Raw genomic sequence first — 52,756 nt, 5'->3', positions numbered from 1 at the left:
ATAAAAAACCACCCCCGACCCGGTTTGCGGGTCGGTCTTTTTGTGCAAGATCTGGTTTGTGGGTCGGCCTTTTTTGCGTAAGCTTCGGCCAATTTTCTCTTCTAACAATCATCCGGCATCGATTTATATGTTATGAAGCATTCCCGATGCCGGAAGTGCCTGTTATGTTGACTTTTGGGCATCGCATTTGTTTATGGTACATTTTTTCGATGCAGAGGGCTATTCCTGACCTTCTTTGAGTTTAAGGACTTCTTCGGCACTTAGGCCGGAGAAATTGGAAATGTTCTCCAGAGAGAAACGGGAAACTCTCGGTGTTTTAATTTTTATAGGCATTGCCCGAAAACAGGTGCATTTCGTTGACTTTTTTTATACAAAATAATATAATTAGTGAGCGGATACAAGGAGGAGATTTATGGTACAGAAAAACGGACTGGAAGATTATTATGTAATCAGAAACCAGAAGAAATTACGCTTTGGTTATACGACTGGTTCCTGTGCGGCTGGGGCTGCCAGGGGAGCAGCACGGCTTCTGCTTGGAGAGGATGAGATCAGTGAAGTGGAGCTGATGACTCCGAAGGGAATCCTTCTTCACCTGGAGATCCTGGACAGGAAACGAAGTGAGAACGCGGCAAGCTGCGCGGTCCGTAAGGATGCAGGAGACGATCCGGATACCACAAATGGAATCCTGGTTTATGCGAAAGTTGAGAAATTTTTGATACGGTCAGATATGGAAGACCGCATCGTGATAGATGGAGGTATCGGAGTAGGACGGGTGACGAAGCCCGGGCTTTCCCAGAAGATCGGAGAGGCTGCGATCAATCCGGTGCCGAGAGCTATGATCTTACAGGCAGTCGAAGAAATTGCAGATCAGTATCACTATGAGGGCGGACTCAAAGTGACGATCTCTGTGCCGGAAGGGGAGAAGATAGCCAGAAAGACCTTCAATCCCCGTCTGGGAATCGTGGGCGGAATATCGATTCTTGGAACATCCGGTATCGTAGAGCCTATGAGTGAGAAAGCTCTGATCGACAGTATCCGGGTGGAAATGACACAGCATGCAGCAATGGGTGAGCAGTACATGCTTGTGACACCTGGAAACTACGGAGCCGATTATCTGAGGGAGCACATGGAGCTTCCTTTCGAAAAAAACATCAAATGCAGCAACTATGTAGGTGAGACGATCGACATGGCAGTAGATATGGGCGTGAAAGGGATTCTTTTTATCTCTCATATCGGCAAATTTGTCAAGGTTGCGGCAGGGATCATGAACACCCATTCACACAGTGCAGATGCACGTATGGAGGTACTTTGTTCCAATGCCATCCGTGCAGGCGGGGATCTTGCATGTGCCAGATCCATTCTGCAGTGTAATACCACAGACGAAGCATTGCGAGTCCTCGACGAGAACCACATTCTTAAGGAAACGATGAAGGAGATCACAGACAGGATCCAATTCTATCTGGACCATCGCTCCTACCAGCAGATCCTGCTCGGAGCAGTGATCTTTTCCAATGAATATGGATACCTCGGACAGACAGCGAATGCAGCGGAATTGATCGATAAAATTAGCAAAGGAGAAAAGGAATAATGGTTCATTTTGTAGGAGCAGGACCGGGAGCACCGGATCTTATCACAGTCAGAGGAAAACAGTATCTTGAGGAGGCGGACGTGATCATTTATGCAGGATCTCTTGTAAATCCGCAGCTTCTTGAATACAGCAAGGACGTATGTACGATCCACAACAGTGCCAAGATGACACTGGAAGAAGTAATTTCTGTCATCGAAAACGCAGAGGCAGAGGGTAAGATGACCGTACGTCTTCACACAGGCGATCCGTGTATCTACGGTGCGATCCGTGAGCAGATGGACATTCTCGATGAGAAGGGGATTTCCTACGATTACTGTCCAGGAGTCAGCGCATTCTGCGGTGCAGCAAGTGCACTGAATCTGGAGTACACACTTCCGGAGATTTCACAGAGCGTGATCATCACCAGAATGGAAGGACGTACACCGGTTCCGAGCAAAGAGAGCATCCAGTCTTTTGCGGCACATCAGGCAACCATGGTCGTATTCTTAAGCACCGGAATGCTCGAGGAATTGAGTAGACGACTGATCGAGGGCGGCTACACAGCAGATACACCGGCAGCGATCGTTTACAAGGCAACCTGGCCGGATGAGAAGAAATTTGTCTGCACAGTCGGAACACTTGCGCAGACAGCAGCAGAGAACAACATTACCAAGACTGCACTTATGATCATCGGAGATTCTGTCAAGGCAGCCCAGTATGACCGTTCCAAGCTTTATGATCCGGGATTTACCACAGAATTCCGTGAAGCGACCAAATAAGAATAATATGGATATTTCTATCATATGCTTCAGCCTTACCGGATTTCAGACAGCTCTGAAACTCCAGGAAGGACTGAACGCACAGGGGTATCACACCGAACTTTACAAAAAGAGTAAATATCTGGAAGATTCTGTTACGGAAAGTACAGGAAACTGGACAGCAGAGCATTTCCAGAAGGATGACGGGATGATCTTTGTTGGAGCCTGCGGGATCGCTGTACGCAGCATCGCACCACAGGTTGCCAGTAAGAAATCAGATCCGGCAGTTCTTGTCGTGGATGAGTGCGGACAGTTTGTGATCTCACTTTTGTCCGGACACCTGGGCGGGGCGAATGCACTGACTCTTGAAACGGCAGAGATTCTGGAGGCACAGCCGATCGTGACGACAGCGACTGACCTTCATAAGCGATTCGCAGTTGATGTTTTTGCCAAAAAAAACGGCTGTGAGATCTTCTTCATGAAAGCAGCGAAGGAAGTCTCAGCGGCACTGCTTGCGGGTGAGTCCGTGGGATTTTATAGTGAATTTCCATTTGAAGGATCTCTTCCGGAAGGACTGACAGCGTGCAGCGCGGATGGAACCCCGTTCGATGGAGGAACTGCCCCGGAGATCGGTGTTGCGGTTACGATCCACCCGTCCTGTCTGCCGTTTGCCTCTACCACGCAGGTAGTTCCGCCGGCAGTCACACTCGGAATGGGATGCCGTAAGAACAAAGAAACAGAAGTCATCCTGAGAGAAGCAGAGAACTGCCTCAGGGAAGCGGACATCTATCGTCAGGCAGTTGGAAATCTCGCAAGCATTTCCCTTAAGAAAGACGAGCCGGGGCTGAATGCCTTGGCAGAGGAATGGAAGATTCCTTTTATTACCTATACAGAAGAAGAACTAAAAGAAGTCGAAGGAGAATTTACTCCATCTGCTTTTGTCCGGACCATCACAGGCGTAGAGAATGTCTGTGAGAGAAGCGCAGTACTTGCATCCGGCAATGGCAGCCTTATCAGAAAAAAGACCGGGAGAGAGGGCGTGACGACAGCTCTGGGACTCCGGAAATGGGAGGTACATTTTGAATAAAATATATGTTGTAGGAATCGGACCGGGAGGCTGTGACCAGATGACCGGTATAGCAATGGAAGCTCTGAAAAAAAGTGATGCGATCATCGGATATACCGTCTATGTAGATCTTGTCAAAGACACATTTCCGGACAAAGAATTCCTGACCACACCAATGAAAAAAGAAGTTGACCGCTGCGTTCTGGCATTTGAGGAAGCAATGAAAGGCAAAGTTGTTTCCATGATCTGCAGTGGAGATGCCGGTGTTTACGGTATGGCAGGCCTTATGTATGAAGTTGGCGTAAATTATCCGGAAGTAGAACTTGAGATCGTCCCTGGTGTCACAGCAGCACTTGGCGGGGCAGCAGTCCTTGGTGCACCACTGATCCATGATTTCTGTCTCATCAGTTTAAGTGACCTTCTCACTCCGTGGGAAAAGATCGAGGCAAGACTTCTCGGCGCATCTCAGGCAGATTTCGTGATCTGTCTCTATAACCCATCCAGCAAAAAACGTCATGATTATCTTCAGAAAGCTTGTGACCTGATGATGCAGTACAAATCCCCGGACACTGTCTGCGGAACTGTCTGCAATATCGGACGTGAAGGAGAAGAATATCATCTGATGACTCTGAAAGAACTTCGTGACACACAGGTGGATATGTTTACAACCGTATTTATCGGAAATTCTCAGACAAAAGAAATCAACGGCAAGATGGTAACACCACGAGGATACAGGAATGTATAAAGTCATTGTATTTGCCGGGACGACCGAAGGATACGAGATCAGTCGTTTCCTCGGTGAAAACCAGATCCCGGTGCTGGCATGCGTGGCGACAGAATATGGTTCCAGATCCCTCAAAGAGAGTTCCAGTCTGCATGTACAGGCGGGACGTCTCGACGAGAATGAGATGAAAGAGCTTTTTTCCAGAGAAAAACCGGAACTTGTTCTGGATGCGACACATCCTTACGCAGCAGAAGTGACAAGAAATATCCGAAAAGCCTGCGAGGAAGCCGAAGTCTCTTATACGAGGATCCTCCGTACAGGCAGCGGACAGCAGAACGCTGTCTATGTTAAGGATACACAGGCAGCGGCAGAGCACCTGAAAGGAACTACAGGGAATGTTCTCCTGACCACAGGAAGCAAGGAACTGGCGGCATTTACCTCCGTTCCGGATTATAAGGAGCGCTTGTTTGCAAGAGTGCTGTCCCTTCCGTCCGTGATCGAATCCTGTCAGGCACTTGGTTTTGAAGGCCGGAACCTGATTGCGATGCAGGGACCTTTTTCCATGGAAATGAATCGGGCGATGCTTACGCAGTATGAGTGCAGATATCTGGTTACCAAGGATTCCGGCAAAGCCGGCGGCTTTCTTGAGAAGATCCAGGCGGCCGAAGCCTGTGGTGCAACTGTTGTGATCATCGGAAGACCTCTCGCAGAAGAGGGTCTGTCTCTGCGGGAATGCAGGCATATGCTGATCGAACGCTACGGACTTACCAGGAAACAGAAGGTCACACTTCTCGGAATCGGCATGGGAAGCCCGAAGACTCTGACGCAGGAGGGTCAGGAAGCTGTCCGAAACGCGGATCTTATCGTAGGCGCAAAGCGAATGGTCGATGCTGTCCGGCTTTCTGGACAGGATGTTTTTTATGAATATCGGAGCAAAGAGATCGCAGAGTATCTGATCACACATCCGGAGTACACCAAAGTTGTAGTTGCACTTTCCGGTGATGTTGGATTTTACAGCGGGGCGAAGAAACTTGCAGAACTTCTCGGACCGGATACGGAAATGATCTGTGGGATCTCATCTGTGGTTTATTTTATGTCAAAGATCGGCCTGTCCTGGGACGACGCAAAGATCGTCAGCGCGCATGGAAAAACCTGCAATCTCATTTCCCTGATCCGCACGAACCGCAAGGTTTTTGCAATCCTCGGAACGGGTGACGGAGTGCGTAAACTGGCAGAGAAGCTTACATTTTACGGAATGGGCGACGTTATTCTTCATGTCGGAGAAAATCTTTCCTATGATAACGAGAAGATCCTGGCGAAACCAGCCAGAGAACTTGTTTCCTATGAGGGAGATCCTTTGAGCGTAGTCTGTGCATATAATCCACAGGCAGAACTGGAACTGGCAACTCATGGAATTCCAGACGAAGAATTTATCCGCGGCAAGGCACCGATGACCAAGACAGAAGTGCGTACCGTTTCTCTCTCCAAACTGAGACTTCCAAAAGATGCCATCTGCTACGACATTGGTGCAGGAACAGGTTCTGTTTCTGTCGAAATGGCACTTCGCGCATCTGAAGGCGGGGTCTATGCGATCGAGAAAAAGGAGGATGCCCTGGCACTCCTTCAGGAGAATAAGAAGAAATTTGCACTGGACCATATGTACATCGTTCCGGGAACCGCACCGGAGGCACTTGAGGAACTTCCTGTGCCGACACACGCTTTTATTGGCGGATCTTCCGGAAATATGAAGGAGATCGTGGAGCTTCTGCTGAATAAGAACCCACAGGTGCGTATTGTGATCAACTGCATTACTCTGGAAACCGTGGGCGAGGCACTTGACTGCATCCGTGAACTTGAGAAGCAGGAAACTTATCAGTGCGAGAGCGAAGTCGTACAGCTCTGCGCTTCCAGATCCAAAAATATCGGACGTTACCATATGATGATGGGCGAAAATCCAATCTATATCATCACGGTACAGGCACACGAGAAATCCGAAACACAGGAGGAACAGGTATGAAGATCCCGAGAATCCTTCTGGCAGCAGGCTCCAGCGGAAGCGGCAAGACCCTGATCACCTGCGGGCTTCTTGAAGCACTGGTGGAGCGCGGTCTTAAGACGACGTCCTTTAAATGCGGGCCGGATTACATCGATCCGATGTTCCACAGCCGGGTGATCGGGACAAAGTCCCGGAATCTGGACACCTTTTTTACAGGATCAGAGGTAACGAAATATCTTCTGACCCGAAATGCCAGAGACTGTGAGATCGCAGTCATGGAAGGTGTCATGGGCTTTTATGACGGCGTTGCGGGAACTACGACCACAGCCAGTGCCTATGACCTTGCCAAAGTGACCGATACACCGGTCATCCTGATCGTAAACAGCCGTGGGATGAGTGTGTCCCTGGCTGCCTATGTCAAAGGTTTCCTGGAATATAAGAAGGACAGCCACATCAAAGGTGTGATCTTTAACCAGATGTCTCCCATGCTCTATCCGAGAATGAAGAAACTTCTGGAAGAAGAACTGGGTGTTGCGGTTCTTGGTTATGTACCGAAGGTTGAGGACTGTGTGATCGAAAGCAGACATCTTGGTCTGGTCCTTCCGGATGAGATCCCGGAACTGAAAGACAGGCTTCATAAGCTTGCAGGCGTTCTGGAAGAGACACTTGACATCGACCGGATCCTGGAACTGGCGGGCGAGGCACCGGATCTTCTGGATGCGAAGCCGGAGTCAGTGACCGATTTCAGACTCTCCGAGCCGGTGCGTATCGGCGTTGCGGAGGATGAGGCATTCTGCTTTTTCTATGCAGACAATTTCCGTCTTCTGGGCGAGATGGGGGCAGAGATTGTTCCATTTTCACCGATGGAAGATAAGCAGCTTCCGGATGATCTGGACGGGCTTTTGTTATACGGCGGCTATCCGGAATTAAACGGAAAAAAACTGGAACAAAATACCACAATGAAAGACATGATACGGGAAAAACTGAAAGCAGGGATGCCATGTATGGCAGAATGCGGAGGCTTTATGTATCTCCACGAGGAAATGGAGGGCATGGATGGGAACTTCTACCAGATGGCAGGGGTGATCCCGGGAAAAGCATACCGCACACCGAAACTTTCCAGATTTGGCTATGTGACACTGACACAGAAAAAGCCGGCTCTTGGAATGGAAGATTTCGGCGAGATCCCGGCACATGAGTTCCACTATTTTGATTCCGAAAACTGCGGCGGGGATTTTCATGCGGCGAAGCCGGAGAGTAAGCGTGGATGGGACTGTATCCATGGAACGGACACGATGCTGGCTGGTTTTCCACATCTTTATTATTATGGAAATCCCGAAGTACCGAAGGCATTTCTTAAAAAATGCCTCGCATACAAAAAACAACGATGTTCCTGCAAGCAGGAAGGTCAGGAAGAGTGACAAATGTGATCTATCATACGATAGCCCTGGCAGCAGGGTTTTTACTTGATCTGATATTTGGAGATCCCAGGTGGCTGTATCATCCGGTCTGCCTGATCGGAAATCTGATCTCCGTTCTTGAAAAGGGAATCCGCAGGATCTTTCCGAAGACAAATGCAGGAGAACTGGCTGGCGGAGTTGTGGAAACGATTCTCGTCTGTCTGTTTTCCTTTGGCGTGCCGGCTGTGCTCCTGTCTCTTCTGTACGGACATTTCCCGGTGGCGGGTGTGATCCTGGAGACATTCTGGTGCTACCAGCTCCTTGCTACCAGATCGTTAAAGGATGAGAGCATGAAGGTCTATGACCGGCTGGTAAACGGTACGATCGAGGAGGCGCGTTATGCAGTGTCCATGATCGTAGGACGTGATACCCAGGAACTCACCGATATAGGTGTCACAAAGGCAGCCGTAGAGACTGTGGCAGAGAACTGTTCTGACGGTGTGATCGCTCCGATGATCTATATGGCGATCGGCGGCGCACCGCTGATGTTTCTTTATAAAGGGATCAATACCATGGATTCCATGCTCGGCTACAAAAATGACAAGTATCTGTACTTTGGAAGATGCAGTGCCAAGCTTGATGATGTGGCAAACTTTTTTCCGGCAAGGATCTCTGGCTGGCTGATGGTTGCGGCAGCTTTTGTCTGTGGTATGGATGGCAAAAACGCAGCAAAGATCTACCGGAGAGACAGAAGAAACCATGCAAGCCCGAACTCTGCACAGACAGAGGCAGCAATGGCAGGAGCGCTTGACGTACAGCTTGCCGGCAATGCCTGCTATTTTGGCAAATTATACGAAAAACCGACGATCGGAGACCCGATTCGCGCTGTGGAACCGGAGGATATCAGACGCTCCAACCGTCTGATGTACGGAACTGCTTTTCTTGGCATTCTGATCTGCCTTATCATCCGCATCGCCGTCGGGTTCTGGATCCTGTAATACCACAACAGGCAGCAAAGGAGAAATGAAATGAAACACGTACATGGGGGAAATATCTATACTTACAAAAACTGTCTTGATTTTTCTGCAAACTGTAATCCCCTTGGAACACCGGAGAGTGTCAAGCAGGCAGTCCGGGACAGTCTGGACCATCTTAAAGACTATCCGCAGGTGGGATACGCGCCGCTGAAAGAAGCAATCGCTGCCTATGAGGATGTCAAACCGGAGAATATCATCTGTGGAAACGGTGCGGCGGAGCTAGTCTTTTCACTGTGCCATGCACTCAAACCGAAGAAAGCACTGATTCCGGTTCCTACATTTGCAGAATATGAGCAGGCACTGGAAAGTGTCGGGGCAGAGGTGGAGCATGTGCTTCTCAAGGAAGAAGATGAATTCCGTGTTCAGGACAGTTTTATTGACTGGCTGCACAAAGATCTGGATATGGTATTTCTTTGTAATCCCAACAATCCGACGGGGATACTGACGGACAGAGAATTTCTGTTCAGACTGCTCCGTGTCTGTCGGGAAATGGGAATCTTTCTGGTGGTGGATGAATGTTTTCAGGATTTTATCCGCGAACCGGGACAGTACAGCCTCAAGGCACAGCTTCCGAGGTATCACAATCTGTTTCTTCTCAAAGCATTTACAAAGCGTTATGCGATGGCGGGTGTGCGTCTTGGATATGGAATTACAGAAAATGAGGAACTTCTTGAAAAGATGACACAGGCTACACAGCCATGGAATATTTCGATTCCTGCACAGGCGGCAGGAATTGCGGCACTTGGTGAAGTCGAATATGTCGAAAGAGCGAGAAAACTGATCTTTGCGGAATCTGAATATTTAAGTGAAGAATTATATAAGCTTGGGATGACCGTTTTTCCTTCTCAGGCAAATTATCTGTTTTTCAAGGGACCGGACGATCTTTTTGAGATCTGCGTGGGACAGAATGTTCTGATCCGCGACTGCAGTAACTATCCGGGACTTGGTAAGGGATTTTACAGAGTGGCAGTACGCACCCATGAGGAAAATGAGCGTTTGATCCAGGCAATCCATGACGGTCTCATGGAAGCAAGAAAGAAAACACAGGAAGAAGAGGGGGAGGAGTAAGATGGCAAAAGCGATCATGGTGCAGGGAACGATGTCAAATGCGGGCAAGAGCCTTCTGGCAGCGGGACTCTGCCGTATCTTTAAACAGGATGGATACCGTGTGGCTCCCTTTAAGTCACAGAATATGGCATTGAATTCCTTTATCACAAAGGAAGGACTGGAGATGGGAAGAGCGCAGGTCATGCAGGCAGAGGCTGCCGGGATCGAACCGTCCGTCCTTATGAACCCGATCCTTCTGAAACCGACCAACGATGTGGGTTCTCAGGTCATTGTAAACGGAGAAGTCCTTGGCACAATGAGCGCAAGGGATTATTTTGCTTACAAGAAAAAACTTGTCCCGGACATCATGAAAGCATTTGATGCACTTGCAGCAGAGAATGATATCATCGTGATCGAAGGTGCAGGAAGCCCGGCAGAGATCAACCTCAAAAAAGAGGATATCGTAAACATGGGAATGGCGAAGATGGCAAAAGCACCGGTCCTTCTGGTCGGAGATATCGACCGCGGCGGTGTGTTTGCACAACTTTACGGAACCGTGGAGCTTCTGGAGGAAGACGAGCGAAAGATGATAAAGGGTCTGATCATCAACAAATTCCGCGGTGACAAGACGATCCTTGATCCGGGCGTGGAGATGCTGGAGAGCAAATGCAGGATCCCGGTTGTCGGTGTCGCACCGTATCTTAACATCCAGGTGGAGGACGAGGACAGCCTGACAGAGCGTTTTGACCGTCCGCAGGAAGTTGGGATGATCGATATGGCAGTCATCCGTGTGCCGAGGATCTCCAATTTCACAGATTTTAACCCACTGGAGAGCATACCGGGAGTTTCTCTTCGCTATGTACAGCATCCGTCCGACCTTAAGAATCCGGATGTGATCTTCCTTCCGGGAACAAAGAATACGATGGATGACCTTAAGTGGCTCCGTGAGAGCGGGATGGAGGCTCTGATCCTCAAGGCAGCAGCTTCCGGTACCCTGATCTTTGGTGTCTGCGGCGGCTATCAGATGCTGGGCGAGACTTTAAGTGATCCGCATGGTGTGGAAGCGGGAGGTTCCATGCGTGGAATGGGACTTCTGCCGATGGATACCGTATTTGCGGAGAAAAAGACAAGGACACAGGTTACCGGACGTTTCCTTTCCCTGGAAGGCGATTATGCACCGCTTAAAGATGTCGAATTTACAGGATATGAGATCCATATGGGCGAGAGCACCTGGAAGGAGGGCGCCTCTGCCAGCACCTTTACGAAGGATACCGTGACAGGAAACGAGAAGAGAGAAGGTACGTTCTACCACAATATCTGCGGTACTTATGTGCATGGAATCTTCGACAAGGAAGAAGTTGCACTCGGTCTCGTAAAAGCGGTGGGCGACAAAAAGGGAATCGATGTATCCGAGATGGAGGGCGTGGATTTTGCGGCATTTAAGGAGACACAGTATGATATCCTGGCAGCAGAACTGCGGAAACATCTGGACATGAAAAAAATCTATGAGATACTGGACGAGGGAATCGAGGAGGAGAAAGCCTGATGAAAGTAGAACTTGAAAATGTAAAACCGATGGACATCGAGAAGAGAAGCTTTGAGATCATCACGGAAGAACTCGGGGATACCCCGCTGCTCCCGGGAACAGAACTGGTGGTGAAACGCTGCATCCATACAAGTGCAGATTTTGACTATGCCAGAAATCTTTGTTTTTCCCCGGATGTTATCGAGAAGGCAATGAATGCGATCAAAAACGGAGCCTGCATCGTCACAGACACACAGATGGCTAAATCCGGCATTAACAAACGCGCCCTTGCCCGTTATGGCGGTGAGGTTTACTGCTTCATGTCCGATGAAGATGTGGCAAAGACCGCAAAAGAAAACGGAACCACGAGAGCGACTGCAAGCATGGACAAAGCAGCTACTCTCGATAAAAAGCTGATCTTCGCGATCGGAAATGCGCCGACGGCACTGGTGCGTCTCTATGAACTGATCGAGGATGGCAAACTGGATCCGGAACTGATCATCGGTGTTCCGGTAGGATTTGTCAATGTGGTGCAGTCCAAGGAACTGATTATGCAGTCCGGAGCACCGTATATCGTTGCAAGAGGACGCAAGGGCGGCAGCAATATCGCAGCCTGCATCTGCAATGCACTTTTGTACATGATCGACAATCGAAGGGATTAAAGAAAAACACCTGTTCCAGAGAAAAGGAGGGACAGGTGTCAGGTGATCATTATTTATTAAGAAGTTCTTTCAGGAGCCGGCATGCCGGGGCAAAATCGTCTGCGGGGATCGAGGAACAGGAAAGCAGGAGCGTGATCGTGTCTGCGCCTTCCTCGAGAATCAGCAGATCGAAGCCCTTCATGCGGGTTTCTTTTTTTAGTTCCAGGCCGGTCCGGGCGTAGGGAACAGTCAATGCGAGGCTTGTTCCGGCGGCACCTGTCTGGATCGTACAGTCACTGCCAAAGGTGTTCCGCACTTCGTTTTTCAGTTTTTTGAGTTTCTGCGCGTAGAGTTTCTTGAGCTTTTTGGTCTGTGAAGTCAGGTGACCGTCGCGGATAAACTGGCAGAGTGCGATCTGTTCGGCCTTGGAGGCAGTCTGGCTGTAGCGGTCTGCGACAGCAGGGTATTTCCTGGAAAGATTCGGTGGCAGGACCATGAAACTTAAGCGGATCGACGGAAGCAGCAGACGGGAAAATGACCCGATATAAACAACTCCATGTCCACCGGCAAGGTTAAAAAGGGACGGGGTCGGCCGCTGAAAATTGACGAATTCATTCTCAAAGTCATCCTCGATGATCAGACTGCCCTTCTGAGCCGCGTAATGTACCAGTTCCATACGGCGGCTGACCGGCATGATCTCGCCCCATTTGGTCATATGGGCAGGAGAAACGTAGATGACATCACAGTCCTTGTTGCGGTACTGCACTTCAAAACCATAGCCTGCAAAGATCGTACTTCCCTGTACAAAAGAAGCATTCGGGAAAGAAACGGACTTTCTGTCCCGGATCAGAGGACAGAGAAGGTTCAGAAGACTCTGCACACCGGCTCCGATCACGATATCATCGGCAGAGCAGTTGACATTCCTCCGCTGTCGGATATAGTCAGCGAGCACCTGACGGAGATCCGCCTCACCCTGCGGTTCGCCGTAAGAGAGAAGACGGTCACTCTGGCGCAGCGCACTCTTGATATAACGCTGCCACAGATCGAAGCGAAAGCTTTCCCGGTCGACACCGTTGGAGGCAAAATCATACTGCACCGGCGGAAGATCTGCATGCCAGGAAGCGGTGGACACTGGTTTCTGGTCGGCGATACTGGTTACGTAGTAACCGCTCTGGGCACGGGCGACGATGTAGCCGTCTGCGGCAAGCTGAAGGTAGGCATTCTCGATCGTGGTGCGGCTGAGTTTCAGTTCTGTGGCGCATTTACGCAGGGAAGGCATACGGCTTCCGGCAGGAATGCGATGCTCCATGATCAGATTTTTGTAATGGTCGTATACCTGGAGATACAGGCTTTCTTTGGTGGAATGGAATGCTAGACTCATAAACTGTCCCCTCAAAAATGAATAAAAGTGGTTATTTTTATAAATACACTTAGGTGCTATTCTAAATCAGAATATGACAAAAAGCAAGACAAGGAGACAATACTTTGAAGAAAATTGCAGTTCTCAATGACCTGTCCGGGATGGGAAAATGCTCCCTGACAGCAGCGATACCGGTGATCTCGGTGATGGGGGTGCAGGCATGTCCGCTTCCTACTGCTATTTTGAGTGCACAGACCGGTTTTCCGTCTTATTATTGTGATGATTATACAGACCGTATGGATATCCTGATGGACGAATGGCAGAAGATGGATTTTCACCCGGATGGCATTTATACAGGATTCCTGGCTGATGCTGCACAGGCAGACAAGGCGGTGGATTTTATACAGAGATTTAAGAAAAAAGAAACAAAAGTCCTCGTTGACCCGGTCATGGGTGATGATGGGGAGGAATACCCGATCTATACAGAAGAACTGTGCGAAAAGATGAGAATGCTTGTCAGAGAGGCAGCAGTGATCACTCCGAACATCACGGAAGCGTTGCTTCTTCTCTATGGAAGAGAAAAAATGCACACAGAATGGCAGAAGATTTCCGGTTTCTCCGGAGAGGAACTTCTGAAATATGTCCAGACGATCGGCAGCCTGCTTACAGAGAAATTTGATGTGGAAGCCGTGATCACGGGCATCAGCCATGAAGAAGATGGTGCGAAGTACATCAGCAACCTTATCTGCAAAAAAGCAGCGCAGACCTGGGTGACAACGAAGAAAGAGGGCGGCAGCTATTCTGGTACGGGAGATCTGTTTGCTTCTATCTTAAGTGCAGGGATGGTCAAGGGGACTGATACCGCTGCTTCCGTACAGAAAGCGGTGAATTTCCTTGCAAAAGGAATCCATGATGCTGTAGAAGAAGGAACAGATCGAAATGAAGGAATCTGTTTCGAAACTTATCTCTATGAGCTTGCAGATGTAAAATAACAGAAAAATACCCGCCGGTGGTCGCAGTCGATCGATCCGGCGGGGATTTTTTATTTAAAGATTCTTGTAACTATTTAGTAGGTAGTATCCCGCGAGGTGTTTTGGCATGTTTTTTGCCAAAATCCCGAGACATACAAGGCAAAATGCTATCACCGAAGGTGATCTGGAATGCATTTTGACTCGTAACTGTAAGGGTACTGAACAGTTACAGATTCTTTTTCTTATAGATAAACCAGGAGGCGATCCCTGTAAATACCAGAAGGTAAACAAGCAGGATCACAATTCCCGAAAATGCAAAGCCTTCACCAGCAGAAATGCTTCGGATCATGTGGCTTGTCTGGGAAAGCGGAAGCGCGGCTACGAACTTTCCGATAAAGCCAGGAAGCTTCTCAGTGGAAAAGAAGGTGTTGCAAAGATAAGCCATCGGCATGATGATGTAGTTGGAAAAACGCGGTACATCGGCGTGGTTTTTTGCAAGGAAAGAAACAACCACTCCGATCGCAGAAAACACTGCTCCGTTTAAGAACATCACCAGGAAGGACCATCCATTGAAGATCAGTCCTGTGTCGATCGGCAGAGTCAGGATCAGGATCACACCTCCGGCATAAAATCCACGGAGACTTCCTCCGATGATCTGACCGGCAATAAACTGCCACAGAGGCGTCGGTGAGATCATGACCTGGTCGAATGCTTTTTCGTACAGTCTCTGTACGTTCAGGTTCTGGGCGATCGCATTGAAACTTCCGTTCATGGTCGTCAGAGATACGACACCGGGGATCAGGAAATTCAGATAAGGCTGTCCGTGGGACGTTGTCTGGATCCCCATTCCAAATACGACAAGATACATCAGAGGCGCGATCATGGCTGCCAGGGTGATCTTGTAGAAATCTCTGCGGAATTCTACCCATTTTTCCCATAAAATCGTTATAATTCCCATAATTGACCTCCCTTTATGACGGCATCAGATGACGGCCGGCACGTTCCACAAACACATCTTCCAGTGTGGTCTCACGAAGAGAAGCCTGTCCCGGAATGCCGGACAGATAATCAATGGCTTCCTGACGGCTGTGGAAATAGCGGCTGACAGTATTTCCATCCGGTCCGGGCTCATCGATCGTGTAGGCTCCAAGACTCTCGATCAATGCGGAAGGTGTGCTGATTTCCTCAAGTTTACCGTGATCCATCAGGGCGACGCGGTTGCAGAGGTTCTGGGCTTCTTCCATATAGTGTGTGGTCAGAAGGATCGTCAGGTTTTTGCCGTTCAGCTTGCGGAGAAGGTTCCACATCTGTCGTCTGGAAAGCGCGTCCATTCCGGCGGTCGGCTCATCCAGAAGAAGGATCTCCGGATCTGTAAGAAGGGCGCGGCAGACCATCAGTTTACGCTTCATACCGCCGGAAAGCTTGCGGACGGTACGTCTGCGGAATTTGATCAGGTCACAGAACTCCAGAAGTTCCTCTGTACGCCGTTTGATCTCCTTGCGCGGCATGAAATAAAGCCTGCCCTGATATTCCATGATCTCGTCCATGGTCATATCCTGGCGCATGGAATATTCCTGGGTGATCACGCTGATCTTGCGTTTCAGGTCCGGGCGGTTTCGTTTCAGTGTCTGGCCATCGATCAGGATCTCTCCCTTTGTAGGAAGGAGCAGGGTGGACAGAAGACTGATCGTCGTTGTCTTTCCTGCACCGTTCGGACCAAGAAGACCGAAAAACTCTCCCGTTTCAATCTTGAGATCCAGGGAATCCACGGCTGTGAAATTATCAAATGTCTTGGTCAGATTTCTGGTTTCGATCATTTTTATTTTTTCTCCTTTGCGATGATCAGGGAATAATAACCTGCATCATCCGGAATTTCCTCAACACTTCTGTAAATATGTTCTTCTGGCATACCGCAGTTCTCGACCATCAGGACATCACGGTCGCTCTTTGCGAGGATTTCCTTGACCTGGTTCATCTTTTTGCCTGATTTCATGAGTATATAGTTGCCGGATTCGCTGAGGTCGCTGTCCAGGCGGTGAACAGCCGGCACGATATGAAGCTGCTCATTCCACTCGGAAAGAGAAATGTTCAGGCGGGCAGCAGCGGCACAGAAAGAAGTGATCCCGCTCACCAGCTCTGTGTGATATCCGTCAGCCTCCACACGGTGCTGCAGATAGGAAAAAGTGGAGTATACACAAGGATCTCCAAGTGTCAGGAAGACAACGTTTTTGCCCTGGTCAAGACAGGCTTCCAGAGTTTTGGCTCCCTTTGCGTGGTTTTCTTCGAGTTCTTTTGCGTCGTGTGTCATTGGCATGTAGATCGGAAGAAGTTCTTTGTCGGCTAATTCCGGCACTGCCTGGACTGCGATCTTGTAGGCAACGGTTTCTTTGACATCTGCTCCCGGTACGGCGATGATCTCATTCTCGCGGATCATGCGGACTGCCTTCAGTGTCATTAATTCCGGATCCCCAGGTCCGACTCCTACGCCATATAATGTTCCTTTCATTGGTAAAAAACCTCCTGATATTTAAAAATATTAATTGATATAATTACTCACATTCTTTTTATTATACTAGAACCTTATATAGTTTGCAATGTGTGATTTGCTGTGTTATAGTAGTTTTCAGAGTAATGAAAAATGAAACGGGGTTTGAAGTACGATGCATAAATATAAGAAATTTCTGACAGTCTGTTCTCTGGCAGCACTGTTATCCTCCTGTACTGCACCATTTGTCTGTATGGCGGCAGCAGATACGACAGAAATGCAGGCGGTAGAATTTGACAGGGAAGATGGAGAATATTCCATTCAGGTAGATCTGGAGGGCGGAAGCGGCAAGGCGAGCGTGACTTCCCCGACACTTTTTACCGTGAGGGACGGAAACGGATACGCACAGATTCAGTGGAGCAGTTCAAATTATGATTACATGATCGTGGACGGGGAGAAATATCTTCCGACGAATGAAGAGGGCATGAACTCTGTATTTGAGATCCCGATCCTTACACTTGATGAGGCAATGCCGGTGGTGGCAGACACAACAGCGATGGGAACACCGCATGAGATTGATTATACATTAACTTTTTATTCAGATTCCATCGGCTCCAAGAGCCAGCTCCCGCAGGAGGCTGCCAAGAGAGTCGTTGGCGTTGCAATGGTAATCATCGTTGGCGGCGGGATCCTGAATTATTTTGTCAACAAACGCAACAGATGTTAGGGACATTTATGAAAAACATTAAGGAGATTTGGCACTAAGGGATGGTGCCAAATCTCTTTTTCTATTTCTTGAAAAGTACAATGGTTTTTCGCTATAATGAACTCATCAAGAAGAGAGTAACTGGCCGGTTACACCTCAGAAAAAAAGTAAAACAAAACCGAAAAGACGGACAGAGAGAAGGGAATCTGTTCACAAAAAAATCAAAATGAGGTGTAAACACAATGAAAGAAAAAGTTCAGGTATTTGGAAGGTTTTTGAGCGGAATGGTCATGCCGAACATCGGCGCATTCATCGCATGGGGGCTCATCACAGCGCTTTTTATCGAGACAGGATGGTGTCCGAATGAGAAACTCGCACAGTTTGTAACTCCGATGTCAACCGTACTGCTGCCGCTTCTGATCGCATACACTGGCGGTTCTGCCGTAGCAGGACAGCGCGGCGGCGTGATCGGTGCGATCGCGACCATGGGTGTGATCGTCGGTTCTGACATCCCGATGTTCATCGGTGCCATGATCGTCGGACCGCTGGCTGCATGGATCATCAAGAAATTTGACAAAGCAGTTGAGGGTCACATCAAAGCCGGCTTTGAAATGCTGGTAAATAACTTTTCACTTGGTATCATCGGTACGATCCTTGCATGTCTTGCCATGTATGGAGTTGCCCCGCTCGTAACAGGAATGAACTCCGTTATGAGAGCCGGTGTAGATGTCTTTGTTTCACACGGACTTCTTCCGCTGGCAAGTATCTTTATCGAACCTGCAAAAGTATTATTCTTAAACAACGCAATCAACCACGGGATCTTATCCCCAATGGGAATCCAGCAGGTAGAGGAAACAGGAAAATCCATTTTCTTCCTGCTTGAAGCAAACCCGGGACCGGGACTTGGAATCCTGCTTGCTTACTGCATCGCAGGCAAAGAAAATGCGAAGAGCTCTGCACCTGGAGCAGTGATCATCCATTTCCTCGGAGGAATCCATGAAATCTATTTCCCGTACATCCTTATGAACCCGTTGCTTCTGATCTCTGTCATCGCAGGCGGCGCAAGTGGAATCTTCTGCTTCAACTTATTTAACGTAGGTCTTACCGCTCCGGCTTCACCGGGAAGTATCATCGCGATCATGATGATGGCAGAAAAACATAGCTATCTTGGACTGATCGTCGGCGTTGCAGTGGCAGCACTTGTCTCCTTTGCAATCTCCGTGCCGATCCTCAAATTCATGGGCAAGGATACATCACTGGAAGATGCACAGCGTCAGAAAGATGCCATGAAAAAACAGGCAAAAGGAATCGCAGCAGAAACAGCAGCTACTGTACCGGCAGCAAATACAGGAAAAGTAACAAAGATCGCTTTTGCATGCGATGCAGGAATGGGCTCCAGCGCAATGGGCGCAACGGTCCTCAAGAAAAAACTTGCAGCAGCAGGTCTTGAGGGAATCGAAGTCATCCACACTCCGGTATCCAGCATCCCGGCAGATGTACAGATCGTTGTCACACATGAGGAACTGGGAGAGCGCGCCGCACACAGCAATCCGAATGCAGAACGCATCCTGATCACCAACTTCCTTGCTGCACCGGAATATGCAACACTGGTAGAAGATCTGAAAAAGAGAAATTTATAATTTATCAGATGCCCTCTAAAATTTTAATATAACCGCAATGATCCCACACGTAACTGTTCACGGGTAATATCCCGCGAGGTGTTTTGCCATGAATATGGCAAAATCCCGAGACATACGGGGCAAAATGCCATCACCGAAGGTGATTTGGAATGCATTTTGACCAAGTTACTGTGAACGGAGTGAACAGTAACATCCCACACGTTGGTTATGCACCTTAACCGGAGCGAATTGACGGGTGGGATTGTTGTATGATAAAATTATTTACAGAATTAAAACGGGTAGCAGACAGGCGGCGGGGAGTCTGTCTGACGCGGGGGAACGTTATGAATGTGATACAGAAAACAGGAAAATTTTATTCAAGGATCATCATGAAAAACATCGGCATTTTTGTCTTTATCGGTCTTCTGTCTGTGGTATTCCAGACCGAAGGGTGGTTTCCGAATGAAGATATCTATGCGATCTCACAGGTTGCTTATCGCTATGTCCTGCCATGCATGATCGCCTATGAGGGCGGAAACCTTCTCAGCGATTCATTTGGAGGGCTGGCGGCAGTCATGGCACTCTGCGGGATCCTTCTGCGGGATCCGGAGGCAGGGATCTTTGGGGCAATGGTCTCGGCACCACTCGGAGGATACCTCTGGAAAAAAGAACGGGAATTTCTGGAGCGGGACTGTTTCGCAGAGACCAAGATGCTGTTCCGAAATCTGCTCCTGGGGCTTACCGGGGCGGTTCTTGCGGTCGGGGAATATTATCTTCTGGCAGAAGCAGTGACTGTCTTTGCAGTAGCAGCCGGCAGCTGCATTGGATGGATCCTGGAGCATGGCTATATCGCAGTCTTGAATGTCCTGATCGAGCCGGCGAAGGTTTTTTTCCTGAACAATATCATGAACCATGGGATCCTTGTTCCGCTGGGGATGAGCCAGGCAGAGCAGACTGGAGGTTCGCTCCTTTTTCTGCTTGAGACGAACCCGGGACCGGGACTTGGGATGCTGCTTGGACTGCTTTTATACAAAAGAAAAAATGTCAAACGCCGTCAGGAACTGGCGACAGCTGCATTTACACAGGCGATCGGAGGAATCCATGAAGTTTATTTTCCCTTTGTACTTGCGGATCTGGGACTTCTGCTTCCATTGATCGTGGGTGGTGTTGCGGGAAGTATCTGGTTTTCCGTTTTTCACTGTGAGACAGCGGGCGTGATTTCGCCGGGAAGTGTTCTGACCATTTTGATCATGGCAGGAAGAAGCAGTATGCTGCCGGTGCTTGGAGGGATCCTTGTTTCTACGGCTGTGTCCGGCGTTGGAAGTTATCTGTATCTGTGCTGGAGAGGTGAGAGGAAAGAAGTGCCGCAGTCGGAAATACCGGAGAGTGAGAAGCAGGAAGAACTTGAGAAAGAAAATACAGAAATGTCCGGACTGGAGCGTGAACTGGAAACTGCATCAGAACAGGAGGAGAAACCCATGCCAGAAAATATTTATCAGAACTTACATAAAATAGGCTTCGTCTGTAACGGAGGAATGGGCTCTAGCGCAATGGGTGCGGCTCTGTTCCGACGCGCACTCAAAACAGCCGGTATCACCGGGATCCAGGTGGGAGTTTATGCCGCAGACCTGATCGAAGAGGACATTGACCTGATCGTCTGTCAGAAAGAATTTTATGCGCTGAATCCACAGCTGCATGAGAAAGTCTGTCATGTGATCGCCGGATTTACCGACAGAGAAGAATACACAAAACTGATCCAGTGCATCCAGGATGCACAGAACGGGGGAACACGATGAAGTTAAGCAATATTTCGCCCCGCGTCAGCCAGATCCTGCAGATCCTTCTGGAACAGAATGCGCCGATCTCTGTGAAAGCACTTGCAGAGCAGATGAATTTAAGCAAGCGCACGATCCAGAGAGAGATGGATTCTATCAACACGATCCTCAAAGGATATGAGATCACCTTGAATTCCAAAACAGGAATCGGCATCTGGCTCGAGGGCAGCGAGGACAAAAAACAGGAACTGCGGCACGATCTGTCGATGGATGACCGCCTGGATGTCAGCAACCGCGAAGAACGCAGGAAGCGTCTGACGCTTGAGATCCTCAAGGAAAAAGAACTCCGCAAACTGTTTTATTACAGCAGCCGTTTCCAGGTAAGTGAGGCGACGATCAGTGCAGATCTGGAGGCAATCGAAGGATGGCTGACCAGATACGGGCTCCGGATCACGCGCAAGCCGGGAAGCGGGATCTCCATTTCCGGAAGTGAGGAAGCATACCGCCGTGCGATCCGTGCATTTATCAACGAAAATATTGATACCCATATGCTGAGAGAAGCCTACGAGTCTACAGAGAGTGACGCAGAGGGTTATGCATCGCTGCAGTACGGAGATATCGGTAAGATCTTGAATGATGATATCGTGAAGCGTGTGATCGCCTGCCTGTCAGGGATGGACAATACCCGTGTGATGACTCTGACAGAGAGTTCCTATGTCGGTCTGGTGATCCATATTGCGATCGCGATCAACCGGATCCTCAAGGATGAAGTGATCGACACGGATGCATCCTGGCAGCAGGGACTTGTGGAGGATGCAGATTATCACCTTGCAGAGCAGATCGTAGAAGAGCTGGAGGAAGAGTTTGAGATCGAGATCCCGGCAGTGGAGGTTTCCTATATCTGCCTGCACATCAAGGGAGCAAAGCATGAAAAGATCCAGTGGGACGGACAGAAGATCAATGCGATCGAGAACAGGGAACTCCGGGGGATTCTTAATGAAATGGTGGATGCTTTTGACCCGGAAAGTGCGTATCTTCTGAAGCAGGATGAGGAATTTATCCAGGGTCTTCTCGCACACTTACGTCCGACTTTGATCCGCCTGGATCACGGTATGCAGATCCAGAATCCGGTGCTGGATGATATTAAACAGAATTATATGGATATTTATCAAAAATGCCTGAACGTTTCCAAAGTGCTGGAACGTTTTACCGGAAAGCCGGTTCCGGAGGAGGAGACAGGATTTCTGACCGTGCATTTCGGTGCGGCTATGGTGCGTCAGGAAGGACGCAAAGAAGAGATCCGGCAAGTGGATGTGGGAATCGTCTGCTCGAGCGGGATCGGTATTTCCCGTCTGATGCTGTCGAAGCTCAATAAGCTGTTTGGCGACCGCGTGAACCTTACTGCTTATGGCAAAAACGACATTACTTCCTATGTACAGGGAAAAACAGACTTTTTTGTATCCAGTCTTCCGATCGAAAAAGCGGAGATCCCGGTGATCCATGTCAACCCGCTTCTGAATGAGGAGGACATCGATCAGATCCGTAAGATGATCTATCAGTATCAGCGGATGCCGACCAAACATAAACAGGAAGATCTTTTTTCCGTGCAGCTTGACCAGATCAACCAGATGGCGGCACAGATCAACATTGTCATTAAGGATATGGAGTTTTTTTATGTGGATGTGGACATTACGTTTGAGGAACTTCTGCATCAGATCGGTGAGAGACTTTCGCCATATTCCGACCAGAGCCAGATCATCCAGGAGGATCTGATGCGGAGGGAGCAGGTGTCCTCGCAGATCTTTGCGGAGTTTGGCTTTGCGCTCCTGCATACCAGAACAAAAGGCGTGACGCGCCCGGTATTTGCCGTGTGCATGCCGGAGGAAAATGTGGCATTTAAAGATCCGTATTTCAAACAGATCACGGTGGCTTTTGTCATGCTGGTACCAGACGATGAGCTGGTAAAGATCAACAATGACATCATGGGACACATCAGCGGCATGCTCATCGAAGAACCGGAATTTATGGAGGTCGCAGAGCAGGGCGACAAGGAGCAGATCCGCACACTGCTGTCCAGACATCTAAAACAATATTTCAGGAAATACATTTCAGGACTGTCATAAACGGCAGTCCTTTTTGTTGTTATAAAACGTCTTTTTTCTTCAATTTTGGCACTAAGGGATGGTGCCAAATCCCCCTTTCTTTAAATTGAAATTTCCCATTTGCCATGCGTATAATAAAGTCACAAAGAGGGAAGCAAAAACAAATCGGAACTTCAAAAAATAGAAAATGAAAAAGAATTCAGGGAGGTAACTTACATGTTTTTTAAATCAAAAAAAGAAAAAGCTCAGAAAGCAGAAACAGCACCGGTGATCGAAAAGAAAGAACTTCTGTACCGTGAGAACATCCGCACAGGCTGTGCACCGGCGACAAAGCAGGAAGCGATCATGGCAGCAGGAAAGATGCTTGTGAAGACAGGTTATGTAGAGCCGGAATATGCAGAGGCGATGCTCGAGAGAGAAAAAACATGTTCCACATTTATGGGAAACGGACTTGCTCTTCCGCACGGTGTTGAAGCTGCAAAGAAGAGAGTTTTACAGTCAGGGATCTCCGTACAGACCTTCAAAGAACCGATCGACTGGGACGGCAATCCGGTCCGCATCGTGATCGGGATCGCAGGAGTCGGAGATGCACATCTCGACATTCTGGCACAGATCGCAGAAGCAATGCTTGATGAAGAAGTGAGTGCAAATATTGCAGATTATGACGCAGATAAAATTTACAAAGTCCTCACAGGAAAGGAGTAAAGAAATGATCATAACAGTAACAATGAACCCGGCGATCGACAAGACCGTAGAGATCGAACAGCTCGTGCCAAACGGACTGAACCGCATCCAGAAGATAGAATACGATGCCGGAGGAAAAGGAATCAACGTTTCCAAAACGATCCACGAACTTGGCGGTGAGAGCCTTGCGATGGGATTCCTCGGAGGAAATGCAGGAAAGACGATCGAGAACGTACTTACATCCTGGAACATCCAGCACGATTTTATCTGGGTGGAAGGCGAGACAAGAACCAACACCAAAGTTTTTGAAAAGAGCGGCGGTGTGACAGAATTAAATGAGCCAGGACCGGTCATCAACGAAGCACAGGTGGAAGAACTGATCCAGAAGATCTGTGAGCACACAGACAAAGAAACTCTGGTCGTTCTCGCAGGAAGCATTCCGGCAGGTGTCGACAAAAACATTTACGCAGCGATCACAGAGAGTGTCCATGAAAAAGGCGGTTCCGTCCTGATGGATGCAGATGGAGAACTGTTCCGCAATGCGCTGAAAGCATCTCCGGACATCATCAAACCGAATCAGGTAGAACTGGAAGAATACATCGGAGCAGATTACAGGCTTTCCATGGGAGAACTCAAAGCTCTGGCAGAAAAATTCCAGAACAACGGAATCAAAACTGTAGCGATCTCCATGGGAAAAGGCGGCGCGATGATCGTAAGAGACAAGTTTGTGGCAAGATGCCCGGCATTGTCCGTCAAAGCACATTCCACCGTAGGAGCCGGAGATGCAATGGTAGCAGCCCTTGCATATTCCTGGGACAAAAAACTCGGTGATGAAGAAACCGTAAGACTCTGCATGGCAACGTCCGCAGGAGCCGTGACAACCGTCGGAACAAAGCCGCCGGCAAGAGCAGTTGTAGACGAGCTGATCCCGCAGGTGGAGATGGAGATTTTATAAAAAACTTACTTCAAATATATAAAGAATAGAAAAGGAGAATTTATCATGAAAACAAAAGCAGTGAGAATGTATGGAACAAGAGATTTAAGACTGGAAGAGTTTGAATTACCGCAGATCAAAGACGACGAGATCCTCGTAAAGATCATGAGTGACAGTATCTGCATGTCCACCTACAAACTTGCAGAGCAGGGTAAGAAACACAAAAGAGCACCACAGAACATCGACACCAACCCGATCATCATCGGACATGAATTCGCAGGTGTGATCGTAGAAGTCGGTGAAAAATGGAAAGATCAGTTCAAACCGGGCATGAAATTCGCACAGCAGCCGGCACTGAACTACAAAGGAAGCCTTGCGTCTCCTGGATATTCCTATGAATACTTCGGTGGAGCCTGCACTTACTGCATCATCCCTCACGAAGTTATGGAACTTGGCTGCCTGATGCCATACGAAGGTGACAGCTTCTTCGGAGCGTCCCTTGGTGAGCCGATGAGCTGTATCATCGGAGGATACCACGGAAACTACCACACAAACAAACGCAACCATGACCTTTCCGTAGGAACAAAAGCAGGCGGCGATATCATCATCCTCGGCGGCTGCGGACCGATGGGACTTGGTGCAGTCAGCTACGGTATCCAGATCGAAAACCGCCCGAAACGGATCGTTGTAACAGATATTGACGACGCCAAGATCGAGCGTGCAAGAGAAGTTATCCCGGAAGCAAAAGCAGCGGAAAACGGCGTAGAACTTCTCTATGTAAACACCGCAAAAATGGCTGATCCGGTTGAAGAATTAAAAGCGATCACCGGCGGCAAAGGCTATGACGATGTATTCGTATACATTCCAAACAGAGCGGTTGCAGAAATGGGCGACAAGCTCCTTGCATTCGATGGCTGCATGAACTTCTTTGCAGGTCCGACAGACAACCAGTTCAAAGCAGAGATCAATCTGTACAACTGCCATTATACAAGCACACATATTCTCGGTACTACAGGTGGAAACAACGATGACCTGATCGAAGCGAATGAACTGGCTGCCAAAGGAAAGATCGAACCGGCAGTTATGGTAACACACGTCGGCGGTATCGACAGTATTGCAGAGACAACCCTGAACCTGCCAAAGATCCCGGGCGGAAAGAAGTTAAGCTATACACAGTTTAACATGCCAATGACAGCAATTGAAGATTTCGGAAAACTCGGCGAGACCGATCCTCTCTTCAAGAAACTGGACGAGATCTGCAAAGCAAACCGCGGTCTGTGGAGCGCAGAAGCAGAGAGAGTATTATTCGATCACTTTGGTGTGGAATACTAAAAAACAATTGAAAAATCACATTTTCTGCCAGCTGGCTTGTCCGGCTGGCAGTTTTTCTCTGCATATAAAAATTTCCTGTTAAAAATTCCCGGAAAACATTGACTTAAAACGATTTATGACATACAGTAATGTATTGTGGTGTACACCACATTTCTTGCATAAAAAAGTCTGAACTTAAGAAAAATTAAGAAATTATTCAGAAAAAGGTAATATTATTATGCAAAAATGATATGAGTAAAGGCAGGTGAATAGGCAATGGATAATATATTAAAATATCTGGAAAATACAGCAGAGAAATTTCCGGACAAAACAGCAGTGGATGACGGAAATCAACAGTTTACCTATCAGGAACTTCTGAACCGGGCGAGACATTTTGGTCTGTCTTTCCTGAACAGGACAGAACCAGGCAGACCAGTGGCAATCCTGCACGAAAAAAGCTCCGAGGTTTTATCCGCTATGTTTGGCGTTGTTTATGCAGGATGTTTTTATGTAATGATCGATCCGGAACAGCCGCTTGAAAGGCTTAAGGATATCCTTACTGTTCTTGAAACAGATTTGGTGATTACAGACAGTACATACAGACATCAGCTTGATGATGCCGGCTATCAGGGACAGATCTATCTTCTGGAAGAGGAACCATCTGATGAAGCAGTTACTGCACAGGAACTGGACAAACTGATGGAACGACGTTCTTTTGCAAAAAATACAGATCTTCTTTATGGTATTTTTACATCAGGTTCTACCGGAAAACCGAAATGTGTGGCAGTCAGCCATCAAGCAGTCATTGATTTTATTGGTCATTTTACGAAACAGTTTCAGATTACGGACAGGGACCGCATTGGCAATCAGGCTCCGTTTGATTTTGATGTTTCGGTCAAGGATATTTATTCCGCAATTACAACAGGAGCAACGCTGGTGCTGGTTCCGAAGCGTCTGTTTGCACTTCCGCCGAAGCTTCTCGACTATCTCTGCGACAAAAAGGTTACAGTTATGGTCTGGGCTGTTTCTGCCCTGTGTCTGATCTCTTCCCTGAAGGGACTGAAATATAAGATCCCGGAAGATGCAAGACTGATCATGTTCAGCGGCGAAGTTATGCCGGTGAAGCAGATGCGCCTCTGGCAGCAGGCTCTGCCACAGACCGAATTTGTCAATCTGTACGGACCATCAGAGATTACCTGTAACTGTACCTGGTATCCGGTACAGAGGGAATTCCAGGATGGCGAAGTGATTCCGGCAGGTAAGGCATTCAATGGACGAACTGTATTTCTTCTTGATGATACCGGCGCAGAGATTACAGAACCTGGCAAAACAGGTGAGATCTGTGTTGCAGGAGAGTCTCTGGCAGATGGCTATTATCATAATGAAGAGGAGACTGCACGCAGATTTGTACAGGGAATCATTGCATCTACAGGAGAAACTGCAAGATATTACAAGACAGGTGACCTTGGTTACTACGGAGAGGATGAGAATCTGTATTTTGCAGGAAGAAAAGATTTCCAGATCAAACACATGGGACATCGTATCGAACTGGAAGAAATCGAGAGAGCCTTTGAGAAACTTGACGGAGTATCAAGATGCTGCTGTCTGTTTGACAAAAAACGCAACAAACTTCTGGGATTTTATACTGGCGACAGCGAGGAGAAAGAAGTTCATCAGGAACTGAAACGTTATCTCCCTGTATATATGATTCCGGCAAAGATCCGAAAGATCAACAAAATGCCTCTCAACAAAAATGGCAAGATTGACCGTAAATATCTTGCAGAGGAATGGAGCTGATGGAAATGCAGACAAACGAGCTCAAAAAAGCAGCAGAATTTGGAACACCGCTTTATGTGTTCCATGAAGAAGAGTTACAGGAAACAACCAGACGTTTTCAGAATACTCTTGGCAAAGTAGCAGGTCTCTGTTATGCGATGAAGGCAAATCCTTTCCTTGTAAAAGTGATGGAGCCTATCGTTGATCGTATTGAAGTATGTTCGATGGGAGAATTTGCAATCTGCGAGGAACAGGGAGTTGCCCCGGAGAAAATTCTGGTGTCCGGTGTACTCAAAAAAGCAGAAAAACTGAATGCAGTACTGGACAAATATGGGAATTCCTGTATGTACACAGCGGAATCTCTGCAGCAGTTTGAACTTCTTAAGAACTGGTCAGCGGAGCACAGGCAGGAAATTTCAGTGTTTCCGAGACTGACAAGCGGCAATCAGTTCGGAATGGATCAGAAGACGATCGAAGAGCTTATTGAAAATCGTCAGAACTATCCTTTCCTTAAGATCCGTGGGATCCACTATTTTTCCGGTACACAGAAACGTTCTGTCGGAAAGATCCAGAAGGAACTGGAGAAACTCGATGTTTTTCTTACTGAACTGAAGCAGAAATATGATTTTGAACCAGAAGAACTGGAGTATGGTCCGGGAATGCCGGTTCCTTATTTTGATCCATCCAAAGCAATCGGGGATGATGGTCTCCTAGAGCTGGTACAGACTCTGGAGCAGATGAACTTCTCCGGCAGGGTAACTCTCGAGATGGGAAGAGCCTTTGCAGCGGACTGTGGATATTATCTTACAAAGATCATGGATGTCAAATCAAGTGATGACAGAAATTACTGCATTACAGATGGGGGAATCCATCAGCTTAATTATGACGGACAGATCAGAGGAATGTATGAGCCACCAATGGAAGTTCTTGCCGAAGAGAGACAGGGAGAACAGAAGAACTGGACAATCTGCGGAAGCCTTTGTACTGTAAATGATATTATGGTACAGAAACTGCCGCTTACAGATCCGAAGCCGGGAGATGTTCTGGTATTTAAGAAGACAGGAGCTTACTCCTGCATGGAGGGCATGCTGCTGTTCTTGAGCCACAGCCTTCCGAAGATTATGCTGTATAATAATACAGATGGATTCAGACAGGTAAGAAAAGCATACAAAACCTATAAATGGAATATGGAGGAAAAATAATAATGGAAACTTTACTGGAAATTTTAAATGATATTGATGATACTGTAAACTGGGAAGATGAAACAGCCCTGATCGATGACCGTATTCTGGATTCTTTTGGAGTGATCAGCCTTATTTCTGAGCTGGAAGATCAGTTCGAAATTGAAATTGATGCATCTGAGATCGTTCCGGAAAACTTTAATTCCGCAGATGCTATGTGGAAAATGATCCAGAGATTACAGGAGAACTGATATGGCATTGGCATATCATACAGAGTTATATCTGTTTGTGTTTTTGCCGCTGGTAGTTCTTGTATATCATTTTTCATCACAAAAAATGCGCAGAGCAGTTCTGATCCTTGCAGGATATATGTTTTTCTGGTCCTTCAGCCAGTGGCTTGTGGGATATCTGATTGCGGTTTCAGGACTGGTCTACGGAGCAGGGCGCTGGATGGAGCAGCTCAAAGAAACCGGAAAAACCAGGTCAAAAGGGCTTCCCTCCAAAGAACGTTCTGCCGTAAAAAAACAGTACAAAGCAAAAGAAAAAAGAGTTCTTATAGCCGGGATTGTTATTTTACTTGGAATCCTGGCATATTTAAAGTACTGTAATTTTTTTATACAGAATATAAACAGAATCTTTGCAGCATCAGGAAGCGGCTTTCATCTGAACCCACAGAACCTTCTGATCCCGATAGGAATTTCTTTCTATACGCTGGAGGCAATTGGCTATATGGCAGATGTTTACTGGGGTAGGATCAAAGCAGAACATAATTTTGGCAAAGTAGCCCTTTTCCTGGGCTTTTTTCCGCAGATCATGGAGGGACCGATCAGCAGCTGGAATGATACAGCAGATGCACTCTGGGAGTGCAGACCGGTTCGAAGCGAAAATCTTACAAAGGGAATCATCCGTATTGCCTGGGGACTGTTCAAAAAAATTGTTGTGGCGGACAGACTTTCTGTTCTGGTAGCAGCGATTTATGACGATTATACCAGCTATCATGGTGTTATGATCGTGGTTGTCGCCATTGCATATACGCTTCAGCTTTATATGGAATTTTCCGGCTGTATGGATATCGTGATCGGCAGCGGCAACCTTTTTGGTGTGGATCTTCCGGAGAATTTCCGGCAGCCGTTTTTTGCCGGAAATGCATCTGAATTCTGGAGAAGATGGCATATTACACTTGGCGCATGGCTGAAAGCATATGTTTTTTATCCGGTTTCGGTTTCGGGGCTGGTCAAGAAATGGAACCACTTTGCGCGGAAACATGTTGGGAAATATCTGACCAAGATGGGAATCTTTGCAATGACTTTGTTCCCGGTATGGATGTGCAATGGTCTGTGGCATGGTGCACAGTGGAATTACATTCTTTATGGAATGTATTATTTTGTAATCCTTCTGGCAGGAGAAGCAGTTGCACCGGTCAGGGAGATGGTTCTTGAAAGATTTCATCTGGACTGTCACGCATTGTACTGGAGAGTGCCGCAGATCCTGAAAACCTGGATGATCATTTTTACAGGTGAAATGTTTTTCAGGGCAGAAGGTGCAGCAGCCGGATTTCACATGTTCCGAAGCATCTTTCAGGGGTTTGAACTACAGAAACTGTGGGATGGAACTCTTCTGGGAATGGGATTAAACGCCGCAGATTTTGCAGCTGTTGGTTTTGGAATTCTTATTGTCGCTGTGGCAGATATATTAAAAGAAAGGAAACTGCTGAACTGGGATAAACTGCAGGAGATGAAGCTTCCGGTACGCTGGATACTTTATTATGGACTGATTTTTGCAGTACTTCTGTTAGGTGCTTATGGTACAGGGTATCAGCAGGTTGATTTGATTTATGCAGGATTTTAAACAGAAAATGAGAACTTTAAAGAAACCGGCAGTGTTTCTGGCAATTTTTCTCTGCCTGATTTTGATCCTGTCTGCTTTCTTTGTAAATATGGCAAAAAAACATCCGGAGTTTGTACAGTCAAGAAACAGACCCTGGCTTAATATTCAGAATGAAAAGAAAAACAGCATAGATGTTCTTGTTCTGGGAGACAGCGAAAGCTATACGACATTTTCACCGCTGGAGATCTGGAAACAGAATGGAATTGCTTCGTTTGTCTGCGGTCAGACCGGACAGGAAGTGGAAGAAACCTATTATATGCTCAGGAGAGCTCTGCGCACGCAGGAACCGAAAGTTGTTGTATTCGAAACGAACAGTATGTTTCAACCGCAGAATGCTGCAGAGGGGTTCAGTAAGACGATTGCACAGACAGTTAATTATTATTTTCCGGTGTTTCTGCTTCACAGCATGTGGCAGAACTGGCTTATGGGCCCGGAAAAACAGCAGGTTTACTATAAGGGGTTTGTTGTCCGGGATATTGTGGAGCCTTATGACGGCGGCAGCTACATGGAAAAAACGGAGCGCAGAGAGTACATGTCCCGGGTTGTCCGCGCTTACATGGACAAAATGCTTGCAATGTGCAGAGAAAAAGGAATTTCGGTGATCCTGTACAGTGCACCGTCTCCGAATAACTATAATTATGCAAAGCATAATACACTGACAGATTATGCAGAGCAGAATGGTGCGGAATATCTTGATTTTAATCTGATGACAGAGGAATTAGGGATTGACTGGGAAAAAGACAGCCTTGATAATGGCGATCATCTGAATGTTCTCGGAGCAGAAAAACTGAGCCGGTATTTCGGAAGTTATCTGGAAGAACATTATGATCTTGAAGACCACCGCAAGGATCCAGAGTACAGTTCCTGGAACGAAGATGTGCAGAAATATCAGAATGCCGAAAAAAATGCAATCCGCAAAATAGAGGTTATTCTGGAATATCTGAGAAAAAAGAAACAAAAGTAAAACAGAAGGGCTGGTTTCAGTGAAACCAGTCCTTCATTACGTCAAAGATCTGAATCAGTTCCCCGTCTGAGATCACATAAGGAACCATGGAATACATATAGTTTAAGAAGGGTCTGCAGAAGACACCACGCTCATAAGCAAACTGCTGGAAGCCTTCCAGGGTCTTGGGATCGTGGACTTCGACGCAGGTACAGCCGCCCATGATGCGGACTTCTTTGATGCGCGGGTCAGAGAAATTTTCCATTTCCTGACGGGAGATCTGTTCGATATGCCGGATCTTGTTCATATAATCGTCACGTTCAAAGATCTCGATTCCCTTAAGTGCAACGGCGCAGGCAAGTGGATTTCCCATAAAGGTCGGACCGTGCATCAGGGCAAGGCGGTCATCGTCGCTGTAAAAAGCGTCAAAGACTTTGTGGTTTGCAACCGTGACAGCATGTCCGATATAACCGCCGGTCAGGGCTTTCCCGAGAACCAGGATGTCCGGAAGGACAAGGTCTGCCACAAAGCGGTTTCCGGTACGGCCAAATCCGGTCGCAACCTCGTCAAAGATCAGAAGCACATCATACTGATCACACAGTTCTCTGGCACGTTTCAGGAAAGAAATATTATACATCCGCATGCCGCCGGCACCCTGAAGGAGCGGTTCTACGATAAGGCAGTTCAGCCTGTCATGGTAAAGTTCAAATGCTTCCTCAAGCGCCGGGATCTCTGTCGGTATATGGACAACGCCTTCTTTTTTGTCAAAAGCGAAATGATAATCTTCGTCATCGCCGACTTCCATTGCCTTGAAGGTATCTCCGTGGTAGGCATGTTCCAGAGCCAGCACCAGGGGGCGTTTTCTTCCCTGATTGGTGTTGTACTGGAGAGCCATCTTGAGGGAAACTTCTACCGCAACGCTTCCGGAATCAGAAAAGAAGCAGTAGTCCAGGTCACCCGGAAGAAATTCCTGGAGCTTATCAGAAAGTTTTTCTACCGGCTCATGGGTGAGACCGCCGAGCATCACATGGCAGAAACGGTCAGCCTGTTCTTTGATGGCAGCGGTCAGTTCCGGGTGTTTGTAGCCGTGGATCATACACCACCAGGAAGAAATCGAATCGATCAGTTTCTGGTCTTTGGTGTAGAGATGCACGCCTTCTGCATCCAGGATCTTGTAAGGCTCTTTCATTGTTTTCATCTGTTCATAAGGATACCATATCATCTGATCTTCACCTCGTCATAAAGTGCACTCAGCACATCTGCATCTGTCTCAAGTTCTGTGGCATTGTCCTGTACCTTTGCAAGCACAGGAAGCCCTGTCATATGTTCACACATGAAAATATTATCTTCTTCCATGATATTTCCCGGATGGTAATGATTAAAAATGATACCCTTAAGCGGAAGGTTGTGTGCCTTCATATATTCAAAAGTCAGGACAACACTGTTGATCGTGCCAAGACCGGCATCGGCGACAAGGATACTGGAAAGTCCAAATTCCCGGATCACATCTTCAAGCTGGATCTTGCGCTCATCAAAACAGAGAGGGCAGAGGATCCCACCGCTTCCTTCCATCGTGATGTAGTCATAGTTCTCAGCGACTTTCGTAAAACCTTCGTGGACAACAGCGAGGTCAACAGGATTTCCCTCCACGCGGGAGGCAAGGTGTGGTGACCAGGCATTTTCATATACATAAGGGCACATTTCGCCAAGCGGCTGTGAGATACCGGACATCTGCCGGACAAAAAGTGCATCGCCCGGGATCAGGCTTCCGTCTGGGCGGCGGTCATTTCCGCTCATGGCTGCCTTGTAATAGGCAGGATTCTTGCCCGCCTGTGCAAGTTTTTTTACGATCAGTCCGGCGATGAAGGTTTTGCCGATATCTGTACCGGTTCCGGTGAGAAAAATTGCTTTGCTCATTTTTATTTTACACTTCCTTCCAGTATTCAGGAGTCACGTCACGTCCCATGTCAGCGAGCATCTTGCGGTCGCTTCGGATCGTCGCGCAGGCAACGGTGGTCAGCATGTTTCCGGTGATGGAAGCGGAGGCTCCGGCCTTGAATGCAGTTTCTCCGTCGTTGTTGAGAAGGGCGCGTCCGGCGGCGAGACGGATGTTTGCCTCCGGGTTGATATAGCGGAAGAAAGCGATCGTACGGAGGATATCCGGCTCAGAAAGTTCCGGGAGATGTTCCAGAGGCGTTCCCGGGATCGGCATCAGAGCATTGATCGGGATGGAGTCGATGCCAAGTTCAGCAAGGCTGATCGCCATATCCAGACGGTCTTCCCAGGTCTCACCCATGCCGATGATGCCGCCGGAGCAGGCGCACATGCCTTCGGCTTTGACTTTTTTGAGGGTTTCGATCTTCATGTCGTAAGTGTGTGTGGTGCAGATGTTCGGGAAATTTCTGCGGGAGGTCTCGATGTTGTGATGGTAGCTGGTCACGCCTGCCTCGTGAAGACGGTGAAGCTGTTCTGCGGAGATAAATCCCATGGAAGCGCAGAGGTCGATCTTGTATTCTTTATGCATGGTCTCATAGGCATGGATCGCCTGGTCGAATTCTTTTCCTGTCAGAGCTTTTCCGGCGGTGACGATGGAAAAACGGTCAACACCTTCGGACTCGTTCATCTTACAGGCTTCAAGGATTTTTTCCTCCGGAAGAAAATCATAAACTTCGCAGGAAGTGTGGTGGTGTGCGGACTGTGCACAGTATTTACAGTCTTCCGGGCATCTGCCGCTGCGTCCGTTGATGATCGAGCAGAGGTCTACTTTGTCTCCGATACAGGCCTTGCGGATGCGGTTTGCACCTTCGCATAATTCATCTAGATCACAGGTGAGAAAGAAGGAAAGATCATCCTCTCTTGTGATCCTGCGTCCGTCAATGATTTCCTGGGCTAAAGTAAGTGGGTTCATTTTGCTGTCTCCTCCGTATGTAATAAAGTTGTATTGGAATCAGAAAGGTACTGGATCACGACTGGACGGACACGTCTGGCAATGATGGCACCAAGGATGCTTAAAGCGATGTCACCAGGTACTGCAAGAAGGAAGCAGTAGAGGATGAGCGGCCAGATCCCGATCGGTGTGTTGATCACATAATTGCAGATCACGTAGTAGTAGATCATGCCGCAGGCATAGACGATCATAAGTCCCGCCAGGTTTGCGAGCAGGTAGCGGAAGATCGTCTTTTTCTTCAGATGTTCTGCGATACGTCCTGTCACGTAAGTTCCGAGACAGAATCCAATGATATAGCCAAAACTTGGTTTAAAGACATACCAGAGACCGCCGCCCTCAGAGAAGATCGGAAGCCCTGCAAGCCCCAGAAGCATGTAGGCAACGACAGAGATCGTTCCACGTTTCGAACCAAGCAGCAGCCCTGCAAGCATCGTAAACAGATACTGCAAAGTAAAAGGAACCACCGGCACCGGGATCTTGATAAAAGCCCCCGCCGCGATCAGCGCGGTAAAAAGACTGCAGTAGATTAAAGTTTTCGTCTTTGACATTTGTAAACCTCCAAAATCTTTATGGTTTACAATTTTAAAAGAAAGAGTACGAATTGTCAACTTGAAAAAATAAAAAGTTTACAATTGTAACAAAAAAGTATTTTTTACGCAAGGCTGGTCATATATCGAAAGAAAAGCATAAAAAGCAAATGGTACCTTATGCGAGCAAATGTATTCACGCATCGGAAAATATGCTGCATGTCATATCCGATGCCAGATGGCCATTAAGAGAGAAATCAGGATTCAGTTTTGAAATGATTTTCCTTAAAGAAAGTCAGGATTTCGTAAAAAGTGGTCAAAATATGGCTGGTATTTTTCTGGAAAAGATATTATGATAAAATTCTAAGTTATATTTTACAGGAGAAAAGGTATGAGACCATCATTCAAAAGAACCATGTACGCCTGTTTCGTGGGATACATCGTGCAGGCAATCGTCAACAATTTTGTTCCATTGCTGTTCGTAACATTCCAGAAAAGCTACCAGATCCCGCTGTCAAAGATCACGCTGCTGATCACGATCAACTTTATGATCCAGCTTCTGATCGACCTTCTGTCAGCAGGATTTGTAGATAAGATCGGATATAAGGCATCGGTAACGATCGCACATATCTGTTCGGCGATCGGTCTGTTTTGGCTGACGATCCTTCCGGAAGTCACGGCAGATCCGTTTACCGGCATTCTGATCGCAGTTGCGATCTACGCGATCGGCGGCGGACTTCTGGAGGTACTGATCAGCCCGATCATCGAGGCCTGCCCGACAGACAACAAAGAAAAAGCAATGAGCCTTCTGCATTCGTTTTATTGCTGGGGACATGTGGGAGTCGTTCTGATTTCCACGATCTTCTTCAGTACCTTCGGAATCGCAAACTGGAAGATCCTTGCACGCATCTGGGCGGTCATCCCGGTGCTCAATGGAATCATATTTCTGACTTCCCCGATCTATTCCCTGCATGAAGAAGGAGAGAAGGGACTTTCTATCAGAGAACTCTGCTCCATGAAGATCTTCTGGGTCGTGATGCTGATGATGACCTGTGCAGGAGCGAGTGAACAGGCAGTGAGCCAGTGGGCATCCACTTTTGCAGAAGAAGGACTGAAGGTCAGCAAGACGGTCGGAGACCTCGCGGGTCCGATGGCATTTGCAGTCCTGATGGGACTTGCAAGACTTCTTTATGGGAAATACGGAGAGAAGATCGATCTGAAACGTTTTATGACCTACAGCAGCATTCTCTGCGTGATCTCTTATCTCTGCATCGCTTTCGTTCCGGTTCCGATGCTCAGTCTCGTCGGCTGTGCTGTCTGCGGATTTTCCGTAGGGATTATGTGGCCGGGAACGTTCAGCATTGCGTCGGCATCCATCAGAGGCGGCGGTACCGCAATGTTTGCATTACTTGCTCTCGCAGGAGACCTCGGCTGCTCCGGCGGTCCGACACTTGCCGGTTTCGTATCCAGCAGTGTGGGTAATAATCTGAGGATGGGAATCCTCGCGGCGATCGTGTTCCCGGTGCTTCTGCTTATCGGGATTCAGATATGTAAGAAGAGTCAGAAGAATTAAAAAAAGTCTGGACATTCGAGATTTTATAAGTCTTGATGTCCAGACTTTTTTGATGCTGAAATATTACATAGAAGCAATCGCCTCACGTGCATGCTCCACAAACATCGCACGGATTCCCGGATATTCGCCAAGTCCCTTCAAAACAGGACAGACTTCAAATCCGGCTTCTTTAAACTGACAGACCCAGGAATCCGGGGAATCTCCAGCCATATCATTGTGTGCATGATCACCCGCCACGATCATAAACGGTGTCATATAGATCTTGGATGGCTGGAAAGCAGATACCTCTCTGACAAGGTCCTGGATCGTTGGTTCTGCTTCCACTGTTCCGATAAAGACGTTGGAGTGTCCTGAAGTTTTAAACTTCTTATCCAGTCCTGCATAAACAACATTAACCTGATGCGTGGTTCCATGGCCCATAAGTACCAGGGCTTCCGGATCTTTCAGATCAGAAAATTCAGAATTTACAGCTTCGATCGCTTTCTGCTCATCCTCCGGTGAGGTCAGAAGAGGAGTACCGAATACAATTTTGTCAAAAGATTCTTTATAAGAAAGAACTTCTTCCTTCATAACATGATTCTCGATACCGTCCAGGATATGTGTCGGCTGCACAGCCACTTCCCGGATCCCGTCTGCGATCATCTGTTCCATGGCTTCTTTTACCGTAGGAACGATATAATTGTCCCTTTTCTTAAGAACAGAAATGATCATCTTGCTGGTCCATGCACGATAGATTCGATGATCGCCAAAAGCATCGGCAATATCCTGCTCGATCTTTTCTATGGTAGCTTTCCTGGAGGCTTCATAACTGGTTCCGAAGCTCACGACCAGGATCGCTTTATCTGTTTGCTGATTCATAAAATGCATTCTCCTAAAGGTTTATTTTCCGCGTATAAATGGATTATACAATACTGCGAAAAAAAGTTCAATTTTTTTCCAAAAACCTATTGACATTTCGGGTAAAAAGGAATAACATACTAAACATATCAAAGAGGTATGTTAATAAAAACAGACACGAATAAATAAGAAAACAGAAAGGCGGTAAACACCATGGCAAACATTTATAAAGGAACACTTGGACTGATCGGAAACACTCCACTTGTAGAAGTAACAAATGTAGAGAAGGAACTCGGACTGGAAGCAACCATCCTTGTGAAACTCGAGTACTTCAACCCGGCAGGAAGCGTCAAGGACAGAATCGCCAAAGCGATGATCGAGGATGCTGAAGCAAAAGGAATCCTCAAGGAAGGATCCGTGATCATCGAGCCGACATCCGGAAACACAGGAATCGGTCTTGCATCTATCGCAGCAGCGAAAGGATACAGAATCATCCTCACTATGCCGGAGACCATGAGTATTGAACGTAGAAACATCCTGAAAGCATACGGCGCAGAACTGGTTCTGACAGAGGGAGCCAAGGGAATGAAAGGTGCGATCGCCAAAGCAGACGAACTTGCCAAAGAAATCCCGAACAGCTACATCCCGGGACAGTTCGTAAACCCGGCAAACCCGGCAGCACACAAAGCAACCACAGGTCCTGAAATCTGGAACGACACAGACGGAAAGGTAGACATCTTCGTAGCCGGTGTCGGCACAGGCGGAACACTTACAGGAACAGGTGAATACCTCAAAGAACAGAACCCGGACATCAAGATCGTAGCAGTAGAGCCTGCAACTTCCCCGGTACTTTCCGAAGGAAAAGGCGGTCCGCACAAGATCCAGGGTATCGGAGCCGGATTCGTTCCGGAAGTCCTCAACACACAGGTTTATGATGAGATCATGCCGATCGACAACGAAGTATGCTTCACAACAGCGAAGCTTCTTGCCAAGAAAGAAGGCGTTCTCGTAGGTATCTCCTCAGGAGCAGCTCTCTACGCAGCGATCGAACTTGCCAAACGTCCGGAAAACAAAGGAAAGACGATCGTAGCACTTCTTCCGGATACAGGTGACAGATATTACTCAACAGCACTGTTTACAGAGTAAGAAATTTCATATACAATAGACAGTCGGAAGGAAGAGTTTCTTCCTTCCCCCACAAAAAAATAGAAAAGAGGATCAGATTATTATGGGCGAAAAGATCACAAGAGAAAACAGAAAATTCAAATTTGAAACACTTCAGCTTCACGTAGGACAGGAACAGCCGGATCCGGTTACCGATGCAAGAGCAGTTCCGATCTACCAGACATCTTCTTATGTATTCCGTAACTGCGATCATGCAGCAGCTCGTTTCGGACTTGCAGATGCAGGTAACATCTACGGACGTCTGACAAACCCGACAGAGGACGTTTTTGAGAAGAGAATCGCAGCACTTGAAGGCGGTACAGCAGCACTTGCAGTAGCTTCCGGTGCAGCAGCAATTACATACACGATTGAGAACCTTGCACAGAACGGAGACCACATCGTAGCAGCAAAGAACATCTACGGTGGAACAACAAACCTTCTGGAGCATACCCTTCCGGCATATGGAATCACAACAACATTCGTAGACATCTTCAATCTTGAAGAAGTAGAGAATGCGATCCAGGACAACACCAAAGCACTTTACATCGAGACTCTTGGAAACCCGAACTCTGACGTTGTTGATGTTGAAGCTTGCGCTGAGATCGCTCACAGACATCAGATCCCGCTCGTTGTAGATAACACATTCGCAACACCATACCTTGTAAGACCGATCGAGTACGGTGCAGACATCGTTGTTCATTCCGCAACCAAATTCATCGGAGGACATGGAACAACAATCGGTGGTGTCATCGTAGAAGGTGGCAAATTCGACTGGGAAGCTTCCGGTAAATTCCCGTCCCTGACAGAGCCAAACCCGAGCTACCATGGAATTAGCTTCACAAAAGCATGCGGACCGGCTGCATTTGTTACAAAGATCCGTGCGATCCTTCTTCGTGACACAGGTGCAACGATCTCTCCAGTAAGCTCCTTCATCTTCCTTCAGGGTCTTGAGACACTGTCCCTGCGTGTAGAGCGTCATGTAGAGAACGCACTCAAAGTTGTTCAGTACCTGAACAATCACCCAATGGTAGAGAAAGTACATCATCCGTCCGTAACAGATGATGAGAGCCAGAAAGCTCTGTATGCAAAATACTTCCCGAATGGCGGTGGATCTATCTTCACATTCGAGATCAAGGGAGATGCACAGACAGCCAAAGACTTTATCGACAACCTGGAACTGTTCTCTCTGCTTGCAAACGTAGCAGATGTTAAATCACTGGTTATCCATCCGGCAACCACCACCCACAGCCAGTGCACAGAAGAAGAGCTTCTGGATCAGGGTATCAAACCGAACACGATCCGTCTTTCCATCGGAACGGAAAACATCGACGATATCATCCAGGATCTGGACGAAGCTTTCAAGGCAATCCAGTAATTGAAATTTTGCAAAAAAACCAGATATGGTCTCACTGCGCTGATGGACCTGGCTGCACAGCCGTCCAGCACACCGGTAGCCCTGAAAACCATAGCTGAGAGAAATGACATTTCTCTGCAGTTTCTGGAACACATATTTGCCTCGTTCCGCAGAACAGGCATAGTAAAAAGTGTCAAAGGCTCCCAGGGAGGATATAATCTGGCGAAGGCTGCTGACGAGATCACTGTTGCATCCGTGGTGGAAGCTCTCGAAGGAAGCTACCACCTCGAAGATGAGGATGTTGTGGCGGAAAACAGCTATAAAGGAATCTCAGATACGATTCAGAAGCTGGTGGTGGATACCGTCAATCAGGAACTCGATCAGATTCTGTCAAACTTGACTTTGGCACAAATGAGCGGATATTATTCCGATCATTACGAAAAACAGGAAATGTACTATATCTGAAAAACTCTGGAGGTTTGAGGCGATGCCCTGGCCTCCGGTTTTTTTTATCGACTTCAAGAGGAAATACACATATGTCTATCAAAAAGATCGCAGAAAAAGCAGGAGTATCTATCTCAACCGTTTCCAGAATCCTTAACCGTCCTGACTACAAATGTTCGATTCCCGGCCTTCGGGAAAAAGTCTGGGCGATCGCCATGGAAATGAATTACGTCCCAAACGAGGCGGCAAGAAATCTCAAAAAAGGCAGGCAGTCCAGAGACAGCCGGATCTGGTACGTCAATGTACTGATGACAAGAACTGATGAGTCAAGGACGGATCCTTTTTTCACAGAGCTTCTCCGCGTGGTGGAGAGCGAGATCCACGAGCACAACTGCATCCTCTCCAAAGTCTGGTATATGCCGCTTTTTTCCGATGACCGAAAATGCCGGCGGGAAAATCTTGACCAGATCATCCAGGGAATGTATACTGAGACGGAGGGAAAACAGGACGGCTTGATCGTGATCGGCCGATGCAATCTTGTGGCCCTTAAGAAACTAAATCAGAAATACCGGAGCGTAGTGTCAGTCAACCGTAATTCCACCAATTATGAGGTGGATGAAGTGTTGTGTGACGGCAGAAAGATCGCGGCGATGGCAGTGGAACATCTGATCTCACTGGGGCACCGGAATATCGGGTATGTCGGAAACTGTCGAAACGAGGACCGTTACAATGGCTATCTGGACACTCTTAAGAGAAATAACCTGGATGTGATCCCGGAGTATGTCGTGGAGACGAACCAGACAGAGAAGGAAGGCTACGAAGCGATGGAGCAGTTTCTTAAGTCTGACGACTGTCCGACAGGAATCTACTGCGCCAATGACATTACGGCTGTCGGAATGCTGAAATATCTGGGACGCTGCAGGAATCTTTATTTTACGCCGTCGATCATAGCGAGTGACGATATCGAGGAAGCGCAGTACACGAAGCCGATGCTGACAACTGTAGGACTTCCGAAGGAAGAGATGGGGAAATTTGCCCTCTACCTTCTTCTCGACCGCATGAAAGGCGGACACAGCGGTGTCGTGCGTATGGAACTTTCCGGTCACCTGATGATCCGGAACAGCTGCTCCCACGTTTCCGAGAGCACCTGGAGCGATTACTGTATATAAGAAATTTTTTATTAAGGAAGAAGCATATGTGTATTAGAACGATTGAAGAATTACAGGAAGATACAAGGGAAAAACAGATCATAGACATCCGTGACAAGGCAGATTTTGACAAGGAAACCTATCCGGGGGCTGTCAACATCTACTGGGAAGAATTAGAAGAGCATATGGACGAGATCCGCAAGGACTGTCCGGTTTACCTGCTCTGTTATACCGGGCAGAAGAGTGAGGAAATTGCGCAGGAACTGAATGAACAGGGGTATGAAGTATACAGCATCAAGAACGGCTACCGCGCATGGCTCAAGATCAAACTCAGCAAAATGATGGCGGATCACAATGCGGCAGAACAGCGCACAAAGGACATCGAGCGCAGCATCATCAAGAAATTCCGCAAGCCGATCTGGAGGAGATTTACCAAGGCGATCCGTGAGTACGAGCTTGTGCAGGACGGAGACAAGATCGCAGTCTGTATCTCAGGCGGCAAGGACTCCATGCTGATGGCGAAGCTGTTTCAGGAGCTTTCCCGCCACGGCAAGAAGAACTTTGAGGTTGTTTTCCTGGTAATGAACCCGGGCTACAATGAAATCAATTATCAGACGATCAAGGATAATGCAAAGATCCTGAATGTGCCGATCACAGTTTTTGAGTCGGATATTTTTAATATCGTTGCAGCAGAAGAACAGTCACCATGCTATCTCTGCGCGAGAATGAGAAGAGGTTATCTCTACAGCAAAGCCAAAGAACTGGGCTGCAACAAGATCGCGCTTGGACACCACTATGATGATGTCATCGAGACGATCCTGATGGGAATGCTCTATGGCGCACAGGTCCAGACCATGATGCCGAAGCTTCACAGTACGAACTTTGAGGGAATGGAGCTGATCCGCCCGCTGTATCTGATCCGTGAGGCAGATATCATTCACTGGGCGAATTACAATGACCTTCATTTCATCCAGTGTGCATGCCGCTTTACAGAGCACTGTGCATCCTGCGGCGGTACTGAGAAGGGCTCCAAGCGTGCGGAGATCAAGGAACTGATCCATGAACTTGCCAAGAAGGATCCGGTCATTGAATATAATATTTTCCGAAGCGTGGAGAATGTCAACCTGAATACCGTCATCGGATACAAGCAGGATGGCGTGAGACACAATTTCCTTGACACTTACGATGAACAGAAATAAAAATATAAAATAAAAAAGACCATCAATACAGACTGCTGTAACTCCTGGCGTACAGGGGAACAGGTGCTGTGTTGGCGGTCTTTTTTGCTGCCTGATCAATGCCCGACCAGTGCCGGAGAAACATCTGTGCAAACGTTTTCTAAAAAACATATTTAAAAAGTATGTTTATTGGTATATAATGCCTTTAACGTAAAAAAAGAAAACAACAGGGAGTGGCAGAAATGACAAAGAAAAAACTGAGAAGCCTGTGTCTGGCAGCAGTACTTGGAATTGCAGCTTTTACCGGAGTCTGTTCCTACGATGCAGGGGCAGGATCCGATGTACATATTATCAATGTTTCCTACGATCCAACGAGGGAACTGTATGAATCTTATAACAAGATCTTTCAGGAACACTGGAAGGAAGAGACCGGTCAGGATGTGGACGTGATCCAGTCCCACGGCGGTTCCGGCAAACAGGCACTGGAAGTCATCAACGGCCTGCAGGCAGATGTGGTGACACTGGCACTGGAATATGATATCAATGCCATCCAGGATGCAGGAATGATCGATGAAGGATGGAAAGAAGAACTTCCGGACGACAGTGCTCCCTACACTTCCACGATCGTATTTCTGGTAAGAAAAGGCAATCCGAAAAATATTAAGGACTGGGATGATCTGATCCGTGACGATGTTGATGTGATCACACCAAACCCGAAGACTTCCGGTGGAGCCCGCTGGAACTATCTGGCAGCCTGGGCATATGCACAGAAAGCTTATAATAACCAGGAAGACAAGATGGAAGAATTTATCAAAAAATTATACCAGAATGTACTTGTTCTGGATTCCGGTGCAAGAAGCGCGACCACTTCCTTCGTGGAGAACGGACAGGGAGATGTCCTGATCGCCTGGGAAAATGAAGCATTTCTTTCTGTACAGGATGATCCGGATGAATTTGAGATCATCAACCCGAGCATCAGTGTACTGGCACAGCCGTCTGTGGCAGTGGTCCACGAAGTGGCAGAGAACCGCGGCACAGAGGACATCGCAAAAGAATATCTGAACTATCTTTATTCCGATGATGCACAGAGGATCGCAGCAGAAAATTATTACCGTCCGGTCAACGAGGAGATCCTGAAGGAATACAGCGATGTGTTTGACCTTACAATGGAGTTAAAAACGATCGACGATTTTGGCGGCTGGCAGGAAGTGCAGGAGAAACATTTTGCAGACAGCGGGATCTTTGATCAGATCTACGGCAACTAAAATACGAGGTGAACGATTATGAAAAAAAGCAAAAAAAGAGTAATTCCGGGATTCGGACTGACCATGGGTGTGACGATCACCATGCTCAGTATCGTGGTTCTGATCCCGCTGGCTTCTCTTGTTGTGTATTCTTCGCAGCTTGGGCTGAGAGAATTTTTTGAGGTCATTACAAGAAAGAGAGTCCTGTCCAGTTTTTATGTCAGCTTTATCACCGCACTGGGCGCATCCCTTGTCAACGCCGTGATGGGACTGATCCTTGCGTGGGTTCTGGTACGCTATGAATTCCCGGGCAAACGGATCATGGACGGTATGATCGAACTTCCATTCGCGCTGCCGACCGCAGTTGCCGGCATCTCTTTGACTTCCCTGACATCAGACCAGGGACTCATCGGAAGTTTTTTTGCAAAATTCGGCATCAAGATCGCCTACACGAAACTTGGGATCACATTTGCACTGATCTTTGTAGGAATTCCGTTTGTCGCAAGAGCAGTGCAGCCAGTCCTTGAAAAGCTGGACGGTTCTTATGAAGAAGCAGCAAGAGTCATGGGTGCGAAGCCGGGATATATTTTTCGAAGAGTCATTCTTCCGGAACTTCTTCCTCCGCTTCTTACCGGTACAGGACTGGCGTTCGGACGCTGCCTTGGAGAATACGGAAGCGTTGTATTTATCGCAGGAAACAGACCTTACGAGACTGAGATCACACCACTCATCATCATGTCAGAACTTCAGGAATTCGATTACAAAAGCGCAACTTCGATCGCTCTCGTCATGCTGATCGCATCGTTCCTCATCCTGTTTCTGATGAATCTGATGCAGGCACGCAATTCAAAAAGACTGAGAGGAGGCAACGTCTGATGAAAAACAGAGAAAATGAATCAAAGATCGTAAAATATCTTCTGATCGGGATCAGCGTTTTATTTCTTTTTGTGATGCTGGTACTCCCGCTGTTTGTCGTAGTCACAGAAGCTCTCAAAAAAGGCTGGGAAGTCTATGTAGAAGCGGTGACAGACTCCTATACGATCGCCGCATTGATGCTGACACTGAAAGCAACCGTGATCGCAGTCGTATGCAACACCGTTCTTGGATTATGTGCAGCCTGGGCAGTCACGAGATTTCAGTTTAAGGGCAAAAAACTGCTCACGACGCTGATCGATGTTCCGGTCACAGTCTCACCAATCATTGCCGGTCTTATCTACCTTCTGATCTTTGGAAAACAGAGCATCCTTTATCCGTATCTGCAGAAGGCGAATATCCAGATCGTCTTTGCAGTTCCAGGTATCGTTCTTGCAACGGTATTTGTTACTTTTCCATTTGTGTTCCGTGAGCTTCTTCCTGTACTGGAATCCATTGGAACAGATGAAGAAGAGGCGGCCGCACTGATGGGCGCGAAAGGCTGGACGATTTTTTCCAAAATTACATTTCCACATATCAAATGGGCACTCCTGTATGGAATCGTATTATGTACAGCGAGAGCAATGGGAGAGTTCGGAGCGGTTTCCGTTCTGTCAGGACATCTTCGCGGCCTGACCAACACACTGCCGCTACATGTGGAGATCTTATTCAATGAATTTCAGTATGTGCCGGCATTTGCGGTATCTTCGATCCTGGTGATCATGGCGGTGATCCTTCTGATCATCCGCAGCGTGATGGAGCACAGAGGAAAAAAAGAGGGGGAAGTCTAAATGTACGTCGAATTAAAGGATATCAACAAAACTTTTGGAGATTATAAAGCATCCGACCATGTTTCTTTTGGAATCGAGAAAGGAAAACTGATCGGTCTTCTGGGTCCGAGTGGAAGTGGAAAGACCACGATCCTGCGTATGATCGCAGGTCTGGAGCAGCCGGACAGCGGCGAGATCATCATTGATGGAAAAGTAGTCAACGACATTCCGGCAAGTGAGCGCGGGATCGGATTCGTATTCCAGAGTTATGCGCTGTTCCGCTATATGACCGTATACGACAACGTTGCTTTTGGCCTGAAAGTCCAGAAAGCAGACAAAAAATACATCAAAAGCAGAGTTATGGAACTGATCGAGCTGGTAGGCCTTAAGGGTCTGGAAAAAAGATATCCAAGCCAGCTTTCCGGTGGGCAGAGACAGAGAGTTGCTTTTGCGAGAGCACTTGCTCCGAATCCGCAGCTTCTCCTCCTCGATGAGCCATTTGCGGCGATCGATGCCAAGATCCGTCAGGAACTCCGTACCTGGCTCAAAGATATGATCGAACAGCTGGGGATTACCAGTATTTTCGTGACGCATGACCAGGATGAGGCGATCGAGGTGGCAGATGAGATCATCATCACAAACAGAGGCCACATCGAACAGAAGGGAAGCCCGGTCGAGGTATATCAGAGTCCGGAAACTGCATTCAGCGCATCTTTCTTCGGACAGGCAGCTGTTGTAAAAGATTATCAGATGTTCAAATATTTTGAGGACATTCCAGGGGCCGAATACGCGATCATCCGTCCGGAGTTTGTCAAAGTCACTAGAAAGACAGAGGTACAGAAGTACAAAAGCTCCGCATCCGGGGCAGAAGTCGAACGAGTGGCTTTCCGTGGAAGCTATTTTGAGCTGGAAGTGAAAGTCGGAGATGTTACGCTGACGGCAAAACGAGGCCTGGATGAGCCAATGGTGCGCCAGGGCGAAAAAGTCGACGTGTTCGTGCAGAGGCTTTTTGTGATAAAAGAAAACAAGGTTTACTCACTGGAAAACAGCTCTACAAGAGAAGATTATCTTGTAATCTGATGGGATATCGCTTGAAATCCCTATAACCTTGTGGTATAATAGGTATATGGAGGGATTTACATGAAAATTTCAACAAGAGGACGCTATGCGATCCGCGTCATGCTGGATCTTGCAGAGCATAATACAGGAGAATATATTCCGTTAATGGACATTGCGAAGAGACAGGAGATCTCAGAGAAATATCTGGAATCGATAGTTTCCGTATTAAGCAAACAGAAATTTGTCAAGGCACTCAGAGGCAAGGGCGGCGGTTATCGTCTCGCCAGGACACCTTCTGAGTATACGATTGGGAGCATCTTAAGGATTACAGAGGGATCCATGGCACCGGTTGCCTGTCTGGATGATCATCCGAACCAGTGCGAGAGAGCTGCCACCTGTAAGACACTTCAGATGTGGGAGGGCTTTTATAAGCTGATCAATGAATATTTTGACGGAATCACACTGGAGGATCTTCTGGAACAGAATTCAAACATGGGAGATTACGTGATCTGACAGCCACTCTGTGGCATAAGGCAGCAGAACATATCAAAAAAGCAAGATGTGTTCTGCTGCCTTTTTTGATATGTTCCGAAAGCTGAAAATAGAAAAATGAAAAAATTTGGAAAAAACATACATTACCTATTGACATGGTATGTTTATGGGTATATAGTAATACCATCAAAACAGCAAAGGAAAACAAAGGAGCACAGGAATGAAAGAATACGGTTTTAACACAACTTTGCTTCATGGAAGCGAGGACAGCAATCCTCACGGCGCGACACAGGTTCCGATCTACCAGTCCAGTGCATTCCGTCACGATACAGCAGAGGAGCTGGAGAAGATCTTCGCAAACAAATGCGCAGGCTACTCCTACACGAGGATCAACAATCCGACGATCGAATCCTTCGAGAAGCGGATGACGAAACTGGAAGGTGGAGTCGGAAGTGTAGCGTGTTCCTCCGGAATGGCAGCACTGACCATGGCACTGATGAACATTCTTCGAAATGGTGATCATGTTGTGGCAGCGGCAGGACTTTACGGTGGAACGGTAGAACTTCTGGATGAGCTTAAGGCATACGGGATCACCACAACCTATGTTAAGGAAAACACCCCGGATGCTTTTGAAAAGGCGATCATGCCTGAGACCAGAGCCGTTTTTGCAGAGACGATCGGCAATCCGAAGCTGGATGTCACAGACATCGAGGGAGTGGCAGAGATCGCACATAAGCATGGACTTCCGTTTCTGGTTGACAACACCGTTGCAACCCCATATCTGATCCAGCCATTACGCCTCGGAGCGGATGTTGTGATTCATTCCTCATCCAAATACATAAACGGAAGCAGTGATGCGATCAGCGGAGTTCTGGTGAGCGGAGGCAAGTTTAAATGGGACCCGGAGAAATATCCGGCGATGGCAGAATTTAAGAAGTACGGACCATTTGCCTATCTTGCAAAACTGCGGAACGGACTTTTTCGAAGCATGGGAGCCTGTCTTGCACCGCAGAATGCTTTTCTTAACAATCTGGGACTTGAAACCCTGGGACTTCGAATGCAGCGTCACTGTAGTAACGCCATGGAGCTGGCGGAGTTCCTGAACGGATTAGGACATGGCATCACCGTTTCCTATCCGGGACTTGAGGAACATCCATATCATGAGATCGCGGCGAAACAGTTCCATGGTGGGTTTGGAGCGATCATTACCTTAAGAACAGGAAGCAAGGAGAGAGCTTTCCAGATCTTAAACGAACTAAAACTTCCCTGGCTGGTATCCAATATCGGAGACACCAAGACACTGGTGATCCACCCGTCAAGCACCATCGCAGCACACCTTTCCAATGAAGAAAAAGAGCTTTCCGGTGTGTACGATGACATGATCCGGCTCAGTGTGGGAATTGAAGATATCGAGGACTTAAAGGAAGATTTCAGACGAGTGATAGAAGGAGAATAAAATGGCAAAAGTAGATTACGCAACATTAAAAAAAGGCGGTTTCATGCGCCAGAAACAGAAAAACAACTTTTCCCTGCGTCTTGCCTGTGTCGGTGGAACACTGACAGCAGAGAACCTCAAGAAGATCGCAGAGGTAGCTGAGAAATACGGTGACGGATACGTACATCTCACTTCCAGACAGGGAGTTGAGATCCCGTTCATCAAATTAAACGACATCGATGATGTGACAGCAGATCTTGCCACAGGCGGATGTAAACCAGGTGTCTGCGGACCGAGAGTAAGAACGGTAACAGCATGTCAGGGCAATGCAGTCTGTCCAAGCGGAAATATCAACAGCTACGACATCGCTGTTAAGTTAAATGAGAGATATTTCGGAAGGGAACTTCCTCATAAATTCAAATTCGGCGTAACCGGATGCCAGAACAACTGTCTCAAAGCCGAAGAAAACGATGTAGGAATCAAAGGAGCCGCACAGGTTACCTGGCAGGAAGATGCATGTATCCATTGCGGTGTCTGTGAAAAAGCCTGCCGCGAGGAAGCGATTTCCTTCAAGGACGACAAACTTGTGATCGATACCGACAAATGCAACTACTGCGGACGTTGTGCAAAATCCTGTCCGGTAGATGCATGGGATGTAAATGAAGCGTTCCTTGTATCATTTGGAGGTACCTTTGGAAACCATATCAGCAAAGGACAGGAATTCCTGCCACTGATCACTTCCGAAGAACAGCTCTTCCGCGTGACAGATGCAGCGATCCAGTTCTTCGGAGATCACGCAAAACCAGGTGAAAGATTCAAATTCACGATCGACAGAGTTGGAGAAGGTAAACTGTACGAAGTACTGAAAGGAGCTTACGATGGCTGATTATAAAATTGATGATACCGTAGATATTACAGATGTTGTGTGCCCGGTGACCTTTGTCAAGGCAAAAGTGGCACTGGAAGAACTCGATGACGGACAGATCCTCGCCGTCCGCATGAACAACGGCGAACCGGTACAGAACGTACCGCGAAGCATCAAAGAAGAAGGACATCAGATCCTGAAGCTCACCGACAACGGCGACGATACCTTCACTCTGATCGTCAGGAAAGTAGAGGACGAATGATATGGCACTCAGGATCAACGCAGAAAACTTCGAAGAAAAAGTATTAAAGGCAGACAAACCAGTCCTCGTAGACTTCTACTCCGACACCTGCATCCCATGCAAACAAATGGCCTGCATCCTCGGAGACCTCGAAGACGAAAATGAAGACGCCCTTTACATCTATAAAGTCAACGTCAACTACGACAAAGCACTCGCCGAACAATACAAAGTCATGTCCGCTCCAACCGTTATCTGTTTCGTAAACGGCGAACAGAAAGGCAAAATAGTCGGGCTCAAAGAACCAGAAGAGATTGAAGCTTTGTTTGAAGATTATATCTAATTATCATTTCACAATTATATAACTTTGATTTGATAATTAAATTCATAAATTTTGTTATAATAAAGGAGATAAGAATCATGTTTATCAAAGTAGCAGGAGAAAAGAAAGAATATCCAGAAGGACTTACCGTAAAAGAGTTAATTGAGAAAGAGGATGTGGAAACACCTCAGTATGTAACCGTAACCATCAACGACGAATTCGTAGAAAGCGGAGCTTTCGAGACAACAGAAGTCAAAGACGGCGACGAAATCGAATTCCTGTACTTCATGGGAGGAGGCGCAAGATAATGGCATTCACAAACGAACAGTTAGAACGCTATTCCCGCCACATCATCCTCAAAGAGGTTGGTGCAAAGGGACAGAAAAAACTCCTGAACGCCAGCGTCCTCATCATCGGAGCAGGCGGACTGGGAGCACCGGCAGCCATGTATCTCGCAGCAGCCGGCGTAGGAACCATCGGAATCGCAGATGCCGATGAGGTAGACCTCTCAAACCTTCAGAGACAGGTCATCCACACAACAGCCGACCTCGGCAAAGCCAAAGTAAAATCCGCCAAAGAAACCATGCAGGCGATCAATCCAGATGTCAAAGTCAATACATACCGCAAATTCATCACATCCGAGAACATCATGGATATCATCAAAGACTACGACTTCATCATTGACGGAACCGACAATTTCCCGGCAAAATTCCTGATCAACGATGCATGTGTCATGGCAGGAAAACCATTCTCCCACGCAGGGATCATCCGCTTCAAAGGCCAGCTCATGACCTACGTCCCAGGAGAAGGACCATGCTACAGATGCGTCTTCAAAGATCCGCCGCCGAAGGATGCAGTCCCAACCTGTAAACAGGCAGGCGTCATCGGAGCCATGGGCGGAGTCATCGGAAGCCTCCAGGCAATGGAAGCAGTCAAATACATCATCGGCAAAGGAGACCTCCTCACAGGAAGACTCCTCACCTACGATGCCCTGACTATGACTTTCCGTACAATTAAACTGCCGAAAAACCATGATTGTCCGGTATGTGGTGATCATCCTACCATTACTAAATTAATCGACTACGAGCAGGTTGAGTGTGACATGCACTAAAACTGAATTAGTGAAATTGGCATTAGTCGAATATGTCAAAGAGCAATGGTCGTTCCCCATGCGGGAACGTGGATTGAAATATAAGGGGATGATCTGAGACGGCCGGTTCTTAGTGACCGTATTGTGACCGATACACTGTGGACGTAGTACACAGTGTATCCGTTGCCAGTCGAAGTCAGCGAGAGCGTGTCCCCGTTGAACTGTTTATTCATACACGTCAGAGAACAATATCGAGGAGCCCCCATTATGAAATTATATATAAAAAAATCAGACTACAACACCATCCTGGACCACTGCACTGCCGGCCTCCCAAATGAATCCTGCGGCCTCCTCGCGGGAACCAAAGAATCCGAGGAGATCACCGTCACCAAAGTCTACCTCCTCACAAACGTAGACGTCAGCAGAGAACACTTCTCCATGGATCCAAAAGAACAGCTTGCAGCACTCAAAGACGCCAGAGCCAACGGATACAAGATCATCGGAAACTTCCATTCCCATCCGGAATCCCCATCCCGCCCATCCGAAGAAGACAAACGCCTGGCATTTGACCCGACCATCGAATACCTCATCCTCTCCCTTATGGAAGAAGGAAACCCGGTACTCAAAGCATTCGGAATCGACAAAGAAAAAAACGTAACGATCCACGAGATCGAGATCACAGAATAAAGTCAGGAAGAAAAAAACATGAGCAGACCCTTACAGGTAAAACACTTACATACAGATGTCCTGATCATAGGCGGCGGTACCGCAGGCTGCTACGCAGCACTCACCATCAGCAGAAATTCTGACGCTTCCGTTCTCGTCGCAGAAAAAGCGAACATCAAACGAAGCGGCTGCCTCGCAGCAGGTGTCAACGCGATCAACGCCTACATCGTTAAAGGCCGCAAGCCACAGGACTACGTAGATTACGCAACCAAAGATGCGGCAGGAATCGTCAGAAACGACCTCCTTCTGACAGCCGCAGAAGAATTTAATGAAGTAACGGCAGATATGGAAAAACTGGGTCTCGTGATTCTCAAAGATGAAAACGGAGACTACGTGGCAAGAGGAAACCGTAACATTAAGATCAATGGCGAAAACTTCAAACCACTCCTCGCAGATGCCGTATACAAAAGCAAAAATGTAGATGTCCTCAATTACGTAAACATCACAGACCTTCTCACAGAAAACGGAAACGTTTACGGAGCTGTCGGTTTTTCCATCATGGAAGAAACAGCCTATGTGATCCATGCAAAAGCAGTCCTGATCGCAACAGGAGGAGCAGCCGGCCTCTACAAACCAAACAACCCGGGATTTTCCAGACATAAAATGTGGTATCCGCCATTCAACACAGGAGCCGGATACGCGATGGGAATCCGTTCCGGTGCAGAGATGACAACCTTTGAGATGCGTTTTATCGCACTCCGCTGCAAAGATACGATCGCTCCGACAGGAACTATCGCACAGGGCGTGCAGGCAAAGCAGGTCAACTCCAAAGGCGAAGTCTATGAGCACATTTACGGTCTGACTACCAGCCAGCGTGTATATGGAACTGTCAAAGAAAATCAGCTTGGGCATGGCCCTTGTTATCTCAAGACCTCCGGTATCACATCCGATCAGGATCAGGATCTTCTCAAAGCATACCTGAATATGGCACCGAGC

General features: G+C 47.6%; 51 protein-coding genes. 42 read left to right on the top strand and 9 right to left on the bottom strand.

Translation table 11 applies throughout. The annotated features are described in order from the left end of the window. Positions 1–412: 412 nt before the first annotated feature. The 10 genes from cbiD to WMO75_RS08870 are packed head-to-tail and all read left to right on the top strand — an operon-like array spanning position 413 to position 11,782. On the top strand, positions 413–1,588 hold the full coding sequence (gene cbiD, locus WMO75_RS08915; RefSeq protein ID WP_303223066.1) for a cobalt-precorrin-5B (C(1))-methyltransferase CbiD: 1,176 nt from the start codon (positions 413–415) through the stop codon (positions 1,586–1,588). Beyond that, entirely contained in the window at positions 1,588–2,346 is a 759-nt protein-coding gene (gene cobM, locus WMO75_RS08910; RefSeq protein WP_118698228.1) for a precorrin-4 C(11)-methyltransferase, read from the top strand. The genes cbiD and cobM overlap by 1 nt, the downstream gene beginning before the upstream one ends. Next, complete coding sequence (locus tag WMO75_RS08905) at positions 2,285–3,412, top strand: cobalt-precorrin 5A hydrolase (protein ID WP_319638470.1); 1,128 nt, start codon at positions 2,285–2,287, stop codon at positions 3,410–3,412. The genes cobM and WMO75_RS08905 overlap by 62 nt, the downstream gene beginning before the upstream one ends. Further along, entirely contained in the window at positions 3,405–4,136 is a 732-nt protein-coding gene (gene cobJ / locus WMO75_RS08900) for a precorrin-3B C(17)-methyltransferase (RefSeq protein WP_022215255.1), read from the top strand. The genes WMO75_RS08905 and cobJ overlap by 8 nt, the downstream gene beginning before the upstream one ends. Next, the gene (cobK, locus tag WMO75_RS08895) at positions 4,129–6,132 is read left to right on the top strand and encodes a precorrin-6A reductase (protein WP_349077926.1); all 2,004 of its coding nucleotides are present in this window, start codon (positions 4,129–4,131) and stop codon (positions 6,130–6,132) included. The genes cobJ and cobK overlap by 8 nt, the downstream gene beginning before the upstream one ends. After that, the gene (locus WMO75_RS08890) at positions 6,129–7,532 is read left to right on the top strand and encodes a cobyrinic acid a,c-diamide synthase CobB (RefSeq protein WP_303223068.1); all 1,404 of its coding nucleotides are present in this window, start codon (positions 6,129–6,131) and stop codon (positions 7,530–7,532) included. Before cobK ends, WMO75_RS08890 begins: the two co-directional genes overlap by 4 nt. After that, positions 7,529–8,509 carry an adenosylcobinamide-phosphate synthase CbiB gene (cbiB, locus tag WMO75_RS08885; RefSeq protein ID WP_331529229.1) on the top strand — a complete coding sequence of 327 codons (981 nt, stop codon included), beginning with the start codon at positions 7,529–7,531 and terminating at the stop codon, positions 8,507–8,509. The genes WMO75_RS08890 and cbiB overlap by 4 nt, the downstream gene beginning before the upstream one ends. A 30-nt stretch (positions 8,510–8,539) precedes the next feature. Next, positions 8,540–9,616 carry a threonine-phosphate decarboxylase CobD gene (gene cobD, locus WMO75_RS08880; protein ID WP_118698223.1) on the top strand — a complete coding sequence of 359 codons (1,077 nt, stop codon included), beginning with the start codon at positions 8,540–8,542 and terminating at the stop codon, positions 9,614–9,616. Position 9,617: 1 nt separating this feature from the next. Next, positions 9,618–11,141, top strand: coding sequence for a cobyric acid synthase (locus tag WMO75_RS08875; protein ID WP_118698222.1), 1,524 nt, complete (start codon positions 9,618–9,620; stop codon positions 11,139–11,141). After that, positions 11,141–11,782, top strand: a complete 642-nt coding sequence (locus WMO75_RS08870; protein WP_118698221.1) for a precorrin-8X methylmutase — start codon at positions 11,141–11,143, stop codon at positions 11,780–11,782. Before WMO75_RS08875 ends, WMO75_RS08870 begins: the two co-directional genes overlap by 1 nt. A gap of 49 nt (positions 11,783–11,831) precedes the next feature. On the opposite strand, the gene pdxR is transcribed toward WMO75_RS08870, so the two are convergent. Beyond that, a complete protein-coding gene (pdxR, locus tag WMO75_RS08865; RefSeq protein ID WP_349077925.1) occupies positions 11,832–13,142 on the bottom strand; it encodes a MocR-like pyridoxine biosynthesis transcription factor PdxR in 1,311 nt (436 codons plus the stop codon). A 104-nt stretch (positions 13,143–13,246) separates the two neighbouring features. Between pdxR and WMO75_RS08860 the strand changes: the two genes are divergently transcribed. After that, positions 13,247–14,113, top strand: coding sequence for a pyridoxamine kinase (locus WMO75_RS08860; RefSeq protein ID WP_118698220.1), 867 nt, complete (start codon positions 13,247–13,249; stop codon positions 14,111–14,113). A 205-nt stretch (positions 14,114–14,318) separates the two neighbouring features. On the opposite strand, the gene WMO75_RS08855 is transcribed toward WMO75_RS08860, so the two are convergent. The 3 genes from WMO75_RS08855 to cobI are packed head-to-tail and all read right to left on the bottom strand — an operon-like array spanning position 14,319 to position 16,598. Then, complete coding sequence (locus WMO75_RS08855; RefSeq protein ID WP_022215246.1) at positions 14,319–15,050, bottom strand: ABC transporter permease; 732 nt, start codon at positions 15,048–15,050, stop codon at positions 14,319–14,321. Between the two features lie 13 nt (positions 15,051–15,063). Beyond that, a complete protein-coding gene (locus WMO75_RS08850) occupies positions 15,064–15,909 on the bottom strand; it encodes an ABC transporter ATP-binding protein (RefSeq protein ID WP_022215245.1) in 846 nt (281 codons plus the stop codon). A gap of 2 nt (positions 15,910–15,911) precedes the next feature. Beyond that, positions 15,912–16,598 (bottom strand): precorrin-2 C(20)-methyltransferase, encoded by a 687-nt coding sequence (gene cobI, locus WMO75_RS08845; protein WP_118252626.1) that lies wholly within the window; start codon positions 16,596–16,598, stop codon positions 15,912–15,914. Positions 16,599–16,752: 154 nt separating this feature from the next. On the opposite strand from cobI, the gene WMO75_RS08840 reads away from it, so the two are divergent. From WMO75_RS08840 to WMO75_RS08785, 12 genes are all read left to right on the top strand, one after another. Continuing rightward, complete coding sequence (locus WMO75_RS08840; protein WP_330427624.1) at positions 16,753–17,304, top strand: hypothetical protein; 552 nt, start codon at positions 16,753–16,755, stop codon at positions 17,302–17,304. A gap of 221 nt (positions 17,305–17,525) precedes the next feature. Next, positions 17,526–18,923, top strand: coding sequence for a PTS mannitol transporter subunit IIBC (locus WMO75_RS08835; protein ID WP_303223070.1), 1,398 nt, complete (start codon positions 17,526–17,528; stop codon positions 18,921–18,923). A gap of 248 nt (positions 18,924–19,171) precedes the next feature. Next, positions 19,172–20,698, top strand: a complete 1,527-nt coding sequence (locus tag WMO75_RS08830) for a PTS sugar transporter subunit IIBC family protein (protein WP_303223071.1) — start codon at positions 19,172–19,174, stop codon at positions 20,696–20,698. Further along, positions 20,695–22,800 (top strand): BglG family transcription antiterminator, encoded by a 2,106-nt coding sequence (locus WMO75_RS08825; RefSeq protein ID WP_303223072.1) that lies wholly within the window; start codon positions 20,695–20,697, stop codon positions 22,798–22,800. Before WMO75_RS08830 ends, WMO75_RS08825 begins: the two co-directional genes overlap by 4 nt. Positions 22,801–22,995: 195 nt before the next feature. Next, a complete protein-coding gene (locus WMO75_RS08820) occupies positions 22,996–23,484 on the top strand; it encodes a PTS mannitol transporter subunit IIA (RefSeq protein WP_303223073.1) in 489 nt (162 codons plus the stop codon). A gap of 4 nt (positions 23,485–23,488) precedes the next feature. Further along, positions 23,489–24,418, top strand: coding sequence for a 1-phosphofructokinase (pfkB, locus tag WMO75_RS08815; protein WP_303218258.1), 930 nt, complete (start codon positions 23,489–23,491; stop codon positions 24,416–24,418). A 45-nt stretch (positions 24,419–24,463) separates the two neighbouring features. Beyond that, complete coding sequence (locus WMO75_RS08810) at positions 24,464–25,729, top strand: zinc-binding dehydrogenase (protein WP_022215237.1); 1,266 nt, start codon at positions 24,464–24,466, stop codon at positions 25,727–25,729. A 255-nt stretch (positions 25,730–25,984) separates the two neighbouring features. After that, entirely contained in the window at positions 25,985–27,505 is a 1,521-nt protein-coding gene (locus WMO75_RS08805) for an amino acid adenylation domain-containing protein (RefSeq protein WP_303223075.1), read from the top strand. 5 nt (positions 27,506–27,510) lie between these two features. Further along, entirely contained in the window at positions 27,511–28,686 is a 1,176-nt protein-coding gene (locus tag WMO75_RS08800) for a diaminopimelate decarboxylase family protein (RefSeq protein ID WP_173905570.1), read from the top strand. A gap of 2 nt (positions 28,687–28,688) precedes the next feature. Continuing rightward, a complete protein-coding gene (locus tag WMO75_RS08795) occupies positions 28,689–28,916 on the top strand; it encodes an acyl carrier protein (protein ID WP_022213472.1) in 228 nt (75 codons plus the stop codon). A gap of 1 nt (position 28,917) precedes the next feature. Next, positions 28,918–30,513 (top strand): MBOAT family O-acyltransferase, encoded by a 1,596-nt coding sequence (locus WMO75_RS08790; RefSeq protein ID WP_243111539.1) that lies wholly within the window; start codon positions 28,918–28,920, stop codon positions 30,511–30,513. Continuing rightward, positions 30,500–31,516: an SGNH/GDSL hydrolase family protein gene (locus tag WMO75_RS08785; RefSeq protein WP_303223076.1), complete on the top strand. Its 1,017-nt coding sequence runs from the start codon at positions 30,500–30,502 to the stop codon at positions 31,514–31,516. Before WMO75_RS08790 ends, WMO75_RS08785 begins: the two co-directional genes overlap by 14 nt. Positions 31,517–31,532: 16 nt before the next feature. Here the strand turns inward: WMO75_RS08785 and bioA are convergent, their stop codons facing one another. From bioA to WMO75_RS08765, 4 genes are read right to left on the bottom strand one after another with little or no spacing between them, the layout of a single operon-like run. Continuing rightward, a complete protein-coding gene (gene bioA, locus WMO75_RS08780) occupies positions 31,533–32,717 on the bottom strand; it encodes an adenosylmethionine--8-amino-7-oxononanoate transaminase (protein ID WP_349077923.1) in 1,185 nt (394 codons plus the stop codon). Continuing rightward, positions 32,714–33,412, bottom strand: a complete 699-nt coding sequence (gene bioD / locus WMO75_RS08775) for a dethiobiotin synthase (RefSeq protein WP_291579617.1) — start codon at positions 33,410–33,412, stop codon at positions 32,714–32,716. The genes bioA and bioD overlap by 4 nt, the downstream gene beginning before the upstream one ends. Positions 33,413–33,419: 7 nt before the next feature. Continuing rightward, positions 33,420–34,403 carry a biotin synthase BioB gene (gene bioB, locus WMO75_RS08770; protein ID WP_303223079.1) on the bottom strand — a complete coding sequence of 328 codons (984 nt, stop codon included), beginning with the start codon at positions 34,401–34,403 and terminating at the stop codon, positions 33,420–33,422. Then, on the bottom strand, positions 34,400–34,990 hold the full coding sequence (locus WMO75_RS08765; RefSeq protein ID WP_022213478.1) for a biotin transporter BioY: 591 nt from the start codon (positions 34,988–34,990) through the stop codon (positions 34,400–34,402). The genes bioB and WMO75_RS08765 overlap by 4 nt, the downstream gene beginning before the upstream one ends. A gap of 370 nt (positions 34,991–35,360) precedes the next feature. On the opposite strand from WMO75_RS08765, the gene WMO75_RS08760 reads away from it, so the two are divergent. Further along, positions 35,361–36,542, top strand: coding sequence for an MFS transporter (locus WMO75_RS08760; protein WP_303223080.1), 1,182 nt, complete (start codon positions 35,361–35,363; stop codon positions 36,540–36,542). A 63-nt stretch (positions 36,543–36,605) separates the two neighbouring features. Here the strand turns inward: WMO75_RS08760 and WMO75_RS08755 are convergent, their stop codons facing one another. Beyond that, positions 36,606–37,400 carry a sirohydrochlorin cobaltochelatase gene (locus tag WMO75_RS08755; RefSeq protein WP_118698208.1) on the bottom strand — a complete coding sequence of 265 codons (795 nt, stop codon included), beginning with the start codon at positions 37,398–37,400 and terminating at the stop codon, positions 36,606–36,608. Between the two features lie 192 nt (positions 37,401–37,592). Here WMO75_RS08755 and cysK point away from each other — a divergent pair, with 192 nt between their 5' ends. From cysK to WMO75_RS08665, 18 genes are all read left to right on the top strand, one after another. Next, on the top strand, positions 37,593–38,525 hold the full coding sequence (gene cysK / locus WMO75_RS08750) for a cysteine synthase A (protein WP_118252614.1): 933 nt from the start codon (positions 37,593–37,595) through the stop codon (positions 38,523–38,525). A gap of 82 nt (positions 38,526–38,607) precedes the next feature. Continuing rightward, positions 38,608–39,918, top strand: a complete 1,311-nt coding sequence (locus tag WMO75_RS08745) for an O-acetylhomoserine aminocarboxypropyltransferase/cysteine synthase family protein (RefSeq protein ID WP_022213482.1) — start codon at positions 38,608–38,610, stop codon at positions 39,916–39,918. Next, positions 39,919–40,362 carry an Rrf2 family transcriptional regulator gene (locus tag WMO75_RS08740; RefSeq protein WP_118252613.1) on the top strand — a complete coding sequence of 148 codons (444 nt, stop codon included), beginning with the start codon at positions 39,919–39,921 and terminating at the stop codon, positions 40,360–40,362. A 71-nt stretch (positions 40,363–40,433) separates the two neighbouring features. Beyond that, on the top strand, positions 40,434–41,510 hold the full coding sequence (locus WMO75_RS08735) for a LacI family DNA-binding transcriptional regulator (protein WP_118698207.1): 1,077 nt from the start codon (positions 40,434–40,436) through the stop codon (positions 41,508–41,510). Between the two features lie 26 nt (positions 41,511–41,536). Continuing rightward, a complete protein-coding gene (locus tag WMO75_RS08730; RefSeq protein WP_118698206.1) occupies positions 41,537–42,688 on the top strand; it encodes a PP-loop family protein in 1,152 nt (383 codons plus the stop codon). Positions 42,689–42,909: 221 nt separating this feature from the next. Next, positions 42,910–43,932 carry a sulfate ABC transporter substrate-binding protein gene (locus WMO75_RS08725; RefSeq protein WP_303223082.1) on the top strand — a complete coding sequence of 341 codons (1,023 nt, stop codon included), beginning with the start codon at positions 42,910–42,912 and terminating at the stop codon, positions 43,930–43,932. A gap of 18 nt (positions 43,933–43,950) precedes the next feature. Continuing rightward, the gene (gene cysT / locus WMO75_RS08720) at positions 43,951–44,787 is read left to right on the top strand and encodes a sulfate ABC transporter permease subunit CysT (protein WP_022213487.1); all 837 of its coding nucleotides are present in this window, start codon (positions 43,951–43,953) and stop codon (positions 44,785–44,787) included. Beyond that, the gene (gene cysW, locus WMO75_RS08715; RefSeq protein ID WP_022213488.1) at positions 44,787–45,614 is read left to right on the top strand and encodes a sulfate ABC transporter permease subunit CysW; all 828 of its coding nucleotides are present in this window, start codon (positions 44,787–44,789) and stop codon (positions 45,612–45,614) included. Before cysT ends, cysW begins: the two co-directional genes overlap by 1 nt. Further along, positions 45,615–46,673, top strand: coding sequence for a sulfate/molybdate ABC transporter ATP-binding protein (locus tag WMO75_RS08710; RefSeq protein WP_118252607.1), 1,059 nt, complete (start codon positions 45,615–45,617; stop codon positions 46,671–46,673). A gap of 60 nt (positions 46,674–46,733) precedes the next feature. After that, positions 46,734–47,165, top strand: coding sequence for an RrF2 family transcriptional regulator (locus WMO75_RS08705; RefSeq protein ID WP_022213490.1), 432 nt, complete (start codon positions 46,734–46,736; stop codon positions 47,163–47,165). Between the two features lie 199 nt (positions 47,166–47,364). Next, positions 47,365–48,600, top strand: a complete 1,236-nt coding sequence (locus tag WMO75_RS08700; protein ID WP_303223083.1) for an O-acetylhomoserine aminocarboxypropyltransferase/cysteine synthase family protein — start codon at positions 47,365–47,367, stop codon at positions 48,598–48,600. A gap of 1 nt (position 48,601) precedes the next feature. After that, on the top strand, positions 48,602–49,465 hold the full coding sequence (locus WMO75_RS08695) for a ferredoxin-like domain-containing protein (RefSeq protein ID WP_022213492.1): 864 nt from the start codon (positions 48,602–48,604) through the stop codon (positions 49,463–49,465). Then, positions 49,458–49,706, top strand: a complete 249-nt coding sequence (locus tag WMO75_RS08690; protein WP_022213493.1) for a sulfurtransferase TusA family protein — start codon at positions 49,458–49,460, stop codon at positions 49,704–49,706. Before WMO75_RS08695 ends, WMO75_RS08690 begins: the two co-directional genes overlap by 8 nt. Position 49,707: 1 nt before the next feature. Then, positions 49,708–50,025: a thioredoxin family protein gene (locus WMO75_RS08685; RefSeq protein ID WP_022213494.1), complete on the top strand. Its 318-nt coding sequence runs from the start codon at positions 49,708–49,710 to the stop codon at positions 50,023–50,025. A gap of 77 nt (positions 50,026–50,102) precedes the next feature. Beyond that, positions 50,103–50,312 (top strand): sulfur carrier protein ThiS, encoded by a 210-nt coding sequence (thiS, locus tag WMO75_RS08680; RefSeq protein ID WP_022213495.1) that lies wholly within the window; start codon positions 50,103–50,105, stop codon positions 50,310–50,312. Continuing rightward, on the top strand, positions 50,312–51,115 hold the full coding sequence (locus WMO75_RS08675) for a HesA/MoeB/ThiF family protein (RefSeq protein WP_118252605.1): 804 nt from the start codon (positions 50,312–50,314) through the stop codon (positions 51,113–51,115). Before thiS ends, WMO75_RS08675 begins: the two co-directional genes overlap by 1 nt. Positions 51,116–51,361: 246 nt before the next feature. After that, complete coding sequence (locus WMO75_RS08670) at positions 51,362–51,781, top strand: M67 family metallopeptidase (protein ID WP_118698202.1); 420 nt, start codon at positions 51,362–51,364, stop codon at positions 51,779–51,781. Positions 51,782–51,799: 18 nt separating this feature from the next. Then, positions 51,800–52,756, top strand: a 957-nt coding sequence (locus WMO75_RS08665) for an adenylyl-sulfate reductase subunit alpha (RefSeq protein WP_349077922.1), incomplete at its 3' end; no start/stop codon positions are given.

This window comes from Blautia intestinihominis, assembly GCF_040096655.1.
In the GTDB taxonomy this organism is placed as follows: Bacteria; Bacillota; Clostridia; order Lachnospirales; family Lachnospiraceae; genus Blautia_A; species Blautia_A intestinihominis.
This window is presented reverse-complemented; position numbering and strand designations above follow the sequence as displayed.

Excerpts from the sequence above, each read along its gene's own strand:
- cbiD (WP_303223066.1), top strand. The coding sequence starts at position 413 with ATGGTACAGAAAAACGGACTGGAAGATTATTATGTAATCAGAAACCAG.
- cobM (WP_118698228.1), top strand. The coding sequence starts at position 1,588 with ATGGTTCATTTTGTAGGAGCAGGACCGGGAGCACCGGATCTTATCACA.
- WMO75_RS08905 (WP_319638470.1), top strand. The coding sequence starts at position 2,285 with ATGACCGTTCCAAGCTTTATGATCCGGGATTTACCACAGAATTCCGTG.
- cobK (WP_349077926.1), top strand. The coding sequence starts at position 4,129 with ATGTATAAAGTCATTGTATTTGCCGGGACGACCGAAGGATACGAGATC.
- WMO75_RS08890 (WP_303223068.1), top strand. The coding sequence starts at position 6,129 with ATGAAGATCCCGAGAATCCTTCTGGCAGCAGGCTCCAGCGGAAGCGGC.
- cobD (WP_118698223.1), top strand. The coding sequence starts at position 8,540 with ATGAAACACGTACATGGGGGAAATATCTATACTTACAAAAACTGTCTT.
- WMO75_RS08875 (WP_118698222.1), top strand. The coding sequence starts at position 9,618 with ATGGCAAAAGCGATCATGGTGCAGGGAACGATGTCAAATGCGGGCAAG.
- WMO75_RS08870 (WP_118698221.1), top strand. The coding sequence starts at position 11,141 with ATGAAAGTAGAACTTGAAAATGTAAAACCGATGGACATCGAGAAGAGA.
- pdxR (WP_349077925.1), bottom strand. The coding sequence starts at position 13,142 with ATGAGTCTAGCATTCCATTCCACCAAAGAAAGCCTGTATCTCCAGGTA.
- WMO75_RS08855 (WP_022215246.1), bottom strand. The coding sequence starts at position 15,050 with ATGGGAATTATAACGATTTTATGGGAAAAATGGGTAGAATTCCGCAGA.
- WMO75_RS08850 (WP_022215245.1), bottom strand. The coding sequence starts at position 15,909 with ATGATCGAAACCAGAAATCTGACCAAGACATTTGATAATTTCACAGCC.
- cobI (WP_118252626.1), bottom strand. The coding sequence starts at position 16,598 with ATGAAAGGAACATTATATGGCGTAGGAGTCGGACCTGGGGATCCGGAA.
- WMO75_RS08840 (WP_330427624.1), top strand. The coding sequence starts at position 16,753 with ATGCATAAATATAAGAAATTTCTGACAGTCTGTTCTCTGGCAGCACTG.
- WMO75_RS08835 (WP_303223070.1), top strand. The coding sequence starts at position 17,526 with ATGAAAGAAAAAGTTCAGGTATTTGGAAGGTTTTTGAGCGGAATGGTC.
- WMO75_RS08830 (WP_303223071.1), top strand. The coding sequence starts at position 19,172 with ATGATAAAATTATTTACAGAATTAAAACGGGTAGCAGACAGGCGGCGG.
- WMO75_RS08825 (WP_303223072.1), top strand. The coding sequence starts at position 20,695 with ATGAAGTTAAGCAATATTTCGCCCCGCGTCAGCCAGATCCTGCAGATC.
- WMO75_RS08820 (WP_303223073.1), top strand. The coding sequence starts at position 22,996 with ATGTTTTTTAAATCAAAAAAAGAAAAAGCTCAGAAAGCAGAAACAGCA.
- pfkB (WP_303218258.1), top strand. The coding sequence starts at position 23,489 with ATGATCATAACAGTAACAATGAACCCGGCGATCGACAAGACCGTAGAG.
- WMO75_RS08810 (WP_022215237.1), top strand. The coding sequence starts at position 24,464 with ATGAAAACAAAAGCAGTGAGAATGTATGGAACAAGAGATTTAAGACTG.
- WMO75_RS08805 (WP_303223075.1), top strand. The coding sequence starts at position 25,985 with ATGGATAATATATTAAAATATCTGGAAAATACAGCAGAGAAATTTCCG.
- WMO75_RS08800 (WP_173905570.1), top strand. The coding sequence starts at position 27,511 with ATGCAGACAAACGAGCTCAAAAAAGCAGCAGAATTTGGAACACCGCTT.
- WMO75_RS08795 (WP_022213472.1), top strand. The coding sequence starts at position 28,689 with ATGGAAACTTTACTGGAAATTTTAAATGATATTGATGATACTGTAAAC.
- WMO75_RS08790 (WP_243111539.1), top strand. The coding sequence starts at position 28,918 with ATGGCATTGGCATATCATACAGAGTTATATCTGTTTGTGTTTTTGCCG.
- WMO75_RS08785 (WP_303223076.1), top strand. The coding sequence starts at position 30,500 with ATGCAGGATTTTAAACAGAAAATGAGAACTTTAAAGAAACCGGCAGTG.
- bioA (WP_349077923.1), bottom strand. The coding sequence starts at position 32,717 with ATGATATGGTATCCTTATGAACAGATGAAAACAATGAAAGAGCCTTAC.
- bioD (WP_291579617.1), bottom strand. The coding sequence starts at position 33,412 with ATGAGCAAAGCAATTTTTCTCACCGGAACCGGTACAGATATCGGCAAA.
- bioB (WP_303223079.1), bottom strand. The coding sequence starts at position 34,403 with ATGAACCCACTTACTTTAGCCCAGGAAATCATTGACGGACGCAGGATC.
- WMO75_RS08765 (WP_022213478.1), bottom strand. The coding sequence starts at position 34,990 with ATGTCAAAGACGAAAACTTTAATCTACTGCAGTCTTTTTACCGCGCTG.
- WMO75_RS08760 (WP_303223080.1), top strand. The coding sequence starts at position 35,361 with ATGAGACCATCATTCAAAAGAACCATGTACGCCTGTTTCGTGGGATAC.
- WMO75_RS08755 (WP_118698208.1), bottom strand. The coding sequence starts at position 37,400 with ATGAATCAGCAAACAGATAAAGCGATCCTGGTCGTGAGCTTCGGAACC.
- cysK (WP_118252614.1), top strand. The coding sequence starts at position 37,593 with ATGGCAAACATTTATAAAGGAACACTTGGACTGATCGGAAACACTCCA.
- WMO75_RS08745 (WP_022213482.1), top strand. The coding sequence starts at position 38,608 with ATGGGCGAAAAGATCACAAGAGAAAACAGAAAATTCAAATTTGAAACA.
- WMO75_RS08735 (WP_118698207.1), top strand. The coding sequence starts at position 40,434 with ATGTCTATCAAAAAGATCGCAGAAAAAGCAGGAGTATCTATCTCAACC.
- WMO75_RS08730 (WP_118698206.1), top strand. The coding sequence starts at position 41,537 with ATGTGTATTAGAACGATTGAAGAATTACAGGAAGATACAAGGGAAAAA.
- WMO75_RS08725 (WP_303223082.1), top strand. The coding sequence starts at position 42,910 with ATGACAAAGAAAAAACTGAGAAGCCTGTGTCTGGCAGCAGTACTTGGA.
- cysT (WP_022213487.1), top strand. The coding sequence starts at position 43,951 with ATGAAAAAAAGCAAAAAAAGAGTAATTCCGGGATTCGGACTGACCATG.
- cysW (WP_022213488.1), top strand. The coding sequence starts at position 44,787 with ATGAAAAACAGAGAAAATGAATCAAAGATCGTAAAATATCTTCTGATC.
- WMO75_RS08710 (WP_118252607.1), top strand. The coding sequence starts at position 45,615 with ATGTACGTCGAATTAAAGGATATCAACAAAACTTTTGGAGATTATAAA.
- WMO75_RS08705 (WP_022213490.1), top strand. The coding sequence starts at position 46,734 with ATGAAAATTTCAACAAGAGGACGCTATGCGATCCGCGTCATGCTGGAT.
- WMO75_RS08700 (WP_303223083.1), top strand. The coding sequence starts at position 47,365 with ATGAAAGAATACGGTTTTAACACAACTTTGCTTCATGGAAGCGAGGAC.
- WMO75_RS08695 (WP_022213492.1), top strand. The coding sequence starts at position 48,602 with ATGGCAAAAGTAGATTACGCAACATTAAAAAAAGGCGGTTTCATGCGC.
- WMO75_RS08690 (WP_022213493.1), top strand. The coding sequence starts at position 49,458 with ATGGCTGATTATAAAATTGATGATACCGTAGATATTACAGATGTTGTG.
- WMO75_RS08685 (WP_022213494.1), top strand. The coding sequence starts at position 49,708 with ATGGCACTCAGGATCAACGCAGAAAACTTCGAAGAAAAAGTATTAAAG.
- thiS (WP_022213495.1), top strand. The coding sequence starts at position 50,103 with ATGTTTATCAAAGTAGCAGGAGAAAAGAAAGAATATCCAGAAGGACTT.
- WMO75_RS08675 (WP_118252605.1), top strand. The coding sequence starts at position 50,312 with ATGGCATTCACAAACGAACAGTTAGAACGCTATTCCCGCCACATCATC.
- WMO75_RS08670 (WP_118698202.1), top strand. The coding sequence starts at position 51,362 with ATGAAATTATATATAAAAAAATCAGACTACAACACCATCCTGGACCAC.